Here is a 57,671-nt window from a genome sequence, read left to right as displayed (position 1 = left end):
TGTAGGGGTGAGCGTATTGCGATGTTCGATAATCATTGAATTTCCCCCTTTTAAAGCGTCACTTTAAGCGTCACTTTTAATGTACCTTGATTGTAACATGAATAATCGGGTCTAGCAAAGAAGACCTGCCGAGGAGGACGAGCGATTCTCACCCCTTAATTTTGGTGACTATGCTGTCCATAAATGCCAGTCAGCCGTATCTGGTGCTGAAACTTTTATCTGCTACCAGATTCATCTTTATACATTCCCGAACGCTTTCTCAACCTGACATGCTCGATCAACGCCTGCATGATCTGTTCTTCTTTGATGCCAAAATCCTGATCGAACGGCACCCGCTCTCCTTCGAAAAGAAACGCATCGACCAAGTAGAGGACCCGTGGTTTTTTACGTGGGGCGCTGTCTTTCAGACATCGTTCCCAGACAAACTTCTCGAACTCTTTCGTATGGCCCCTATGCTCGATCGCATGTCGTACCATCGTCCGTGTGATATCAAGATGACCCTCCCATAGCCAGCGTCCGGCCACTTGGTGCCACATCTCGATGCGCCCCTGCTCCTTGATTGCTTCTACATCGACTTCGACGTGATACGGGGTCTCTTCCTCATTCTTGACGACATCCCGAACGTCTCCCGTCACCGACTCTGGATACATCTCCCAACCGTCAGGCATCCGCTCTTTGATGAACTGCTCGAGGGCCGCCTCACTGATTCGATAGCCTTTTTTACGCGACTCGAGCGGTTCTGCCTGGATCAAGCCTTTTCGTACCCAGTTTCGGACCGTCTCCTTATGGCTTGTGAGCTTGTTCTTCGATAGGATTTCAAAAGCCTCGTCAATCGTATACATGGTAAGCCTCCTTTTAACACAATGATGATTTTATTAAATAATACCATAGTCATTGCATTAAAAGTGAGAGGAACATTTCATAGGATGAATACATTTGTCTCATGCTTAGGAAAACATATGGGACATTAAAACCATATTACCTCCGTACAATGAATCAACAAAAACAAAAATCCACCACATCATACCTATATCCGAGTCAAGAACAGTACAACTATTTGCTCAATATTGTTCTCCTCTTTTACAAGAAGGAGGTTGTGCAAAATTCAAAAATCATTATTATTTAGATATAACAGTAAAATCAGGAAAATACGAAAGGATGTAATCATGAAGACCAAGTTCAAGAAAATCCTCAAATACTTTTTGATGGCTGTAGGTGTTTTGGCCATCGCTATCGGCGGTTTGATTTACTATGAGACAAGGAACGGGATGTATGGAACCGTTTATATCGCTGAAGATAATTTGATCAATACATATGAAGGGGGCCAAAGTGTAGAAGCCGGGGGTGTCCAATATAAACCAACTGATATCGAGACGGTTGTCTACAAGGGAAAGAAGGTGCTGCGCCTCGAACTCGTCGTGAAACTCATCGACACCGACTCTGAGTTCATCTTTGACCCGAAAGATTTGACGCTACATAATGGATTGGATTACTATCCGGAACTCCTCAAGGACGAAGAGAACCTGGAGGTGGTATCCCTTCCATATTGGGGCGACGAAAAACGTTACGTCATGTTCGAAGCGCCAGATGAATATGCGGGCAGTGCCTACGTTTTAGAGATTAAAAACGAAAATTATCCTACAGGGAACATTAGCTATGTGCTCAAATTGGATGCGGAAGAGGATGACTGAGGTCCTCTTCTTTTTTGTGTCTGAGAATAGACATTTTCTTTTCAAAGAAAATCAGAAAGGAGCGGTCAGTTCAACAACATCCATTTTATCGGATACGGGTTCTAGATTCAGGCGAGAGCAGCGCGAGTGGCCAAAGAAAACGCACGTTTTTCCGCCTTCAGTCACCATAATACTCATATGCCAACAAACTCAATCCCACATATCTCGCATACGTATCCTCAGACACCTCATATGCTTCTACATCATCCTTCCAATATTCTCTAGACGAGAACCCATACTCTCTAGACGAAAACAACACATACTTCCCATCTTCAGAAATAATCGTATCATATTCTCCGATCAGCTTTGTTCCCTCTTCGAGCAAAAACGTTTCAAGAGAATCTGAACCAGATTCCTCAAACCGCTTCTTATACTCCACCTTATAGCTATCGATTAGTTCATTCAAATTCAACATAACCATCTCCTTCTATACAAGATAAGTTTGACCAACTTCGACCAGTGGATTTCCCCCCTCGACAGTGCCAATTCGTTACGCTCTCGAGCGTGTCGGGGCGTCTCTTGTTCCCGCAACGGACGGTACCGTCAGCCTGTCCCCTTGGAGTACTCGCAGAGAACAAGATATTGAAGCGTCAATCCGTCCTCACACTCAAGACATTTCCTAAACGAGTGTACAAAACAGGCATAACGACATGGCGCAGGGAGATGTACGAGGACGATGTTCTTGTTACGCTACCCCTTATCTCTTCCACCACTTTTCTAACCGAGTTAACGGATTCATCCTATCCCGCGTGCCGTATGACCGATAGGATTGAGGACAATGTCAAGTGAGGCTCATCTATTTTACGGATCAGATAAAACCAGAGGTTTACTTTTTCCCGCGCGGCGCTCGGTGAACGTTTTCGATGACTTGATATCGCCTGCCTCGAAACTACAAGTGCACGATATCGATTCAACTCCTGTCATGCTTTTCTATCGCTCTTGGAAGACACGTTCATGTTTCACTGAAAAGGTGACCTACAATCTCCAATCAGGGTCATCGAATAACCCGACATCAGATCCTCCAATCATCCCTTCCCTCGATGAGTCCATTTGGTGGGGAACAGTACGTTTGGTCAATTTGATTACTTCTTTGGTGGCCGGTCGAAACAGTTCAGGTGATAGTTCGCCTCGGAGATAAAGCGGATGTTTCGGGTATCTCCCGCAATTCGTCACTTCGATCGCATACAGGTCTACAAATGAGAGCAGTTCAAGGACTTCATCGATTCGCCCTTGCGCAAATGTTTTTTTCCCCCATGCGACGATGACCCGTTCAGACCGATGGGCCGCATCCAACACGTACTTGTCATTTTCTGGACCCACTGCATCTACCTGACCCTTCAATTCTTTTGGATCCGTCGAGATGTAGGCGAACAGATTGACGACCTTGATCCCGTCGTACCCCCAATGCTTGGCATATGAGATGCAACGCTGCAAGGTCCGATCATCCTGACCTTGGTTTCCTTGGCTCGGGTTCAGCATGACGAACGTGACCAGCCGCCTCCCGTTTCCCCACTTGCAAGTGAATTGATAACGATATTGATCCGTCTCATCGATGACAGCCTTCACATCATATTGTCTGTCCCATGGTCTGAACATCTGTCCCGCCTCCATTCGTTTGATGTCTCAATTATACAAGGTTTCCTAAGAAGATCTCTGTAGAATTAAATATCAGGTGAATCCCTTTCAAGGCCTCCTATCTGGTTTTCCCAACACCGTCTCGCTGTAGATGACGACATGATGTGAACAAGAGATCTACACCATTTCGATGACACAAAAAAACTACAGGGATGAACCCTGCAGTCTGATTATTCTGAGGTAGATTTTTGCTTTTGCTTATACTCACGCAGACGACGGAAGAAGGTCGCTTGTTTGATGACATCCTTCCCCTTCTCGTCCTTCCCATATGATTTGACCAGCTCTGGAAAAGTCACCTCACCGTTTGATTCGATATACTCTTTGACGGCCTTGTCATAGACCTCTCTATTCGCTTTGGGACGACCGAATTTCACACCGCTCTCTTTAGCACGCTCGATGGCAGGTTTGGTACGCTCTACAATAAAGTTTCGTTCCATCTCTGAAAACATCTTAAACACAGAGAGCATGGCTTTTGACATCACTGAATCTAGCGAAGTGTCAATCTCATCATCAATCGATTTGATGTGGACACCTTTTGAATCAATTCGTTCAATTGTGTTGACTACTTGTGACACAGATCGCCCTAGCCGATCCAATTGCTTCACCATGATCATATCTCCAGCTTTGACTTCTTGAAGAAGTTGATGCAATTGACTCTGTGCTTCATTTGTTACTGGTCGGATATCCGCAAAAATATTGCGTTCTTCGACATCATTTTCTTTAAGCAAACTAATTTGAGCATCCAAATCTTATTTTACGACAGAAACGCGTACATAACCATAAATTTTCCCCATACCTCAAACTCCTTCAACTTTACATATCTATAAAAATTATTTTATCAAAATATATAATAATGTCACTTTCATCATACGGTTTGCCTAACAATCTTTCTTAATACCTCATTTGAACACGGGTCTTATAATTGACTTGTGTTTCCTCTGAAACGCAATTACTTTGACATTAATTCATCGAACGGTTTCAATAAAAAAATTTAATAAATTAAATAAATGTTCATTTTCTATAATATAATTACTTTGTCGGCAATTATTAACAAAGTCGTCACTCAGCAAGTTCAACAAAAATTTAATCACTTTGAATAGGGGGTTCTATGGATCAACGTATTCTAGTTCGTGACATGGAAGTTAACGGCATGGACGCTGCAGCATTTTCATCTTTCGTCTCTTATCTGTCAGCGTTTGTAGTGAGAGACCCAAGCCTTACTCTCGAAGGATTTAATGGTGACATCGCTGATTTCTCTGATCCAATGAATTTTTTTGAGTTGAGAGCAATACTCGAGCTTCATTTTATGAGTAGACTTCATATTTTAAAGCAATATGTATTAACTTCTAAAAAACGAGACTCTCACATCCTGTTAAATTACTCAGACAGTGGTCTTTACATCGAACATTTATGCGGCTCTAAAGACCTGTTTGAGGATATTATCAATTCGAAAAAATCTTGGGGCGTATTTAATGTCTCTATTGTTTAGTTGATATTAAAGGAGGAAATTTTAATGACTTCAAATGATGAATTACTACAAAAAATGTTTGCCCACATGCAGAAGCAGAACTTTAAAACGGAAGTCACAGTCACTTCTACTGAATCAAATACATTTTATCGAAGAGAATTAGTAAATTTCCTTCAGTTCCTTCAAAATGATGTACTTCGTGAAGACAAGCCATACTTAAAACTTCGAAGCTATGATCAAGTCATGGGCCATCTAGATACAATTATTGGATCAGCAAATGGACAAAGCCCTGAATTGATAGATTTTATTAATAGTAACGATCGTTTTCATTTAGTTAAAGACACAGGAGAATATCCGGAAGAACTGTATTATAATATGCCTCAGCTCGAAATGACTTTTGTACGAGAAGGTTTGTATATTACTAAAGGTACATCGAATGATAATTTTGAACTTTTTGATAAATTGGCAAAGTGTTCTTCTAATTCAAAATATAATTTTCTAATTGAATAGTTTATTGAAAATCTACATGTACTGAGACGTGTTTCATTTATTTAGACATCTAGACTACTTATAAGGTTACTTTTTACTGACGTGCTCATCCAAAACTGGGCACGTCATTTCATGATGCTCTTTAAGATGTGCATCCTTTACGTATAATTGAGACTTAACAATTCTTCTACTTTAACTCCTAACTTTTTCGTTGTATTAAAGTAAGGTGGTACCTTAATCAATTTCAAATTGATCAGACATCAGTGAATGGGGCTTCCAAACAAAAACACCATTCGGCTGAATGGTGTTCCTTGCGTGGCGTTAGACACGACCACGCTCTTGATTTTGACGTTGTCCTTACGCCCCGTGCCTCCCGTCAGAAAGGGCCAGGAACATAGAGATGCGTTTTAAAGCAGCTCTTGTTATCGGGCCGTCAGGGGGGCAGCGGTGCGATGAGCGACTTCGCCACAAGGCGTTAGACGCTCACGCATGAGCCCGGATCACCATTCCGTCTCCCATGCCCCGTCGTCAGAGACTCCCCAATCCTCGAACCGATACTTGATGAGCCAATGGACATGCATCACCTCATATTCGAATACACCTTTGGATAGCTCTGAGACGACGAAGCTGACGTCCCCATCCGCCACCATCCATGTCCCATATAGATACATTTTCTTGATCGGACGCTCTTCCGCATCCAGATAGATCACCACGCGAAAGTAAGGCGAGTTCCGTCCTTCATCGAACCGGACGACCTTCTCGACGCAATGTTCCTTGTCGACGACACGCATCCACTCGGGATGTTCCATCAGTTCCGAGAACACGGTCTGGACGAACGGATCCAACCCTTCGAACGCATAGTCATCAAGCAGCTCCTCGTCCATCACGCCTCCCCCCTTCCGCTTCGCTATAGAACGATTCCCCCTCCAGAGCCAGTTCAGTCCTTGTTCATGAGCCTACAGAAATGAAGACTTTTAAAAAAATGTATACACATATACATGTATACACGTATACAAATCTACATGTATACAATGACTCCTTTTTCTTATGTACGACGATTTCGTCGAATCATATTGGTATTGAAAAAGACGCTGAGGTGGGTCAAGCGTTCCCCTTCCTTCACATCACAAAGAAGATCCATGCTCACAAGTTTTAAGTCGTCAAAATCTTCTTGAAGTCGATCAGGAAGGCGTCGAAGCAATACCTCCGTCATCTCGTCCATCGTCTGTTGATCTAGTTGGAAATTATCCATTTGAAGCATCCTCTCCTGTTGATAGACTCATGATACCTCGCATCCAAGCAGGCAACATCTCGCCTAATTGTACGTAAGCCCTGGTGTTGTTTCAAACAAGCCCTAGGGCTTGTTTCGAAAACATGGTCATTTTCTATAAACAAACCCTGTTTTCACTTCTGCCATTTCATCAAACAACCTTCTTACGAGACAGACCAAAACAACGTCCAATCTTCACACACGAATCATCTCGTTTTCGTCATGCGAAAACGACCCTTTTCCCGGATCCCGCTCTATGGATCCAGGCGAGAGCAACGCGAGTCGCCCATCCCATCAAAGAAAAACGTACGTTTTTCTTCCTTGTCCTTACCGGACGGACCGGGACCGGTCCCCCGGCCCCACTCCATTCTTTTCAACCCATGTAACCCCGCTGTTTCATGCTGACGTACGACTCGTCCGCCCCGAGGATGAGATGGTCGAGCACCGGGATGCCGATGAGGTCTCCCGCTTCATGTAACCGTTCGGAGACGAGGATGTCCTCCCGGCTCGGTGTCGGGTCCCCGCTCGGATGTTGGTGACAGACGATGAGGCACGAGGCATTGTTCAGGATGGCGCATTTGAAGACTTCCCGTGGGTGGACGACACTCGAGTTGACGCTCCCGACATGCGCCCGGTGGACGCCTATGACCCGGTTCTTCGTGTTGAGCATGATGACGAGGAACACCTCACGGTCGTCATCCCCGATGAACGATGACCCGATTTGGCGGGCGCTGTCCGGCGAATGGATGATGGCATGCTCGAGGGCGACCATCTCCTCGCGAACCTCTTGTTTGATACGGATGACCTCGATGATGGCGGATAGTTCCATGATGATTTGTCCCCTTTCGGATAAGCTGGCCTCAGAACGAACACCGTTGTGCGTCCTGTTGACGGAAACGAAGCGAGCGTTGGGAGACGGTGCAAGGGCGACCGCAGGGAGAGCCTCAAAAAAATGCGTAGAGCGCACATAGGTCCTGGCTTCCGTAGCCAACGAGCGAAAAGCCTCGCTTTGAGCCTAAAGCGAAGGAAGACGGACCGAAGGGCGCGTCATTTTTTTGACGTCCCTTGCACCGACGACCAGCGAGCTAGAGTACGGAAACAGGACGCACGGATCACCGATCACGAAAAAGGCTGTTCAAAAAAGAGAAAATGGGTATAAAATAAGAACAAACGTTCGTTTTATGGAAAGGAGGAATTTTGATGACGATGTATCGAGACCGGGGTGAGCTGAAATGGATCCCATTCCTCATGCCAGAGCACAAGGCGTTATTGACGAAGTATTATAAAGAAATCCAAAAGATTGAGATGCCCGATGTCGATGATCAGGTCTTATCGGTCTATGAGAATGTGCTGAATGACGCGATCTTCAGCGGAGATTTGGTAGTGGTGAAATATGTGGAGGAGCGGGAGATGAAACGATTCAAGGGGTTCGTGCACCGGACGAACTACATGGAGCGGACCGTCGAACTGGCCAATCAGCGGGACGGGATCATCCATGTACCGTTCGAGGCCATCATTCACGTGGAACAATCGATGGACTAACGCCCTGGCGGTTGTTCGAAGTCTGCGTCACGAAACGAAGTGTCGCTTCTCGACTTTTAATTTAGGAACATTATAAAACTCTATGTGGGCTATGCTTATCTATACAATATTTTAGAAAAGATAGGTCCATCAACCTTGTCTGTCGAATTATGATATTATCAGAAATGAATTCTTAAAAGAAATGGTGATAAAGCGATATGATAGATAAAAACAGTCTGGCCGAATTAATAGAGCATTTAGGTTATTACGATATTAACAATGGGATTTTCGAGAAAAAGTTCAACCAAAATTCAAGTCAAGAATTTTCAATTAAAGTTGATATGCGAAACGAAAGATTTATATATCCTACTGGAATTGAAATACATAGACAGACAACCACAAACTTTTCTAGTCCTGAAAATTTCGTGGTTTTTGAAATACTTAATCGTTTATTCGAACTCGGTTACGCTCCTCATAACATCGAAATCGAAATGTTGGTTAGAGTCGGAAGGGGTAAAGGAAACGTCACCGCCTGGGCAGATGTACTGATAAAGGATAACACTGGACAATATTATGCAATTATTGAAGCAAAAACATATGGCAAAGAATTTAATAACGCTTGGAAAAAAACGTTGAATGACGGTTATCAATTGTTTTCTTATGTTGATCAAATTAGAAGTAACAATAATATCCCTTACGGCATTTTATATGCTTCTGATTTTAAAGATAATGCAATTATAAGAAAATACCATTTACTCACCTTCAAAGATAACGAAGAATTTTTAAAAGAACAGAAGAATAAGGATCGGAAATTATATATTAATTCAAGTAATGAAAGAGAGCTTTATGAAGTATGGAAAGAAACTTACGACTTGGATTATAGTCCGATAGGAATGTTTGAAGATAATTTAAAACCATTTGAAATCAAAGAAAAGCAATTTACTATTGAAGATATTTATAACAATTCTTTAGACACTGATGGCTTAATTCATCAATTCCGTACAATTTTAAGACAACACAACGTTTCAGGACGTGAAAATGCTTTTGATCGTTTGCTAAACTTACTACTTGCTAAATTAGTCGACGAAAAACAAAGTGAAAAGTTTAATAAACCTCTCGATTTTTATTGGCGTGGTATAGCGTTTGATGAAAAAAAAGCATTAGTTGATCGTCTACAACGTTTGTATCGCGATGGAATGAAAGATTATCTAAAAGAAGATGTCACTTACATTGATAAAAATGACGTGGATAACGCTTTTTCTCTTTTTAAAAATGATAAGGATGCAACAAGAGATTTAATTCAAAACTACTTTGAAGAATTGAAATTTTATACAGACAATTTTTTTGCTTTTATTGATGTATATAATGAAGAATTATTCGATAAAAATTTTGAGATTTTAAGTTCTATTGTAAGGCTTTTTCAAAATGTATCCCTTACGAATACAGAACAGCATCAATTTTTAGGAGATTTATTCGAAAAACTATTAGATCAAGGTATTAAACAGTCAGAAGGACAATTTTTCACACCACTTCCTATCGTAAGGTTTTTAGTTAGTTCACTTCCTATTGAAAATATGATTGCATCCGGTAAAATTCCTAAAGTGATTGATTACGCTAGCGGGTCAGGACATTTTTTAACTGAATATGCGAGCCAAATATCAAGATTAGTCCCAGCTGAAAATCACCCTTCTTATTTTGAAAATATATATGGAATTGAAAAAGAAAGTCGTCTTGCTAAAGTTTCAAAAGTTTCTGCATTGATGTATGGTGCAGGAGAAACTCAAATTTTTTTCCATGATGCGCTTTCAAAATTTGAAGAGGTAGAAGATAATTCATTTGACGTTGTTATTGCAAATCCTCCTTACTCAGTTACTGGTTTCTTAGAAACCCTTTCAGAAGAAGACAGAAAAAATTATGATTCAACAAAATACGTAAGTAACATCTCAACTAATAAAGCAATTGAAGTATTTTTTTTAGAACGCGCAAAACAGTTATTGAAACCTAATGGAGTAGCTGCAATTGTATTACCTTCTTCAATTCTTCAAAAAAATGAGAGTGTCTACTACAATATTAGAAAACAACTGTTGGAATGCTTTGATATTATTGCAATTTTTGAAGCAGGAACAGGAACATTTGGTAAAACAGGAACAAAGACCAATACTCTTTTCTTACGTAAAAAGTTAAACAATGTGAATTTGTTAAATCATTACACAAATCGTGTGGATTCTTGGTATAAAGATGATTTTAATAAAGATGAGATTTTTGATGACGCTGACAAATTAGAATCGTTCGCTAATTTAATCGAAAAATCCGTGGAAGATGTTTTAGCTAATGAAAGTCTCAAAGAGCGACTAATATGTTATTTACTTGCAGAAAACCAAGTTAACCATGTCCAAATTATTCAAACACCAAATAATGCAGAAATTAAGAAATTTTTAGGGTATGAATGGAGTGACCGAAAAGGTTCTGAAGGAATCAAATATCTTAGTAGAGATGTTCAAACGATAGACACACCGTTATACAACCCTGACGATTATGACGACAACTTAAAAGTCAACAAAGCCATTAGACAAAATTTCTTGAATGATGCTATTGAAAATGAAAATATAAAAACCGCCAAATTATCGAACATGATAAGTTGGAGTGATGAAACTTTTGACTTAACTATAAATATAAATAAAGCTCAACGATCTATTGCTATTGATTTACAACATGGAGAAAAGTTAGTATCACTTGGTGATAGTAACTTGTTTGAGTTGAATATAGGACAGCGCATTACTAATAACCAACTTGTTGAGGGAGGCGAAATCCCTGTATACTCTGCCAATGTAAGAAAACCATTTGGCTTTATCAATGAAAAGTTGATTGAAGATTTCTCTAAGCCATCTGTTATTTGGGGGATTGACGGGGATTGGCAGGTCGGTTACATAAATGAGAACGTAGAGTTCTACCCTACTGACCATCTTGGATATTTACGTGTTAAAACAGAAGAAATTTTGCCGAGATATATTGTTTCTTTAATCGAACAACAGGGAGTTTATCTTGGATTCTCAAGGTCGAACCGTGCCTCTTTACAACAAATGAAAAAAATACAAATTGTGATTCCTCTTTTAGAAGAACAAAAACGCGTTGTAGCCGAAATTGAGCGTATTGAATACGAACAACAAAAAGCAAAAGAAGAAATAAATAATTTAAAAGCAAATATCACTGAAACTCTTTTAACAATCAGTGGTGAAAAGTACAGTTTAAACAGATTCTTCCAATACTCTAATAATAAAGTACTCTCTTCGACTATTACGTATAAAAATTATGTGGGTGTGGATAATCTTATCAAAAATTTAGGAGGTAAAATTGACTCAACTATACTCCCTACTACTAAAACGGTAAATAAATACGTAGATGGAGATATTTTATTATCCAATATTAGACCTTATCTTATGAAAGCCTGGCTTGCTGATAGTGAGGGCGGTGCCTCAAATGATGTTTTAGTTTTGCATAAAACAAGTGACGAAATCAATACTAAATTTGTATATTATCAACTTGCTAGAAAAGAGTTTTTTGATTATGAAATGTTAGCTACTACAGGCATGAAAATGCCCCGTGGAGACAAAAATCATATTATGAATTATCAAATAATTGTTCCGGATGTATCTGTTCAGAACGATTTTATTAATCAAGTTGAGTTGATTGAACAACAAATAATTGATTTGAAAATCCTTGTACAGAGACTTAATGAGGAAAAAAAACAGTTATTTAATTAAAAGACAACTAAAAATACAGAACCACAAAGACATTAATCGTCCCCTGGAACAAATAATGCTAAATGAACATTTTGATATTTCCCGCCCTCTGCTTCTAACTTGTGAGAAGATTAAAAGACGACTCCGGAATAATTCTAGAGTCGTCTTTTTTAAAATTATACTCTCCTTGTTTCAGTTAAATAGCACGCTTATAAATACATAACGGTACTGAGGCGGCTTCATCAAGATTAACGTGGTCGGTGCAGGCATAACTATCATGGTGAGTAACAAACTAAATTCATTGATCATCGATTGCTTTTAGAAATTCTGAAGTACCTAAACGCATATAATATGTTCATCTTAATTCTTGAATAAGTGGAGTAATATATTCTTCCATTGTCTTACGCCATTCACGTTTCATTTCGGGCCCATACTTCAAAGGAAGTGCACCGGGGTTAACTTCCTTATATTTAATAAAATTCTTACTATTGATAATGCCCGCAATATTCGGAATAAATTCTGAACCTATATGATATTGGACCGCTGAAATATGAAGCTCTCGTTCATCAACAAACCAAGCTTTGGAGAAATCGAGAATTCTTTTTTCGTATTCTCGACTAAAATATTCGCGCTTAAGTGCAAATATTTCATTTTCTTTGACGTCTCCGCTGTCAATTGAATTCAACATGGAACGATATACTTCCTTGACGACCTCTGGTTTGTTCAACTTCTGGAGTGCTTTTTCGATTTCAACGCGTATGCCAACATTATGCGCTGAATAGGTGTCGAGCAATTTATCGATATAGCTCGAGTCGACGTCATAAAGTGTAGTGACATTGTCACCATAGAATTCAATCTCCGAGAAGTCGATTGGTTTGTTCGGGTCAATCGTATTTGGATCATCAATCAACGAACCCTTGACAGTTTGATAGCTACCGATGAAGTCTTCAATCGTCTTAACTTGTTCCTGAAGCACCTTTGATTGTTCCATATCGTCGTTATACTCGTCGTAGGTAATAAGTGCCTCGAAAGCATTGCTGAGTTCTTGAAACGCCTTCACGAATTCAATTTGATCATCTAGTGTTGAGTGCTCATCGATCTCGCCAGGCTCCATTGCCAACAAGCGCAGTGCCTTATAGGCTTTGTTGAATCGCTTCTTCGACTCCTCATACGTCGGATAAACGAGGCTCGAATCATCGTTATCATTCGAATAGAGGCGGGTCGCATCCTGGACGTTCTTCTCCATGAGGGCCGGTTTCCGGAACGTGACGATCAACCCTTTCGTCTTGCCCGGGAAGGTCCGGTTCGTCCGGGAGAACGCCTGGATCAGGTTCGCATAGCTCAGGTTCCGGTCGACGAAGAGCGTCTGGATGGTCGGCGCATCGAAACCGGTGAGCAGTCGGTCGACGACGATGACCAGATCGATTTGGTTCCCGAACTCCTTGAACTCCGCCTTTTTGCGCGCGATACGGTTGTTGATGTCCCCGTTGTAGCGCTCGATGTCCTCGATCGACCACGCCGTCCCGTAATATGCGTTATAGTCGCGGATGACCTGTCGCATCTCGTCCTCGACCTGTTTCGAGTTGTCCTCGTTCTCCTGCATCGAGTACGTGATGGCGATGCGTGGGAAGTCCGGGTCCTCGATGGTACGTCCCTTCCGGATCGGGTGTCCCGCGAACTCGTTCGTCATCCAGTCCGGGTCTTGCTTCATCGTTTGGATGGCCTGATAATACCGTTTCGCCATCGCGATCGAGCTCGTCGTCAGGATGGCCGACTTCTGTGGGCGACCGTTCTTGAAGTCGAACTTCGTGTAGGCATTGTCCGGGCGGAACATTTTATGGATGACCTTCTGGATATGCTCGTCCCGCTCGTACAGGTCGTTCGGGATATGCTTCTCCTTCTCCATCGCGTCCATTCGGTCGATGAGCTCGTTCAACTCGTTGTCGGAAAGGTCGGCATGCCTCTCGTCCTGACGTAGGATGCTGAAGATGCGGTTGTTCAGCGAGGTCGGTTCGATCGTGTCCTCATGCTCGACCTGGAAACCGAGCACGGCCCCGTCTTCGAGCGCATTCTTGATCGTATACGAATGGAGCAGCTCCCCATATTGGTCACGGGTCGTACGGGCGAGCTGCCCTTGCGCCTGCTTCTTGTTCTCATTGAAAATTGGTGTGCCGGTGAACCCGAACCAGGTCGAGTTCGGGAAGAAGCCTTTGATGGCCTCCATCCCTTCGGCACTAAGCGCACGGTGACACTCATCGACGACGAAGACGATATGTTGCCCGATGAGTTTTTGGAAGCGATGTGTGCCCTTCTCCTCTTCCTGCTTCTGTGCGATCCGGAGCGCCGCCTCGAGCTTCTGACGCGTCGTGATAATGACCGTGTTCGAGTTCGTGTCGGACAGGAGCGTCTCGCTCAGCTTCTTGGAGCTCGACGTCCCGACGATCAGACTGTTGGCTAATGCGTTCCCCGATGAGATGCCCGTATTGAACTCTGAGGCGAACTTCGTGAACTCGCTCGTCGTCTGACTGTCGAGGTCCTTACGGTCGATCAACATGATGGTTCGGTCGACCCCAGGCTTCCGGGCGAGAAGTTTCGTCGATACAAAACTCGTCAAGGTCTTCCCGGATCCAGTCGCATGCCAAACGAAGCCAGACTCATGTTTCATCGCAGACGTGAACAGCGCCTCGATGGCATGGATCTGATACGGGTGCAAGACCATGAGCGCTTTGTTGTCCTGGTCCTCGCTGACGATGGTGTAGTTCGCAATCAAGCGGTGCGCGTCCGGGATGTTCAACATCTGTTTCACAAACTCGTACAGGTTGTCGACTTTCCGGTTCTCGGTCGTGCGCCAGCTGAAGACGAACTTCCGGTGCATGTCCTTCGGGAGCGCGTTCGCGAAATAGCGCGTCGTCTGTTCGTTCGAGATGACGAAGAGCTGGAGCGTCGAGAAGATGTTGTTGCGGAACAGGCCTTCCTCGGCGTACTTCTTGATTTGGTTATGAGCCTGATACACCCCGTCCTTCGCCGTCACTTTCTTCAATTCAATCTGAACGATCGGGAGGCCGTTGATGAGGAGTGTCACATCGAAACGACGGTCACGCCCGCCCTCGTCCACCTTCTGTTTGGCAATCTGGTGGACGACCTCATACGTCGAGATCCCGCCTCCGATGTCCTGGTTAGAGTAGAGGATGAGCGACATCGAGCCGAGTGAGGCATCCTCCCGCTCGATGGTGATACGCGCGATACCGTTCTCCCCTTTCAGCCAACGTGCCGCGTCGAACGGTGTCTGCGTCTTCGAGAGGAGCTCAGTCTTGATGGTGTCGAACTCCTTGTCCGTGATCGGATGTTCACCGATTTCAGACAGGTTGTTGCGCGTGATCTTATGACGGAGGTTGTCCCAGAGGTCCGCCTCCGATTTCAAATCCGCTCGATAGTTCCATTGGTTGTGCCCTTCCCCGAGTACCTCGATCAGTCGATGTTCGACTGCGAGCTCATCACTATGTGTCGTCTTCACCACGATTCCTCTTTTCATTTCATTAGATTATACGAACATCTTTTGAAGGAAGCCTTTCTTCGTTTCTTTTAAAGCCTCGATTTCTTTTTCCTTCAGCTCGATGACCTCATCCAGTTGTCGGAAGAACTCACCGATTTTGATTTGTTCTTCCATAGAAGGAATTAAAATTGGCATTTCCCCTAGTTTTTTCCCTGTGATCTCTAAGAACGTTGATCCTGATGCGTTTTTTAACGCATAATTTTTTATTTTTTTGCTCATTGAGTAAAGGAAGTAAACATCGCAATTGTCTTGAACTACTAATGATTGAAAACCTTGATTTGTACATCCATCCTTTTTCAAAATTGCTGTATCTCCAATTCCTGCTCTCGAAGTAAATAAGATAGTTTTATTTGCAGGTAATATTTTTGCTGAACTTTTATCTAAACCTAATTGAGTAATTTTTCGTACACTTCCAAAAACATAAATACTTTTACCGATTTCGGTAGGAGAATACCAATCAATTTCACCTTCCCAGTATGTAGGTTCTTTTGTATCTGGTGTTCCTCCACTGATAATACTAGCCACGTTATTTAATTTTATGTTCTGCCATTCTGATTTAAACTCAGGAAAACGTAGTTCTGGAATAGATTCCCCATTTCGAGGGAACATCTTTTGCAAAAAACCTTGTTTAGTTTTTTTTAGTGCTTCAAATTCATGCTGATGAAGAGAAATCGTATCGTCTATTCTTTTAAAGAATGAACCAATTTTCTTTTGTTCTTCAAATGACGGCACAAAAAAACATGTCATTGAAACTGTATTCCAATCCGACCTTGGCATCTTAGTTCCTGTCGATAAATTTGCCGCCTTTTGGAATTTATTCGTTTGAATTAAGTAATATATGAAATTTGAATCGTTTTCCGTCTTAAAAACCCAGAAGTCCCCTAAAGCAACGCCCGCAAAATTAGGTAGCAGCCAGTTTTTTAAATAAGGGCGCAACTTTCCAAACAAAATGAATCCGGGTTCAAAAAGAACTCCTCTTCTGCTATCAAATTTATTAGATATGTCTTTATTTAACTTTCCTTCTCCCGCAACAATATCCTCAAATTCTATTTTAGGGAGCGTAGGATCACTCGATTGTGTTGATACTCTATTTACTAAGGATAGAAATTTTTTTTCCTCCCATTCCTCGACATGATTATTAAAACCAAAAAATGGTCTATTTGACATATACTCTACCTCACTTTTCACTGCCGAATACCTCTAGTGCCCCTTTAATCCACTCTTCGCTGTTTTCGTTGTAGTGAAGCGAAGAAATCATTTGAAATATACTCATTTCGAGAGCTTTTTTTTCAGTACGAACTTCTTTGAGTTCGTTCCCAATGAACTTCATATCAATTTCTTCTTCCTCTTCAAATGTATCAACATATTTTGAAATATTAAGACTGAAATCATTTTTCTTGATTTCATCGAAATTTGCGACATAAGAGTACTTCTCAATAACTTTACGTTTTTTATAAATCTCTACGATTCGAGCAATGTGCTCTGTCGAAAGTTTGTTTTGGTTCTTCCCTTTTATGAAATCTTTACTCGCATCGATGAAGAACACGTCGCGAGTTTCACGGTTCTTCTTCAAAATGACGACAGTCGTAGGAATCGATGTCCCAAAGAACATGTTGCCTGGTAAACCGATGATTGTATCAATACTTCCATCCTCCAATAATTTCTTTCGGATGACTCCCTCTGCTGCTCCTCGGAATAAGATACCGTGGGGTAAGACGATTGCCATCGTTCCTGAGTCTTTTAAATGATAGAAACCATGAAGAAGAAAGGCAAAGTCTGCTTTTGTCTTTGGTGCCAGTTTGCCATAGCGGTTAAAGCGTGAGTCATCAAGGAACGTGTCATCTGCTGACCATTTAGCAGAGTATGGTGGGTTCATGAGGACCGAGTCAAACGTATACGGTTCATCTGTCGGCCAATCCTTGTTCAACGTGTCCCCATTACGCAAACGCATATCTTCACTGTCGACACCATGCAGAATCAAGTTCATCTTCGCTAAGTTGAACGTCGTCGTGTTCAGCTCTTGTCCATGATACTTCACGCTGCCCGGATAGTTGAGATAGTTCCGAACATTCAACATAAGTGACCCTGAGCCCATCGTTGGATCAAAGACACTGAAAAGTTTTTTGTCTTCTTGTCCAATGGTGACAATACGTGCCATCATGTCCGAGACCTCATGAGGTGTATAGAATTCTCCCGCCTTTTTCCCTGCTTCTGAAGCGAATTTACTGATTAGGAACTCGTATGCGTCTCCAATGACATCTCCCTCATGACCGACGAGATCGACATAAGCCAACTTCTTCAAGACTTCAGTGATAGTGATGTTTCGTTGCTGGTCATCTGAGCCGAGCTTCTTTGACTTCAAGTCAACATCATCAAACAAACCATTGAACTGCTCATATTTCGAAGTCAATTCTACAAATGCCTTGTTAAGATCGTTCAATTGGAAGGTATTTTGTTGTGCGTGATCTACCAAGACGTTAAAGAGGAACTCAGGTGCGATGTCATATCCGAGCGTGTCGACCAATGTCTCAATTAAATCATCCTTAATCTCATCATCCGACAACAGTTGTATGTAGAGTTCTGTCTGTTTCTTCTGCGTGTTAAAGTCTTCTAACGAAGCATCTGCGCTCACGACTACTTTCTCTAAGAGTTTATCTGAAAGATATTTATAGAAGATGAGGCCTAGTAAATAGTTTTTATATTCTGAAGCATCCATTTTGCTACGAAGGTTGTCCGCTGCGCTGAATAGTTTTTGATTCAATGATGACATGTTTATTTCTCCTATCTTATACTTGAAATTCATGAATAAAATAATATTCCACACTAAGATTATAGCGGTTTTGGAAGAAATTCAAAAACCATTATTTATCCACCATTTCATGTACACTGTGATTGCATTTATATTTAAAACGAACGTTAAAAAGACATCTTTGTCTGCCGATACACTTAAAAACGAAAAGGGCTTTAAATGGCTCTTTTCATTTTGGTCCCATTGTCCATTAACTCATCTTTTAATCAATGTATATTCTATCCGATATTTTATGAGAAAATGAACATTCACAAACGCGCCATCTACAATCCTCTTTTCAAGACTCTCCACGTCCTTGAAATTAAAAAAATTCTAACTTCAAGGACGATTTTTAGTGACACCATATTATCAACTCATTTAGTCGTTTTCATTGACACGATCACTCAACTTTAATATATTATAAGTAATCAACTAGCAGGCTGGACTGACCAGCCAACAACGGCCCCTTACCTTTCGGTAAGGGGCCGTTTATTTTATACTGTTCATATCGAAACTATAGTTATGGAGGACCTTGTTCATGTCGAAACCGGAAAAGATATTCAAATCCACGACCGACCAACTTGACATTCTGCAACGACGCGGTCTCGTCATCGATGACCCGATGTTCGCGGAGGAGGCACTGATTCGAACGAGTTATTATGAGATCATCAACGGCTACAAAGACCTTTTCATCGACGTGAACGTTGAAGAGGAACGCTTCCAAAGGGGGACGACGTTCTCAGAGATATACTATTTATATGAGCTGGACAACACCCTCCGTTTTGCCATGTTGTCGGCGACCCTGTCTGCGGAGAACCTTCTACGCTCTGTCATCGCCTACGTGCTCGCTGAAGAGCATGGGCATTCCGTCAAAGATTACCAACACAACCGGAACTTCCGACAGGGCAAGAAAATCATGCACGGCCGGGCAAAAGGAAAATTCGAGCGAGAGCTGCTGCTGCAAATTTTTTCTGAGGTCTATCATTCCACCCACCAACCCATGACCTATTACCGGGAGACCTATCAGGATATGCCACCTTGGATTCTGGTGAAGGGCCTGAGCTTCGGGAACCTACAATATCTGTTTAAACTGATGCTTCCTGAATCGAAGACTAAAGTCATCGCACGTGCGACAGGGATGAGCCCAGAGTTGATCAATGACCGCTTCAAACAATCTTTCTCAGAGACGTTTGACATACTGGTCGCTTTTCGGAACTGGGCGGCACATGGGGGACGTGTGTACAACCATCGCGTCCGCAGGAGGCTAAGCCATTCTCCTGTTCACGCCCGGTTCAATGTGACGCACTCCGCCTATCAGAAACACGGTCGGGGACGTGACGATATCCTAAGCTTTATCATCGCCTTGTCTTATCTTCGAGACCGTGGGATTGCGGAACGATTTATCCAATCAGTCACCTCAGAGATCAATGATTACGTGATCAGTTTCCCGAGGCACGAAGACATGCTTTTGAGTCAGATGAACCTCTCGATAGCACTGTATAAAGAGTGGCTACATAACTTATAGTCGGACAAACAAAACCGGGAAACTTCAATCTGAAGCTTCCCGGTTCATATTTCCAATCCCCGTCTTGATTACAATGAAGCGAACCGTTCCTATTCATCATCTTGACGTTTCTTCAAGGAATTTCGTATTTAAATCATCGATGTGACCGGTGTGAGAATCATTCAGGTGGTCTTCTAACTGGGCGAGCGACAAAATCCTCCCTTCCCGTTCAATATACTCGGCGATTCGGCGAGCAGGATTTTCTGCATCGTATCGTTTGAAATAGCGGTGTGAACCAATGATCAATAATTCTCGTTTCGTCCTCGACAGGGCTACGTTCAATCGGGCGGCATCTGAAAAGAAACTCGTCTTCTTTTTCGAGCGGGTCGTACAATAAAGAATCACCTCTGCCTCTTCACCTTGAAATCCATCTACAGTATCTACCTTGATACGCCCCTCCCGTAATTGAACACCCAATCGTGGGCACGACCTGACCATCTTGATAATCAGTCTCTTCTGGGCTCTGTAAGGGGTGATGACCCCGAACGTGTCTGAACCTTTCATGACCAACTTGTCTAAAATAGCCTTTACGACCGCTGCCTCCCTCTGGTTACTCAAGGGAGTCTCTTGTTCGAAATAATCTGGGTCGTCCCCTAAATCAAGCCATGTCATTTCGTGTGGGAAGTGTATCGGCTTCTTATGCATGGTGGATTCTCCGCTCAACAGATCATCCTCATAGAATAATGAACTAATCAGATGACCCAGTGAGGTAGGCATACGATATTGCGTACCCAAACGATTCTTGGCGTGTAGAGGTGTTTGTAAATATAGACGCTCGAACAAGCTCTTCTCAATCAACTCATCCTTGATATGGGGTTCCTCATTTGCGAGCAGACCATCCTGGTCTGTCAGTGACGGATGCATCGTCGGAGGTAGTTGGAGGTGGTCACCAATCAAGAGGGCTTTTCGTGCTCTGATCAAAGGGAGAAGCATCTCCCCGGGAAGGGCCCGTCCCGCCTCATCGACGATCACCAAATCGAATTGTAGACGATCTATCCCAATCTTTCTTCTCGCCAGGCCGACACAGGTGGCCCCAACAATCTGTTTAGATTGGAGAATGAGGGTGGCGATGGTCGCGGAGTCTTCTTTTTCCAATTCTTCACGCCAATCCATGAGCAGCGGTCTCAGGTTATCTGGAACGACTTTCTCTGCGATGCGTTGGCGGTACAGACGCTCGACCTCTTCGAAACTATAGGCGACGAGCTCACGCTGCATCTTACCTTCGTTCCCACAGCGAACCAGACCAGACGGATAATGATCGATGAAGTCCGTCAATACGTTATCCACGGCGACGTTAGATTGGGAGGTAATCAATATACGGTCATGAGGGTGGCGTTTCAGATGCTGTCGAACAATCTCTTGGATGACAGTGGTCTTCCCACTTCCAGGCGGTCCTTGAATCATGTACAAAGATTCTGCACCAAGTGCCATCTCCACGATTTCCCTTTGTCTCTTATTTGATGCTATGTGTGGGTTGAAATAATCAGCGTCCTCTAGTCGCACCGGTTCAATCTGTGGGATTTGCGAAGGATCCAATAACAACTCATGGATGACCGATGAGGCGACCTCTCCTTGTCTGAAGCTTCTGATGGCATGAAACTGTTGATGCTCCGCATAGCTGCGTCCCATATAGTACAATGCAAAATCGTCTAAATCACTCCTCAACATGACCTCATCCGGTTCGAGCAAAATGAGCATGTATTCCTCACGGACGATGGCCACTCGTTCACCATATCTGGGGTGGTCCATTATCATATATTGACGGTGACGGAATATGGCGTCCGGGCCGCCAAGAAAATTCTCGAGCTCTCGAGAGTGGGTGAAGCGTAGATTCACTTTTACACGTCTAATCGTCGGGTCGAAGGCCTGGTCAATCAGTTCCACCTGTTCTTTGTAAGGGCCTTTGCGGGCTATGGAGACGCTCAACCTCTCCATCAGGTCGGTCCACTTGTTGTAATACAATCGGGTCGCGATGGCCTTTTGGATGACCCTCTGTTTACGGAATTCCGATTCCAGGTAGAGGTGTAGATGGATGGTCGGTTCGGTCATGGAAGGGGTCGATTCGATCAATAACTCCCATTCCGATTCATCTCTGATGTGGAGCGTGAACTCACTTACGACGAAGACCTCTTCTGCACGAATAAGTTCTTCTATGGCCAACTCCTGATGAAATCGAAAATAGAGCGGCATCTGATTTTCATCCTTCACCAACTCTACCAGCAACCCCACATCCGTGGATAACTGCATCCGAAAATAGTTCGCATCTGAACAGGGGGCGACCTTCCATTCCCTGGAGGAGAACGAACCTTCCCTTTTCGACAGTTCATCCATGAATTCGACGGAAGACACCTTGTCAGGAACCGCCAGTGCGACCTCGTCCAGTTGTAGCAGGTTCAAGCTCCGTACGAACTGTTCCGTCACACGAGGACTCTTTTTACCATTGAAAAAATGATAATCCACAACGAGCGGATAGACGATAAGTTCCATCAACGGTTGAGGTCTGCCTCCCAAGGGCTGAATCAACTCTTGGTTCGGGAGAGTGAGTTCAATCCCGTGATAGGAGACGATAGACTCGTATCTCGTGTTCTTCACAACCTGTACGTTTAACCCTGAGGACTGGGCGTTCTCCAGATGCTCCTTGAAATATCCATGCCCGACCGATGCTGTCCATGTACCGCTATCCCTAAGTCCAATCAAACATAAAGGAACGATTTGGCCATCCTCATAATCTAATACACGATGACGATCACCGTCACTCAGGTCGATGGAAAAAGATAGCAATTCCGATTCAAAAATGTCACCTCCGAGCAACTCCTCTTTGGTCGCATAGAAGAGCCTACCTATGTATGGGTAATCGTTAGGTAACGTCAATTCGAACTCGAAAGGGGCGGCATGTCTTTTTTTGGCCCATTCCATCTTCCTTTCATACCGAGCGAGGTAATTCACGTAAGCGTTCATTTTAGCCAGCGCTTCTTCGAACTCATATAACATCTTCGCAATCGCGTGTGAACGCAGTTGATTGGTCTCGCCACGCTCATCTCTGCGGATGGCATATAGTTTATTTTTCTCATCCTTGAATTGTCGGATTTGTCTCTCAAACATCTCCCTACGCTCCTTTGCCGAGGAGATGAAATGATTGAACTTTGCTTGGCGTAGGGCCTCTGCTTTAATATATTCTTCTCTCTGGCGGAGTTCTCCACGCGCCTTCTTGAAGGATTCTTCGCGAGAAATCCCGGACCGCCTGAAAGATTCGACCATGAGATCGACTTCTTTTTGAAAACGTTCCACATCCCTCGCCTGCCGCTCTTGTTCCCTCTCGATGTCATCCCTAAGATTGCGGTGCTTCTCACGCTCGCGTTCCGAGGCCTCCCCGTTCAAGAAATCCGATACGGTGGACAATACGAACGTCCCTACGACAAGGGCCCCGACGAGTGCAGGTATCATTTAAGGAGCGAGACAAGCTTCTCGCGGATGTCCTGCATCTCTATCTTGATTTCAGTCTCCTGCTCTGGGCTCAGTGTATTTGATGCGAGTTGTGCGCGTAGGAAGCGATAGTCTTCTTCAAGCATCTCGATGCTTGATTTTGCCCTGTCTTGATTACGTATCTCTAACATTCTCGCCTCATGCTCCTTCTCGATTTTCAGTTGTTCATTATCTTGTTCCCGCATCTTTTGTTTGTGTTGATATTTGTCCTGCTTCGCATCAAGCTCTGCCTTCACGATGCTTTCATGAATCCTTGCCTCATTCTCTTTTAGTTGATTATCTAATTCACGTCTACTCGTCTTGTTCGACTCTTCGATTTCCATCATACGAGTCTTGGACTCCACCTTCACGACTTCATGTGCCTTCTTGGCTGCATAAACATTCGATATATTTCTGGAAATGTCGGCAGCCGCTTCTAATCCCTTTCCAATCACCTCAGGATTTTGCCAAGGCTTACCGGACGCCGCTCCCCCTACATTGGCGGGTAGGTCTTCTTTTTTTATCGGTAGGTTCGATGAACCTTTCGGCTCGTTACTTTTTGTCATATCTATTCCTCCTTGACGTTGATCACACCATGTTGATGGCGGCATTCTTATGCATCACCTGGAGCTGTCTGATGTCTTCCTCGAGTCTATTGACTTGATGCATCGTTTGCTGCGCGGTATCTCCGAATTGAGTGTCCAAGAGTTCTTTCCACCATTCCACATCATCTTGTAGGAGGCAAATCGCCTTCCCGACCAAGGATACTTGTTGCTGGACCATCTGTAACTGTTGGACAAACTCTTGCGTCCTGGCATTCAACCTGGCCTCTTCGACTCGAATCGACTTCATCCGTTGTTCTTCCAACTGTTGTTGCATCGTCTCGAGTGCACGTAAGCGTGTCGCTTGCTCTGCATCGATTCTCTCTTGGAATATTTTTCGTTTTTCTCGTAACTCCTCTTCGTTCTTACGATTGAGCATTTCACCCTCGAGTTGGGATTTGGCTAACAAGCTCTCCAGCTCCACAGTAATCTTTTTCAATTGACCATATTCATAGAGTGCGGACCCGAAGCGTACGACTTCGATGGCAAACTCGATTGTCTGATAAGGTACCCCCGCCGCCACTCTCCCATTACCTGCAAATCTACCTCCGAATTTAAGACCAGATTTCATGTTCCACCCCCCTGTTCACCTTGCTCTTCTAACCATGAGACAGGGATTCGTTTGACGGCATGAAATGAATCGTACTCTACTTCGAGCATTTCCGTATCATATCCTTCCTCGGCCAGCTTTGTTTCGAACCGCCTCAACAATTCTGAGGAACGGTCCGTCCCATGTACTCTGATCCCGTCCCCTAAACGTGTTGGTGGGGCATGCACAGAGAATGAACCGGTGACCTCATCGATGTACATACTTATTCGCCTATACTTTTCATATGTGTCTCTCTGCTCGAAGAGGCGGAGCGCCTCTTCGCTCAACCAATTCGGACGTTCCTTTCGGAAACGTTCGAGGTGCTCCCAATCATTCTCTTGAATATCATGGAGCACAGAAGGTTCTTTGAGGCGAATGGAATTGATTGGGTAATGAAGTTCGAAAAATGGTCCGTCAGATATGGTCGAGGAGGTCTCAAGAAGGAGAGAAGTGTCCACCACCTCTTCAAAGTACGTAGGTACGGCTCTCAGCAAGAATGGTCTGACTTTAGGTGTCGCATCCCTTTGAAACTCTAGTTTTAGAACAAGTTGTTCAGCTTCAAGTTGATCCATCACCTCTTCGGGTGGCATAGTCGATTGAATCAGGTCAAAGGTGTTGTAGGGATTCTCCCTTTGATACAGGGAAGGGGTGATTTTTCTTCTGCTCTCGGTAGATGACTCGAGCTGGTTTTCAAACATTACTCGTTCATGCTCGATGTCAAAGAAAATATTCCAACCGCCAGAATCCAATCGCTCCGAGACGATCAATCGTTCGTACAATCTCTCCCCTATCAGAGTCAGCGTGAAATCGTCACCTATTTCCTCAAGCATGCCTCTTCTAATCAGCCAATCTGCCTGTTCCCGGATGACCCCTTCGCTCAATTCGGTCACTTCTACAAGTTCCTTGGTCTTCACTCCTTGAGCGGCACCTTTAAGCAAAAGTCTCAAGACCGGTCCGAGCTCCGTTTTCAATGTCGAGGTGATTGAGATCCTCCCGAGAAACCCCTCTATTTCAATTTTTAAAGGTTCAGGTAACTGTCGAATCCACATAGCTTCACCTCATCGATTTACTAAATTACATCCATTTTACTTTTGTTTGAAGTACCAAACCATCGTTTCTATTAATATATGGTAAATAAATTTCTATATTTTAACTTTTTGAATGAATACTACATATTCATCGCTAAGTTATATAAAGTCTTAAAGTCCGAGGCGTGAATCCCTGCAAGATAATTTACCATGATAAATTTGTTACCCACCTTCTATGTCGCTATTGTTTTAAAATCAAAAAGAACGTTGCGCGAGTAAAGTTTATTGAGCTGATCTACACTATTAATCAACTAACTAAGATGTCTGGAGGCACATTTGAGACGAAGGGACGAGATGTAATGAACTGTGGAGAAGATATTATGGTATGGTCTTATTGGAGAGCGGTCATACGATACGGGCATGTGGGGAAAGGCAAAGAAATCAGTGTGGCACGATATCTGGTCATGCCTGACTATTTTATGATGGTCGATGTAATGACCGTCATCAACGAGATGCCAGGGACGAAAAAACGTGCAATGACCTCACTTCGAAAAATCGATTATACAGAGTATTTAGAAGGTCTCCGCGCAGAGAAGGAGAACTTCTTTCTACAAAGACTCTTCGAAGGGAAAGAAGCTCTTTAAAACAAGATAGTATGAGATTTTTTGTATACATTTCGACGTCGAAACGTATACAAATCTAATCAATCCTGAAGGACCGCATCGACAATACAGCTGACAGAGTGGTGAGAACAGAACAATGGATACACAAGAGACGAAGGTGACCTCATTCCGGGTGTCGCCTGATGTGAAACAACGTATACAGGGCTTGATGGAGGAGCGACAGCTCTCGACAAATCAATTGTTCGAGGAGCTTTTGCAATTGGCCGACAAAGATTCCCCTGACCCGGTCATCGCCGAGGAGGACGCCGTATTGGAGGCGACCCTCTCGCAGGTGCGGGCTCTATTCCATGAACGGGCGACCCGTATCGAGGCGCAGATTCGAGAGAACAATCGAATCAAATCCAAACACCTCACGGCGGTGAACGAGCTCGAGCAGGGCATCCTCGAGGAAAAGGACCGTCTCGAAATGGCGCATGAGGAGAACTTGTCTGCACTCGAAATAGAGAGGCGGAATCTCGAAGAGCGACTCGAAATCGCACTACAGGAGAATGGCGAGCTGGCTTCCACCTTGGAGGCGGAACGCACGGCATCCAAGGTGGTCACGAAAGGTCTGAAGCGAGAGGTGTTCGATTTAGAAGGAAAACTCAAGAGACTCGAGGACGAACGCTCCCAGCTTTACCGTCAGAACCAGAGCCTGGTCGACATGGTCGAAGATCTGAAAGGGCGCATACGACGCTCGGATCAATTAGAAGAGGAGAACCAAAGACTCCATCTCGAGGTACAGATTCTGCGTCGCGAGAAGGAAGCCTTTGAGAGTCGACTTGACGAGCAGGTCGAGCTCGCCATCCTGCGAGAACGGAACAAGAGTCACGAAGCATTCGATGAATGAAAAAAGGCACCACCGGGTAAATTGACTCACCCAGTTGGTGCCTTTTGATATATCTCAAAACTTGAACCGATATAATCCTTTAGCCGTTATCAAGACTCGCTTGATTCGTCTCGACAGAGACATCATCAACATCGCTTCATCTAGAAAAATGAGTGTCACACCTTTCTAGCTGACTCCCTGCACATCTTCTCATAGGGACAGTACTTACAATGTGGCCCCGGGGTGGCAGTGATTGATTGTTCAAGACCAGTCCCATCAAACACGTTCCGTCCCCTTGACGGTGTCCCGAACAAGGTGACTTCCGTTCGCGGGATGACATACCTCACCTGACCAAGATGAAAATTTTTCCCCTTCGGACTTGATGGATGTTCATCCCAATAGAGATGATGTTTAGCAGTCCACATCTTTTTTTTCGTTTCAGAGAGGTGAGGGAAGAGTGAACTGACACGACGATCCCAGCGTGCCTCCCTCTCCCTGTCCCCGCATCTGCCCAACAAGAGAAGATTTTGGAATACGAAACCCTCGTGGAACTCGCTCTCGAAAACGGGGCGTTCATCGAACAGATAACTGTAGGCCGCACGTTTCTTACAATATTCATACGTTCTTTTGACCGCTCCCACGAAGACTCGGTCATTGGATGTCAGGGTAATTTTCACAGGGGAAGCGACTTCTTGACCTTCCGTCTCGTCAGATTCATCCTTATCGTCTATGGAATCCGGAGGGGCCTCGGTGAGTCCCATCAGGTCAAGATAGAACGAGGGTGCGAGCGCCTTGTCCTTCTCAAACTCTTGGATGAACGAGAATTTCAGATGGACACCGTTGCACATAAGAAGATATAGAAGATAACATGCGATTTCGAACTCGAGGTCTTTTCGAACCTTCAGTTGTGATAGCGCGACATTCGTCTCAAAGAGATACTGTGTCCGCTCAGGTTTCAGCGGCCAAAGACTCATCGACTGCGTATATGGGAATGATTTCTGATCCATCACACAGAAGTGGATTTGGCGCTTCTGAGAGAACTGCAACCCGTCACTGTTGAGCATCGCTTTGACGAGATCCCCCTTCTGACCTTGTTCACGTCCGTTGACCTCAGATTCATATTCATCTTCTTCTGGTCTTCCAGCCAAGAAGAACTCGAGTCCCCTCACAAGGTCACGTCGGTCCACTGCCTCCAAAGGACTATCCTGTAGCTCTTTTAGAGAATCCCTCACTTCCTCCGCGATTCTTTTATCCGCCGCATTTTGAAGACCGGGCATGATTTCACCAGTGATATGATCATCCAGTACCTCAACGTAGTCTTTGATGTTCGCACGCTCATCTTTGAACAATTTTTGATAGAGTTCCCGGATGACCTGTAAACCTTTCTTGATCGCCTCGATTTCCTCGATGCTCACATTCAGATGGCTTATCATCTCGTGGGGACGTGCGTATAGTCTATGGTCCAAATCACCATCAAACTCACTATGTTTTGCCCGTAATCTTTGTTCTATATCCTCTTTGATTGAAATCAACTCGTCCAACTTTCGAGTCCATCCATCAAACTCTTTTTCTCGTTCGAGTAACCTCGATACCCTGATTAACGGTCTCAAGTAACATGTCGCCTGGACACCATCGATGAGGAGGAATCCTGATTGGAAGATACGCTGGATCCGTTCGATGGAGAGGTTCTCGGAACTTATATACGAATCAGACCTTGTGTCATATCGACCATTGTTCAGCCTGTGGATATCAAGCAAGAAACGTCCGAACGGGTAACGGGACAACTGCTGCCTCCCCATCTCGTCCAGGTCAGACATGTATCCCCGTATCTTATGGGCTTTCGGTGAAACCAGATGATGTGTATCTCTTCTCGCGTACTCCTTGAATTGATAGAGGTTCTTGAAACGATAGACCTCACCCTTGCTCTCCTCTCCCTCCTCGAACCTTCCGTTCAATGCCTCGAGATAGCGCTTGGCGTGCATGTTGACCGGATACGGGATATCCAACGCCTTCTCACTTGGTGTGTTCGAGAAATCAAGGAATCGCTCGATGGGTTCGAAGCCACGCTTGAAGCCGTCGACGTGATTCACTACGTGGATTACCTCGACCTCTCGGCTTAGCATGTCAAAGATTTTTTTCTGTATCGGTAGGAGGAAGTAAAATCCATGGAGAACGATTTTTTTCTGTTGCGCGAATCTTCGTTCCACGAGACCCCTTAAGTCTGAATCACCGCCGAGTCCCACCCCTGACCCACCATGGAGGATATGGGGATGCGTCTTGCCCCTCTCCGTCAAAGCCTCTTCGAGCAGGTCTGTGAAACATCCGATGATGTCCTCATCGAACCTCGTCATCCAATCATCAAACTTTTTGAACGCACCGGATGTCTCCATCGCACCATAGAGCCTTACGAAGGTCTTTTCCTCCATCGAAACCTGGTCTCTGGGAAAGGAAAGATTGTCCGATTGGACACCAGCTTCCCTTAGCGTCCTCATGGTCGACAAGAGCTGGCCTTGATTCTTGTCGACGGCGCTGTGGATATCAAGATGTTCGACATGCCCCTGTTCAACATGCAGACGCAATGCCTCAGAGAGGAGAACGAACTGATGAAGCTCCGTGCCAGGGCGATACCAACCTCCCCCCATCACCCTTGACAGATCCGCAAAAGAAATCACAGGGTTATGAAACCAGCGGAACAATTCATTGCTACTCTCTTCCATGCCATCCCTCAAGGAATTCGTTGCCGTGATGTGGATGGCATCTCGATAAGGACCGAACCGAGATGCCGGATGCATCAGCTGTTCAGGCGTCTCATAGGTCATGACTTTATAGCCCATCTTCGCGTCCTCCCATCCGTAAAAGGTCTCCCCAGGTACGTGGGGGATCATTTTCCTTCGCCTTGTCGTATTCATAGACAAATATTCTGGATATCGCTCTCGTCATGGCCACATAGAGCAGTCTGCATTCTTCTTTGATTTGTTCCTCGTCCTCCTCTTTCTTGAGCAAAAAATAGTTCTCCGTCATAAAGTCTATTTTTGCAGCCTGGTCGACGAATCGCCAACCATACTCGATGTCACCCGTCTCGTCGGCAAAGACGATGATATCACTCCCGTCACCGTAGCTCCCTTTCACCATGTTTTTCGAGGTGTAGGGAATCATGACCGTGTCGAACTGTAGTCCTTTCGAACGGTGTACCGTCAGCACCCTTACGATGTTCCCTTCGAAACTCCAGTCCTCGATGTCGGCCTCGTCGTCCTCCCGATTGGTGGAGACTTGGATATCCAGCCAGTTGTAGAGTTTCAAGATGTCCAAGGGTTCGTCTGCGAACTTCTCGTGGGCCAGCAACAAGATTTTTTGTAGGTTCAGCTCGTACTTCTTCACCTCGGCCTCTGGAACACCCGCACCACGTAAGTTTTCCAAGTGCCGGGAGTTCTCGAGGAAATGGTCGATGACGGGCAGGAGGGGGTGGTGCTTCATTTTCACCTGTGCCTCAGACCATATGTTGTCCAAATAGACAACATGTTCTTCTGCCACGATTCTCTCCTGCCCATCCTCCACCCCTACTCTTCTAACCCTGACCGGATCGGACGGAAACGAGAAGGCGGTCCCATCGAGCGAGAAAATCAACTTCTTGTCCTTAGGAAAAATCCAAGACCCCAACAGAATCAGTAGGTCTTTGGCGGCTTCTGAAAGGAAGAGCGTCCCATCCATCCTCACCTCATAATTCTTTATACTGCCGTCTTGCCTCAACTTCTTCCCGATTTCTTCGGCCTGGGAGTTCTCGCGTACGAGTATCGCCAGCACCGAATTCTCAGGGAGCTCGTCATATCGCGACTTGATTTCATCCATGTCGACACTTCCATCTTTCAATGTGAAGAACGCATCCCCTCGGTCCTCGACCATCTTCCGCGAAAACATCGCCCCATCGTCCCCCGGCAACAGTCCACAAGAGCGCCATGCGACAAAATGATTTTCCATCATCTCTACGAGCCGCTTCGATGAACGGAAGTTCTCGTCGAGTTGATATCTCGTCTGTGGTCGCGCCCCTTTGTTCGCCAGAGTGGATTGCAGGACAGTGAAGGCTGAAGAGTCCGCCCCACGGAATCTATAGATCCCTTGTTTGACATCCCCCACCACAATGAGTCGAATATCCGTCGAAGCGACAAGATTCGCGATGAACGATATTTGAGAGATGTCTGTGTCTTGGAACTCGTCGACAAGAAGATACTTGTATCGTTCTGACATCTCAAAGAGAGGTGCGTCGACTGCAACGAGTCGCTTTAGGTACCGGGTCAAATCAGAAACCCCGAGGATATCTGAAACCTTCTTGAGCTCGTCGAGCCTCTTATCGGAATCGATGACAGTGGCGACGAACGAACTGATGAGCTCATTTTTAGGTGAGTCCATCCTTTCAAGTTCCTCATGAATGAGACCTTTCTGTTCAAATTTGTCCCATAGCTTCTCGACAAACTCACGGACGCGATAATACCACAGTCCCGAGAAGACATCTTGGATATTGGTACCACGGAACTTCTCGTCTATCACCTCATCGATGAGCATCCTCCTCTCCATGGTCATTCCACTGATTCTCACGTTCGAGCCCAGACCGATATGCTGTCCATATTGGTTCAAGATATTTTTCGCGAATGAGGGAATCGTCAAGATGTCCATCTTGCGCAACTCGTTCAAGTGTTTCAAGAACCTTGTGTCACCGGTCTGCCTTGTCAGTCGGACGAGTTCTTTGGCAAGTGCCGCCTCCATATTGTTGACCGCCTCGTTCGTGAAGGTGATCATGGCAACCTCTCCCAGGTGTTTGATTGCACCGGTATTTAGAAGAAACAAGATTCTCGCGATGAGTGTCGTCGTCTTCCCGCTCCCCGCACCCGCATTGATGGTGATGCTCTCGTCGATGTCCGCGTGTTCCACCACATATTGGTCGTAGTTGAACCGGTTCGCCAGATGACCGTGCTCCTTGAGATAGCTCGCATATCTTTGGTGGCCAACACCATCATTGATAGTGAACGGGGTGATGCCCGAGATGTTCACAGGGATGTGATAGACCTTGATTCCTCGTATCCTCATCGAGTCGATGACCGAGGGTGATACGTCTCCTCCGAAGACGATTGAGTGACGCGGTGCATTCGTTCGGTCGGTCTCTTGTATAGCGTGTTCTTCTTCATGAAGGGCGTACCGGTCCACCCCCTTCTCGGGGACGAGGTCCATTTCTATCCCTGCCTCATGCCCTTGCATGATTCCAAAGATTTCATAGGCGTCCTCCTCTTCGTATAGCGACAACGCTTTTCCTTCAGCATCCTTCCAGTTCTTCCTCGACTTCAAACGAAAGAGATGTATCGGGTAGGAGGTGAAAGATTCGATTCGTTTTAATGACAGTCTCTTGGTCCTTTCATATGCGGCGTCACCCGAGAATAGTTGAAGACCCATGGAGAAATCTCCGGACCCCAGCAAGATGTCACTTTTCATGAACACGTCATGGGTAAGGCTCATCTCGACCGAGTCGAAGATTCCCGTCTCCTGCAAAATGAAATAGAAGTGTATGTCTGTCAATAGCGCCTTGTAGGCGAGATTGGCCTGACTCTTTGCCGATTCACGGTTCGATCCGGGAAAGTAATCGCCGACGAACTTTTCCTCGAACTCCGTACAGCGAGGTAGACTCCGCTTCTCCAGAATCATCTCATATAGTACCGTGGTGAAAAGGGGCGCGCTACGATTCTTCGTCCCCTGCTGCACGTAGGGATGTCTGTATCGAACATAATCGGTCGTCAACATATGTTCTATCTCTGTGGAGCCCTCGATGTAATTCAAGACTTCTTTCATATCTATCATACCGAGCACCTCCCTATTATTTGATATCGTCAAATGATATATGGCTCATCGATACCTTTCGACATCGAGACTCGCCATCCTTCCAAAATAACGCACATAATATAGGAGGGTATGGTCACACCCATGCCCTCCTCCAATGTCACCGGTTCAGTCACGTCATTCCCCCGGTCCCCCTCGTCGAGAAGCTTGGTCCTCGACCCGGGACTCCTCAATCAATCTCTCCACATATAGTTCCTCCATGATTTCATGCAACACACCGAGTTGACTAAATCTCTTGTTCGAGACGATCTCAAAAAAAGAGACCAGATACCGCACGAAGACAAACAGAATCAATGTGCTGAAGACAAACAAGAACTTGAGGGTCGCTTGCAGCTCTGCAGTGGAGTTCAAGATAGAAATCGATGATGATATGAACACGGTCAGGTACACCGCGTCCAATGAATACCTATTCTCATGTGGGGCAACACGCTTTGCGACTAAATCTGCCAACTCCCTGATATGGATCGATCGATGGATGTGATAGTCGTGTTCGAGGACACCGCTCACAACACCCTTCATCCGCTTGAATCGCTCGACTCTCGCTTGTTTGAGTTTTCTATCAGACATGTCATTGTAGTATCTCATCATGTAAGATGTCATCACGATTGCGATGCACCACAGACTGAGAGCTATCATGCTCTCTACCATTCGAGGAACGATGGCAGGGAATGCCAGGACCGAGAGGTTCAATAGAATCGAGAGGACGAACATTCGCATCGAGGGTATCCTCTTAAAGATACCCCCTTCCTCTTTTTGCTCAAGCTCCAAACGTTTTAGATAGTAATCAATCAGTTTTTGAACCATCTCTCATCCTCCATCCTACTGTAGGTACCTCGACCCTGAACATCAGTATTCGACCATGGTGGTGATTTTTTTTGAATCAAGATAATGATCCATCTCACCTTCAACGAATGCTTCTACGTCCTGAATGTCGCGAAGCATCGGACCGAACGCCAAGGAGCTTAGGATTTCAGGCCGTCGGATGATCCTGCTGTCCAATATTGCGACCACACCCATGTCTTCCTCTGATCGGATGAGCCGACCGGTTCCTTGCTTCAGTTTAATCATCATCTCATCTTCGACAGTCCCAGGTATCAAAGTGGTCTTATGTTGAATCACAGGGTCAGGTACCGGATATGGCAATCTAACGACAATGAGACAGGAGAGCGCATTCCCTTTGATATTAACGCCCTCCCAGAAGGATCCCGTCGCGAGGAGGACCTTGCCGCCCCCGTCCGTGAACTCTTTTTGGAGCGTTCGGACAGACTTTGTTCCGTCTTGTCTCATCAAAGTCCACGCCGCGTCTTGGCTCTTTTCCTGTAGCAACAGGTCGACCTGGTCGAGTTGGCGTTTCGAGGTGAACAACACCAAAGTCTTGCCTTCGAACACATCGGCCAGCCGTTTGATTTCTGAGGCGATCGACTCGATTGACTCATCCGTTCTCACGTCGATTTCCTCCCTTGGCACATAAAGACGTGTATTGCTCTTATAGTCATATGGGGAGGGTTGTGGATCACTGTATTCGGTGCGCACGGGCAGACCTAGCGTCCTCCTTTGATACCCATAATATTTTTTCAAATCCGTCGTCTTGTCTCCCGTACCAAGCGTGGCAGATGTCAAAATCACCGAGTTCCCTCGTCCGAACAACAATTTCTGTATGAACTTATCGATGTTTTTCGGAGCGCTGCAGAGGAACAAGCCTCTCCGACTGAATTCTCGCTCATAGACCGCCCAGTACACTGATCGTTCCGTCAACAACGAATCCAAATATGTATGGAATGTCTCGGCGAGCGTGACCGTCTCCTCATACAGGTCCTCTCTCGAATCGTCATAATCGTGATAAGTCAGCGCCTCCAGGAGTGCACCTAGATTAATAAGAACCTTATTCATCATTTCCCGTGTACCGTGCACGACATCCGCGATATCGAGCCGGTTATCGAGCACATATTCTGCCTCTCTGCCGTACTTCGAGGAAAGGTAGGTATAGAATGTATCGAACAGGTCGAGCAGGTCTCGTTCGAGTGACACGATGTCAAATCGCTTCAACCGGACATCTTCGACAAGTCGTCTCAGCTTTTTGACGTCATGATGGCTCAATTTCGTATTCAGCGCGTCCCTCACGACGTCCTCGAACTTATGAGCCTCGTCTATGACGGTGGCGTGCCCTTCCTCGATGAGTCCTTTGCGACCGGAGAGCTTCTGCCTCAGGTCTTCGACGAGCAGGTTATGGTTCACGATGAGACAATCTACCGAGGACCCTCCTCGTCCCGCGAGGCGTTGTCTCATGGTGTAGAATTCACATGCATGTCTGAGCTCACATCGGTTGAACAGGCAGGACTCCACCTGTAGGCCCCTCTTCTCAGAAGGAGTCAATTCTTCCCCGCCCCAGGCCTCTTGCAACGCCCCGATACTTGAAAAGTCTTTCTTGAAACGACTCGAACCGGACTCATATCTCTTGAAGCAAGAATAGTTGGTGCGCCCCTTCCCTACCGTGTAGGTAAATGGCTTCGAAAGGATTTGACCTACCTTCTCTACGTCCGAGACGAGTTGCTCAGTCAGTTGTATAGAGGACGAAGAGACGATGAGGGGCTTCCCGGTCTGCCAGCTCCGGATCAGTCCAGGCATGAGATAGGCGAAGGACTTGCCGATCCCGACCCCCGCCTCCGCGATGAGCACCTGGTTCTCTTCCATCGCCTGGGCGATGTCCAACATCAGATTCTCTTGTCCCTCGCGTGGGGTCAATCCGTGCTCCGTCATCGAATCGATGCCATTGAATACTTGATTGATAAATTTGATAATGATCACTCCTTGAAACATATGTTCTCGTTTATTTTATCACCGTCTTGACTCTTGATCAACCATTCTCAGGAAGAAGATGTATATTCATCATGTATCATACACTCTATAAATATTGATAAATAGGGACTCCTAACCACCTGGATAAAAATATGACATCCTTTAGGAAAGGAAACGACCTATAATGAATAAGAGAAACTTCCATCTTCGTACCGAGACCTATCACAAGGTCCTGAGAAGGAGGAGAAAAGTATTTTTGGGAGGAGTCATTATGGATACGGTCAGTTTTAAAGATTTACCTATGTCAAACCTAGTTCCTGAACGAGTGTACCTTTCTGGTGACACAGGAAATTATACGAGAGATGAACCGATTCAAAGGATTTTCAAATTCGATGGATACAGGGGAATCGGTAACATGGGTGGGATTCGCCGTACCATGTTACATCCTAGCAACGGGTCATCTGAAGAAGAGGCGTTCATTGTACTCGTGAACAGTGGCGCACAGCTGAATTGGCCAAACGTCTATGATACAGCTAGCGGTATTCTGACTTATCACGGGGACAATCAAAAACCTGGCAGAGACCATCTCTCCACGAAACAAGCAGGAAACAAGGCGTTCATCAAATATTTCAGAAGATCATACGAGGGATTTGGTGAACATATCGTGCCATTCTTTTACTTTGAGAAACTTCCTGACGGGAGCGTCAAATACATCGGCTTGGCCGTACCTTACGTCGAGGGACTAGACGCTTCAGAGGCCTTGACTTTGGAGAGATTCAATGAGAATCAGACAGGGGAGGATTTTGAGAACCTGGTCGGGCGATTCACCGTTTTGAGGACGACCGTCACCAGGGAGTGGTTGCTCGACTTGAAGCATGGGAAGATTGATTCTGAAAATGCGCCTGTGGAGTGGCTCCGCTTCCTGGCCGAACGAGCATTTGACCCACATGTCGAACCGTTTCAGGTACAAAGTCTCAACCGCAACAAGAAAAAGGTGAAGATGGAGAGTATCGGTTATCGCATGGCATCTTTCCGAAAAACACAGGGAAGATTCAGACGGGAACTCCTGAAAAGAAACGATTGCTGTGAACTGTGTGGTATGGCGGTCGAGCCCCTCTTGGTCGCGAGTCATATCATCCCATGGTCGGTCGCCGACGAACATCAACGGCAAGACCCCGACAATGGGCTCCTTCTCTGCGTCACCCACGACGCATTGTTCGACAAAGGATTCATCACGTTCGAGGACGATGGGAGGATTCTGATTTCAGAGATGTTCCCTCGCCAGGAATGGCAGAGGTTGTCGATAGACGAGATGATGCATCTCTCACATATACCGAGAAACAAGGCATACATGCACCTTCATCGGGCGAACATCTTTAAAACCTCTTCAAGATGAACACATCTGTTCGACTCTAGGAAAATTATTCAGGAGGATTCGTCCATGCCGTTCGCAGATGACATTCTATACATGAAAAATCTTTATACGAAGATGCCGGTCCAAGAGGTCCATGGGAACACATACTCCTTGGAGGAACATGTCCCGGGCCTACAACTGCGATATCCTGGAGCGTTACGCGGTGGCAAGACCGGTGATTATTGCCTCTATCTGAACGATTTCGCCCCCTCGCATACACACGTGGTCCGTGCGGTCCATACGTATTGCGAGATATCGGGACACGACGGGGCCGAGTCGATGCTCTGTTTTCTAGAGGATTTGGCTACAAATGGACTGACCGGGACTGTGGACCTTCCTTCCCCGTTCGAAATCGCAGGACACAGGTTGGAGGGTCGACAGACCAGGGTGCTCCTCTACTGGTTGATCTTGCAGGAGGACATCAATTATCCGAGTCCTCGACACATGGGTGTCCGGATGCCGTTCGTCCGATACACCGAGGCCGTCATCTCTTCGATACTCCCTGATCTTCTCGACATCGAGACCGTCGTCGCGAGGACGGCCGCCAGGGGCGGGAGACCTGCACCCAGGTTCGCACACACTTCCCTGTCTCCCCGTTTCCTACGAACGTTCGATGTCATCGAGAACATGAGGCGCTCTGTCGTCTGATGAAAAGAAGTCGCCGGCACATATGTCGGCGACTTCTTCGGTTTTACAGCCTTGTCATTGCCGAACCATCATGAAAGACGTTCCTCGAAGGAGTCCAGCACTCCCCGCATCCGTCCCATGAGACGGATGAACTCCTCCCTGTTCTTCTGATCGAGCCTTCCGATATGGTCCATATCGATCGTATCGAGCGTCTTCAGGGACGTGTTGAATGCATCAATCGGTCTCATCTTCGCCCTGGAGATGGCCGTCTCGTCGGCCCTACGGTCGATGAGTGAGGCGGCCTCGTCTCTCAGGTCCTTCATTTCCGAGTTGAGCTGCCTCATTGCCTCCAGGTCGACCTTCTCCTTTCCTTGAAAAGCGTCGGCGACATCATAAACGATTTCGTCGAACTCTTCGAGGAACGCCTCTCGATTCGGTGCCTTCAAGATGTCATTTCCGATGCGACGGATGTATCTGGTCAAGTCCTTGTTCTTGGAGATCGTCAGCGCTGTGAAGAGCGCGTCCGTCACTCGAATCCGTTCCTCCTCGTCCTTCTCGTTCTTCAGGATGCCGACCATCTCCTGGAGGGGACCATCCAGCTCCAGCTCCCTCGCGAGATAGAATTTTCCGTCGGCGTTGATGAACTCCAGGTACTCGACCATCAGTTTGGCCTTCTCGACCATCTTCTTGACCTCCGAGAGCTTCTTGTTGGTGTTCAACGCATACTCCTGTTCCGTGAAGTATTCATTGACGACGATGTCATTATAGACGTCGACGAGGTTGTCAATCGGATTGTAGTCCACCGGGCGCTCCTCACCATGCTGCAGGTTGAGCTCGAGCCGTTTGATGTCGATATCGGAGAGCCCTTCTTTCGGGTCGAGGATGATCGCCTCGAATAGGACATCCATCCCGTGGTCTCGTCTCAGATGGCGGAGGCAGGTGAATCGACGGTTCCCGTCCACGATTGTCCCATCGTTGAGCACCACACCGGGGATGCGCTGTCCGAAATTCTTGATGTTGGCCTTCGTCTTCTCAAACGCCACCTTGTTCGACTCGATGATCATCTTCTCCACCTTGTCGTTGTACTCATCCTTGTCGAGGGTCGAGATGTCCTCTTCCTCGGACTCGACACGGTTCATCCAGCTGATGATTCGTCCGTTCCGTCGATTGTAGACCAGGTGCTCGAGGGGAATCCGATACACATCGAATACCCTCGTCTCCCCTTTCAATGTGAGCTTCCTCTTCTGCTCGGTAAGAGAAATATCCTTCCTAATTTGTTTACTGAGATCGATGTTCCCTGTTCCTGTCCTCATGCCCAATCCCTCCCCTGTCATTCATCATTCGAGTAGATGCTGTCCAGAAATGTCTGTTTGTCCTGATAGAGCTTGCCTGTCTCCGGAGAGAAATGACCTCCTCGGTCCCGAACGGCCGAGACGATGGCGTTCTCGTCAAAGAGGAGATGAAGGGAGGACTCGATGTCCTCTCTCAACTCGAGGGGCTCCATGCCCCCATCCTCTGGGAGATGCTCGATGAAGAGACCTCCAAGGCTCCTTGGCCCTTTCCCAAGATAAAAGATATCACCTGAGCCGGTCCTGATTGCCCCTATTTTAGGATGCGAATGTAAGAGTCCCTCGAAAAAGATATCCTCTAGACCGAGCTCCCACAAGGACGACTCTACCTGGTGATGAATCATCGGGACAGTGAAGTATTCCCATTGCTGTCGTTTGACGTGTTCGATCACCTCTTTGATGAATCCCCTCACGACACCCTTGTTGACGCCCGCCTTCCTGAGCCTTGTCAGATGGATGTACTGCCGTTCATCGAACCGAAAGATATCATGTCTATCTTCCAGGTCCTTCACCGCCCTTTTGAAAGTGGCGGTCTTGAATGCAGGTTCGTCCGGGACGATGAAGAAGTCGCTCGCGACGAGTAGTTTTTTAAAATATGAATCTGCGCTATCGTGGTGTGAACGAAGGACGAGGCCTCCCCGTAGGGTGAAGCCACAACGTTCCAGGGAGACGGGATTCATGAACCTCGCCTTGAAATCCTCCACCTCTCTGAACATGCCTTCCAGTTCTTCAAGGGTATAGATGTCCCTCGTGAGACGCCTCGAGAACCAGTCGATTTCTCGCTTCGTCGCTCCCGACATCGTGACCCCGATCATGCCGTCCGGTGAGACGAGTTCTGGCAGCGCATCCTTCAACGTCCGTCTCACGCTGCGAGGGGACAGCCCGAAACTCGCATGCACGATTTCAAGGAAATCACTGATTTCCATCGGCCCATGTCTTCGGACCAGTCTCTTCAGCCAGACCGACTTGTCGTCCACACCGATTGCGATTTCGGGGAGGCGTCCCATGGTCACGTTCTTGACGGTGACGTGGTGTCTGATGATTTGATGGAGCTCTTCATGCGTGATGCAGTCCAGATCCTCCATGAGGGATGGGTCGAGGCCGAAGATGTGTTCGGTGCTATAGAAGCCGGGCTCCAGCCTGAGAACTCCCCTCAGACGTTGGAGGTTTCGTTTGGTGAGCACCGAGTCGTCATGGAATCGATATCGATTGCCCGAGGAGAGTACCCGGCTCGACCTAGAGGCGATGGATGCGAGCTTCCTCTCATCCGCTTTGAGCCTCTCGGTCGTCCACTCATCGAACTGCTCGTCGAGAAAGGCGTCATAGAGAGTCTTCAATCCATCGATGGGCATGTGTGCCTGACCGGCGTTCATCCAGCACACATGCTCGAAGACCCCGGTCATGGTGGCCTCTTCTAGATTTCCCGAACGGTCCACGAAGACAGAGAGGTGACGCCTGAACCGTTCGCGCTGCACCTCGTTCAACCTGGCATACATCCCTCTGACATCCCGCTGGTCGCTTCGTACCTTGAGGGACAGGAAGCGGTACATCCGAGCGTCCTCGGCGAACACCGCCATGAACGATTCTTCGGTGAACGCATAGGACTTGAACCTGTTGAGGTATCGTCGGGCGTCCGAGACATGCGTCACCGGCATCATCGCCAAAGCTCTCTTAAGGTTTTTCTTGAAGGTCCGGAGCGGTAGTCCACGGCGTTCGGCGAGCACGAGGTCGTCCAGACCGGTCTCTAATTTTGCACGAACGAACTCCGACTCCGGGATGTCATCCGAGGACAACAGCGAGGACAAGGTCCGTGTCCTCTTCTTGAAGTTCTCACCGTCCGGTCTGACGAATCCATGCCTCGAAGATTTCTCGAGCAGATCGGCGACATCATCCTTCTCGGTCTTCAGAAGGGTCGCCACCTCTTCTAGGGAGAAGACGTCGCCGAGTTCGTCATATACGTTCTCATAGAAGACATGCTCGACTCCTTTCCTCGCGACCCTCCTCTCGAATGGCTCCCTGTCCGTCCGACCCGCTCGTGCGCCACGCTCCCCAGGCCCGCTTTTCATCTCTCATTCCTCCTCCCTTGACCATCAGACGGCATCTCGTCCGATTTTGAATACATGTATTAGGTCCAGTACCCAGGTATTCATTTTTTTGTCTCCACTTTCCTATCTTTTTCCCTGATTTTTAGGGGACGTATCATCATTTTTACAAAGGAGGGATATCTCTTCGATGACTCATCTGTCCCGATACACCACCTCGTCTGTTTATTTGAAATCGACAAAATGGAGGAGGTCCGCGCCTTCGGCGGACCTCCTCCATCTAAATCGTTCGACTATCGGTTCAATCGAACAGGGCGACGATGTCGTCATAGTTCACGTTCGGGTCAGGTCGGAGCTCGCCGTTCTCGATCGCCTCGAGCATACGCTGCTCCTTCTCCTTGAGTCGGATGTAGATTTTCTCATCGACCATGTTCTGTCTATCGGGCTGGCCCTCCATCATCATGTAATGATAACGGGTGTATTGTCCCTCTTGGAGTCCCAGACGATGGATCCGGTCCCTCGACTGGAGCATATGGGTGAGATTGAACGAATACTCGAGATAGACCGCGTCGTGACAGACATGATGGAGCGACACCGACTCCGCCAACGTGTGCGGGTTCGTGACGATGACATCGAACTCACGGTTCTGGAAGGCACGGATCAGTCGCTCGCGCTCCTCCTGTGGCGTGCTGCCATAGATGACGGCGGACCTGATCCCGTTCGACAAGAGCTCCTCATGGACCCTGTCTATCGTATGCACGAACATGCACCAGACCACCGCGGTCTTGCCCTCCCTGTGGAGGGAGGTGACGGTGTCGATGGCACGACGGAACTTCCGTGTCTCTCGGACGGACCTGAGGAGACGTATCTCCTCCATATCCAAGGAGACATCGGGCTGCCCCTCCCCGTCCAGAAGAGGGATTTCAGCCGCATCCTCCCCGAACATCTCCGCCATGTCGATGTTCCGGAGGACGAGCTCCGGGCTCGATGCCGCCTGGATGAGGCGGATGTACAGGGCGAACGGGTTCCCACGGTACTTCCGATAGAGGAGGTCGATGATGCGCTGTTCCGTGTCGTCTGCGACGATTCTGTAAAGGATGTCGTCATCCGCATCCGGCACGCCGAGCTCCCGCTTGTTCGTTCGCCAGAAGAACGGCGCCAGTTTCATGTTCACCTCTTGGACCTTCGACTCGTTCGGTTCCTTTAGCTCGTAAGGCTTGAAATTGAAGAATGACTTGTATTCCTCACCGTACAGGATGTTGAGGAAGTTATAGATGTCCTCATAGGTGTTGGGTATCGGTGTCCCGGTGAGGACAAACTTGTAAGGCGCCAGGGGCGCCAACGCCTTCGCGGATTTTGCGCGTATGCTGTTCAGTCCCTTGATTTTATGGACCTCGTCAAAGACCAGCATGGTGGAACGGTCGATCACCTCCGAGAGGACTCGCTCATATTTGCCGAGTGACTCGTAGTTGACCAGGATAAGGTCATAGAGGTGTGCGTCTGTCTTCAGGGCGAGCAACGGCTCGACCGATTCATGGATGTCGAGTACCCTGAGGTCTCGCTTGTTCCCGAAGTTCGCCCGGAACTCGTCCTTCCATGAGATGAACGTGTTCTTCGGCCCGATGACGACGAGCCGCTCGACCTTGTTCACCTCTCTCGAGGAGAGGTATGCATACGCGCCATAGATCATCGAGGTCTTCCCCGCACCCGGCACGGAGAAGTTCGCCGCTTTCTGCATCTCGACCATATAGAAGGCCGAGCGCATCTGCCGCTCCCGGAGCTTTCGTTCGAGCTCCCTGTCCACAATGCTCGAGAAGGTCTCGTACTTTTGTTGCACCTTCTCGTGTGACGACTTGAGGAGACGCGCATACTCCGCCCTCTCCTCGATCATGAACTCCTGGTCACCCAGATATTGCTGGAGACGTTCGGTGACGACGACCTCGAAACCCCGCCGTGCGCCGAGGCGCTCCAGATGGCTGATCACCTTCTTGATTTCCACATACGTCAAGTCTGAGCGGAAAGAAGGATATCCTCCTTCGCAGAACGGGACGAGCGTCCTCGTCAATGTGCGCTCGTTCGCACGTAACTTGCCAGGCGCCACCCGGTCATGGACGACGAGCCTGCCCTGATCCAACGTCAGGACCAGGGCGTCGTCCAACAACATCTCTTTGTCCAATATGATCCTCCCCTTGTCTCTTCTCAGGATATGACTCAGCACGAGCTCCTCGAACTCCCTGACACGGACACCGTGTCTGCCCGAACCGTCGGACCAGAGGCTCTCGAACTCCTCGATGGCCCTGTCAATCTTTTGACGGTCGAAGTCTGAGCACAGCCAGGTCCCTGTGACGTCAAACGACTCATAGTTGTGCTCGATGGCGGCGCGTGTCTCGTTGTTGGACCCGGTGAAATAGAGGATGTTCCCCTCCGCGTCCCTGACGAGCCCGAACTTGGAGTGGAACAGTCCGGCACGGATGAAGCCGACCCGGACGTCCACGACCCCTCTCGCGATGAGATGGGCCAGGTTCGAGAAGTCCGCCTCTTCCTGGAGGGAGAGCTTCTCGTCGAGTCGGTCCAACAGGTCCTCCTCAAGCTCACGTCTCAGACGATATCCCTCGGTCATCTGAAGGAAGTCCTCCTCTGCAATCTCCTCGGAGATGATGAGGCGCATCCTTCCCCCGTTCCGGACCAGCCCTTGAATCCCTTTAGCATAATGCGCGAACGCCTTCCCGCTGAAATACCCGCTTACACGGTCATAGGAGACGGCGTTCGATAGAACCGGATCATAGAAGGTGTTCGCGATGCTCGTCTGGTTCGTATAATATGAGGGTTTCAGGTCGAGGAGGCGAAAGTCCGACTCGGCCCTCATAGGGAGTCCAGTCTCTCCCGCAACAGGTTCACCAATCGGTCGAACTCACCCTTCGTATGTGCATCCATCCTCGACACCTGCTCTGTGTCGATGTTCTCGAGCGCCTTGAGCGAGGTGTTCAACGCGTCGACCGGTTTCATCTGGGCACGTGTGATGGCCGTCTCCTCGGCACGACGACTCACGATGTAAGATGCCTCGGAACGAACCTGTTCGAGGTCCTTGTTCACCTCACGGATTGTCGAGATGTCGACGGTCTCCCTCTCCTGGAAGGCATCGTGCACGTCGTCCACGATGTCCTCGAACTCCTCTAGGAATTCCTCACGGTTCTTGCTTCCGAGGATGTCCTTCCCGATTTTACGGATGTAACGGGTGAGGTCCCTGTCCTTCGAGGTGCTCAATGCCGTGAAGAGCGCGTCCTGTACCCGGATGCGGTCCTCCTCATCCTTCTCTTTCCGCAGGATCCCGGTCATCTCCTGTAGCGGACCGTCGAGCTCGAGCTCACGTGCGACATAGAACCTGCCTTCCGCATTGATGAACTTGAGGTACTCGACCATGAGGTCGGCCTTCTCGAGCATCTTCTTGACATCGGATTCTTTCTTGCCGATGTTCGCCGCGTATTCCTTGGTCGTGAAGTAACGGTTGATCCGGATGTCGTTATAGACGTCGACCAGGTTGTCGATGGCGTTATAATCGACCGGACGCTCCTCCCCATGCTGGATGCGCAGCTCGAGTCGCTTGATGTCGGCGTCCGTCAATCCCTCCTCGGGGTCGAGGATGACGGCCTCGAAGAAAAGGTCTCCCCCGTCCTCACGCTTGAGTTGACGAAGGCAGGTGAATCGCCGGTTCCCGTCAATCACGGTCCCGTTGTTCAGTACGACACCAGGATGGATCTGCCCGAGGGCCTTGATGTTCTTCTTCGTCTTCTCGAGGGCGGTCCGGTTCGAGTCGACGATCATCGTCTCGACCTTCTCGTTGTACTCGTCTTTTGACAGCTCGTCCACGACGACCCCTTCGGACTCGAGTTTGTTCATCCAGCTGATGATACGTCCGTTTCGTTTGTTATAAAGGAGAAGGTCGAGCGGGATTTTGTACACGTCGAAGCTCTTGACCTCACCCTTCAGGGCGAGCTTCCGCTTCTGGTCGGTCTTCATGATGTCATGACCGATGCGCCCTCTCAAATTGATGGTCTCGATTGATTGTTCTGTTCTCAAGTTCATTACCTCGTTCCAATAAATTGTGTGATGTTTTCAGTCTCGATAAAGATCATCGAGGAATATCGACTTGTCTCGGTACACTTTCTCGGTCTCTGGTGAGAAGAATCCTCTCCGGTCCCTGATGGATTCGATGATCTTCCCGCTGTTGAACGTAATACCATAACGTTCCTCGAGCCCTCTTTCGAATACGTGGACGTCGATGCCCTCGCTTTCATGGAGGTGTGCCAGATAGAAATGTCCAAGCATCCTCTTTTCTCTAGAGAAATAGAAGACGTCCCCCCCACCTGACGGGATGAAGTTCACATCAGGGTGAAGGCGAATCAGCCTCTCGTAAAAGACATTCTCCATCCCTAGGTCGACCAACTCCGAATCGCAGACCTCTTGGAGCATGGGGAATGTGAAATATTCCGTGTCGAGATGTCTTGCAGCCTCGACAATGTCTTCGATTTCAGCCCGGATCATCGATTTTGAGAAGCCGCCCTTCTCCAATCGCCCGATGTTCATGTAGTGGTCGTCGTCCGCCCTGAAGATCTCTAATTCTGTCTCTAGGTCCTTCAATACCTTGAAGTAACTCTGCGTCTTGGCAGCCGGGATGTCCTGTATTCGATACAGGTCTTTGGATTTGATGACGTCCCGGAAATATGCCTCCCCGCTCCCATACTCAGACTTGACGATGAACCCCCCGCTGATCGTGTAGCCGACGTGTGACAGGACCCATTTGTTCAAGAACCTGTCGTAGAGGTCTGGGACGTCCTTATGGAGGTCGAGCAGTTGGTCGAACGTGTAGATGTCCTCGGCGAGGATTGTCCTCAACCACTCCGTCTCCTCGTCCGTGATGGTCGGGAAGCTTGCTATCAATATGTTATCAGGCGATAAATGTTCTAACATGGTGGTCTGGACCAGGCTACGCATCGAAGGGATATGAAGTCCAAATCTACGGGACAGCATGTCTAGAAATTCCTCGAGCGGTATCGGGGCATGCTCACGGATTAGGTGACGCACCCAAGTGAGTTTATCACTGACACCGATGGCGAGTTCTGGCATCCTTCCCATCGTGACATGAGGATGTGAGATTCTGGTTTTGATGATGTTATGGAGTTCTGAAGGGTCTTGGCAGTTCAATTCTTCCATCAGTTCGGGGTCGAGTTGAAAGATGTAGCGCGTGTTGTATACACCGGGTTCTAGTTGAAGCAAACGTTGCAGACGCTCTACCCTCTCATCTATGAAGACCTTAGGGTCATGGAATCTCAACCTGTGTCCGTAAGAGTTGAGGACAACCTCTGACCTTTCGCCCACCCCTTTTAACGTCATCTCATCGGTCAGAAGAGAAGTGGCTAATTCGGAAGGGATGTACTCTGCTATAAATTGTTCGTAGTGCCTTTTGACCTCCTCGATATGTATAGGGGTCGTTGACGCATGAATACGGAGCACATGTTCAAAGATGTTCTTCTTATTGACCGGTACCAGCTCACCATTATATAAGAACAATGAAAAATGTCGTTCGAACCTCTTCTGTTGCTCTGGTTCCAAATTGTCGTAAATTTCCGAAATATGTCTTTCTCCACGCTTCAGTCTAGCTGATAGCATCCTATAAACTCCACGATGCATGTCGAAGATATCAACGAAAGCATCCTCGGAAAGGTTGAATCGGGTAAACAGTCTAAGATGAGCACTGGTTTCATCGATGTGAGTGAGTGGGACGAGTTCCATGGCCGTATTCAAACGAGTGGATACGCGTTGTCTGGAAATCCCACATCGTATCGATATCTCATTCACACTCTTCAGACCATGAAACCTCATATGCATGAACTCTTTTTCAGGCAATCCATCCCAAGCCAACAATTCTTCGAACGTCCTCTTTATCTTTTTTACAACATGCTCGTCCTGTACAAGCAACCCCTTTTCTTCCGACGACTGAAGGACCAATCGGACATACCGCTCATCTCTTCCGAATTTTTCTTTGAGTTCATCTACTGTGAACGTGTCACCCAATTCGTCATACCAATTCTTCAAGAACCTTCTTTCAAGAAGTGTGAACTGTCTTTTTCCGATATGGACGGACCTTCCTTGGGGCGGAATCGATGGTGTCGGAAGAGGTTTAGAAAAAACTGTTTTAGTTGAATCTGGCCCCACCGCCTCTTCGAACGCTTTGTATGAGTTCGTCAATTTTTCGTATGTATTTAACCGATTTCGGCCCCCTGTCCTCTCTTTGAACGTCTCATAGTCGACGTTTCGAAATGAATGGTAGTCAAACCCTTTGACTTTTAAAAGTCTTGGCAGCGACTCATTCACTCCCATTCCCATAATGATAAGGTGGTAGAAGGTCCTTTCGGCACTCATGCGTGTAAACTCCTCGGGTCCATATATACCCATGAGGGCGGTGAGCGTTTTATAGACCGGTTCCCTGAACCGGTCTATAATAGCAGGTTCACCTGAAATGAAATCTTGAACAGTAAGATTTTGGCGAATCAACTGGATGACCGAATTGAACGACAATGGATACCCCTCTCGCTCTGCGACATCAATCATTCCCAAAAAACTGTGTTGCAGGTCTTCTATGCGAATATCCTGATATCGTCCCCCTCCAAATCCCGGCTTCCTTTCATTCATCTTCTTATCCCCCGATTCTCATAATTTAGTTCACTGACTTCCGATTGAAGACAAGTATTCCTGCAAGGCTCGACGAATGATTTCATCCTCGGATACCGCCTCTTCCCGTGCCTTCTCCAACAGGCTTTGATAGAGCAGGGCGTCATCATCGTTGAAAGTGATGCGGATGTTCCGATTAGGGGTCCTGGTGTTCTCGATGACACGACCCTCTCTTCGTTCCAGAAGCATCCTCTTCACCTCGCGCAACTCCTCACGCGTCATCTCATACACGCCCTTCTCCCCATTCTTCGTAGGGTAGGTCTTCCCTTCCAGAAGTGCAGGTCTCGGGTCCTCCGGCCAGGAGAGGAGTTCGGCGAGTTTCGTCGCGCTGAACTCTTGCTCGATCGTCTTCTCCAATATCTTCGGTCCGAACGTGTTCCAGAAGGAAACGAATCGATTCACCTGAGAGTGCGACATCCCGATCTTCGCCAGGAAATCTTGCCAGTTCCCCTCTTGCTCCTTGAATCCGTCCCTTGTGTCAGGGTCGCGGAACAGGCTGCTCGCATGGGCTAGTATCCGACATTTTTCGACAAAACTCGTGGCTTGAATGGCATCGATGTGGTTATAGTACTGTACGATTCCCGCCATGTCCTCGGGAAGTCTCTTCGTGATGACACGCGAGAGGCCCGTCGCCGGCAGGGACTGGTAAGGGTTCGCCACGGTCGATGTGGCAGAGAACTCCTTCACCGCCTCGACTTGCTCGCTTCGATTGTCCGAATCCCCTGATCCTTGTCTCACCGGCAGGTTTGCATTGAACGTTGAGATTTTTGGTGTGTGCTTTTTACGATTACGGTTCATAACGAGAGTACCTCCTGTGCAAGCTGTAGGTATGCGTCCGTAGCGGGACTCTTGTGGTCGATGACCGGTCGGGACTCACGCTGCAGTGTCTGGACCTTCACCGCATACGGTATCGTCGTCAGGACCGGGATGCCCACCTCTTCCCCGAGCTCCTCGAGTTCCTCCACGGTCGTCGTATCCCCCTTGGAACGGGCGCTCACCATGGTGGGGATGAAGGCCGCGATATGAATGTCTTCTCGGAAGCGTTTCATTTCTTCCAGTTCCTCGGGAGCCGAGTAGACCGCGTCCATCGAGAACTTTTGCATCTGGACAGGCATGATGATCCGGTCCTGGGCGACCAGCGCGCAGCGCGCATAGGGATTCAAGGCGGATGTCGAACCCGGGCAGTCGATCAGGCAGATATCGAACAACTCTTCGAGTTTCGCAAGCTCCTCGCTCAGACGATATTCATAACCGATCTGACTGGTCAGGTCGCTCGGCGAGGCGGATCGTCTCGTCGGGACCAAATAGATCGTTCCTGTCTCGTATTCGCAGGTCACGATGACCTGTTCGATCGGTGTATAGAACGGGTCGTTCTCCTCTAATAGACAATCCAATAACACCTTGCCCTCATAGTCGTTCGTCAGACCGAGGCCGTTCGTCGAGGACGCCTGGTCATCGGCGTCGATAACGAGTACACGCAACCCGTCCCTTGCATAGGCGTGAGCTAGATTGATGGTCGTGGTCGATTTCCCGACCCCTCCCTTACGGTTGTACAACGCGATTTTTTTCATGACTGTTCTCCTTGTTCGTCTATGTCGTCGATGATGTTGTCTGATACGGTTCGTTCAATCATTTCTGCCAGTAACTCGCTGACACTACGGTTATGGGCATGCGCATACTGCTGAAATTGTTTCGACAGGTCGCTCGGGATACGAGCGGACAAGATTGCCGATGACTTCTTCTCCTGTTGGAACGGTCTCACCTTGAGTGGCGTGTGCGTTCCTCCCTTTCGGAGGTCACGGATCTGTTTCACAGTGAGCTCCTCGACTTGCTTCCTCTCACCGTCGATGTACAGGCCCTGCTCGACCACCTCATCTATATTATCCAGATACATGAGTTCAAAGATTTTGGATGCGGGGAGGCTCGACAATGATGATTCTAGTGGATGTAACGTGTCATAGGCTTTGATGTATCGAGATGCGAGCGAGGCGGACATCGAGACGGCCTCTAAAAAAGTGCCCCATTCCTTTTTGTCACGCATCTCAGATCGTGCGATGACGAGTCGTTTCCCGATTTCGAACACTGAGATCGTCTGCACTTTTGCAAGTTCATTGATCTCATAGACGAGATCTTCGACTTCCTTCGAGACAGGGAGCTTTTGCACGAGGGAGCTGATATTCGTCAGCCCGCTCTGGTAAGGGTGTTGTTCACTCGGTTTGACCTTGTGGATGTTTCGGTTCCTTGCCTTCATACCGAATCACCCCTGGATGCTCGTACAATTTTCGCCAACTCCCGAAACGGTTCGGATAACTGTTTTGATTCCTTCGAGCGGTATTGGATGACACTCTTCCCACTGTCCGCCGCCTTTTCAATGAAAGTCGAACGTTTCACGACAGGCAAGATGGACAACGATTCAGCCGACGTGATTTGTTCCATCGCCTCGAAGTATTCTTTATCTGCTTTCAGCGTATGGTCCATCGCGACAGGTAGGACACCGGTAATCTCCAAATCCGGATTATAGAATTTTTTTACCTTTTGTACCGTACGGATGGTGCTTGCAAGCTGATCAAAGACGAGCTTTTTCGGCATGAACGGGATGATGGTCATGTTCGAAGTCGAGAGGACGACTTTTGAGAGCTCATTAATAGAAGGGACCGAGTCCAATATGATCCAATCGAACTCATCCTCGAGCGGCGAAATCATATCCTTTAATAGGAAGAGCTTGTCTTGTTCGGAAATCACATTGATCAACCTGGCATTTCGTTCATTCGAGGGGAGGAGGCTGACATGATACGTTTCATCATCGAACAGAATGTCCTTGATGTCTAGATTTCGTGTATGTACATCGAACATGGTCATATATTTGATCGTGTCGGACTCTTTTAACATCAGTTTACTCAGAGAGCCTTGGGGGTCCAAATCGATGAGGAGGACACGTTCCCCCAACTCACCTAGCGCATAGGCCATATTCAAGGAACATGTTGTCTTACCAGACCCGCCTTTCGAGATATAAAACGTCAAAATATTCATTTTCTCTCCCCTTTCTATTTTTAATGATGCCATACTCTTTTTTTGGATACAACAAAAACAAAGGTCAGTCCAGGTTATAAAGCTAATTAAATTGTATACGAAACAAAAAAAGCTCGTATACGACTTAAAAGAATTGTATACATTACATTTCACCATAGATTACCGTATACATTTCGACGTCGAAATCTCTCATACATCATTCACTGCCAAATAAAATAGACTCCAATCCGATTTAGGAGTCTATTTTTAAAAAAACACGTGTACATTTCCATGTCGAAATGTACACGTGTTTTTTCAAAATCTATATTTTATAGTTTTGATACTTCAAGATCAATAATACGTCCAAGGTTCTCCCTCTTCCTCATAGAATCCAGGAGGATTTAAGTACATTTCTACACCATCTGATTCACGGCGATAATAAATATAAAACACATCATCTGGTCGTTTGCTCAAAAGGTATTCCATTTTTCGTAATGTCACCATTTTACTGTAATAGTTTTTACTGAAAAAAGGCGAAGTAGCATAATCGCGATAGCCTACTATAGTCCAGATTTCATTATAATCCTGCTTGGCCATAAAATAGCTCCTCACTTAATATAGATAGAAAAATAAAAGTGATTATAATTTATTGCAGCAGTGGAATTAATTAGAGTACTTTCAACAACAGATATTCAACTGTCCATCATTTAACTCCTTTTTTGTTGCTGAAAGTTTAAATAATTTATTATGACTATATGATTTCATAAAAGAATAAAAAACCATATTCTTATGAATATAAAAGATTATATAGAATGAATAAGGATTAAAGAAGGATTGAAAGAGTTGGAAAAATGGAGGACGCATAAATCCTTGTGATACCAACGTTCACACGAAATAAAGAGACTTGCATATCTGTCATGATCAGTTCCTTTCCTTCAAAGAGCCTTCTTTTTTTTCGTACCACTTTTGATAAATGGAACGACTTCTCTCTTTTTTTTCATGAGAAATTTGAAATACAGATCAATAGATTTGATTTTTTTCCAAATAGGCTAATCAAAGAAGGTCCGTGGCCCGGACGGTCTCCTTTTGATGGAAGACGGAGAGATATATTGCATATTCATATGGTTTTCATACAATTTTTCAAAAAAAGGCATGACAAAAAGGCCATCATGCGATAGCCGATTTTTCGATTCTGGTCTTTAATTGCTGATGGAGGTAGAGGATCGGCTCACTGAAGAAGAGTCGATGCTCACTCGAATGCACGAGATCCTCACGGTGGTGGAGGAACGCTTGTTTCAAGTCGGACAAGACCTCACGGAACGCGGATGCCCCGAACGTGTCACTCATCGAATAGAGGGATTCGCGGCTCACCTTCAACACATCGAAGTCGAAGAACTCGCCTACCCGTTTCCGCAATTCGAACCAGGCGATCTGAGTCTCTGAACGCTCTTCCTCCCGGATGAGTTTGCTGTCCCGCGCGCTGTCCAACGTCATCTCAACGAGGACAGGTCGAGTGATGTCCCGTACACGTTTCTTGAGCGTCACGTTCTGCTTCACCACGTTCAAGAAGTGGCGGCTGTCCTCTACGAGTGAGACCTGGAGGAACTTCAACCGTGACATCATCTTTTGGATGGCAAGTTTGTGGCCACAGTATTTTGGTAAGAACCCCTTGATTTCGTCATAGGTGAGGATCGCCTGCTCATTCGACTGGACATGCACATCTTTTTCGACTTGGACGAGCGTACGTAACGCAAGCCGTAAAGCGTTCACATTATCAAGCGAGAGGAGTTCAGCGAGAAGGTCATGCCAAATAGACGTGTACCCGGTCTTTGAGACGACAGAGGCCCCGTCCACAAAAAGGTCACGATAGTTTTCAAGGTAATCGTTCAGTTCGATGGAGAGCACCCCAGGAAAATGACGGACAAGTCGCAACAATCCATGGCTCTCGAACATTTTCAGGTTGTTATGTAAAGAACGGACAGATGTATGGGCGGAAGTGGCAAGCTCCGTGTCTTCCATGAATTCGATTTTGCCTTGGTCGTCCGCATAAGAAAGAAGGGTCAGGGCGTGACGGATCCGCGATTTTGTCCATTTGATGGAAGTGAAGCATGCAGGGATGTTATAGTGATGCTGTTCGTATCGATAATGTTCATCTCGTTTCGTCCAACGAGTCAATCCACTCATCGCGACGAGTAGTTTGTTCGCGACTAAAGTGTGACGGTTTCTGTAAGCCACCTACCCTACACCTCCTCTATCCTAAAATATGCTAGTTTCAGTATCTTGTTCTTTCGAGATGGTGTCAAAGTGTGGGTTTGGTACGATGAATTGCGACCAAATTTGATGAAACGTTGATGTTAAGCCATTTTAGAGCTATAAAATTGTGTCGTTTCAGTACGGCTTTTCGCGACCAAATTAAGAGGGATTGCTTAAGAAAGCCGTTTAATAGTCTTTTGAAGTAGAAATTTCAGAAGAATAGTGTTCAGAATGTCGTCTCAGTACGACGGTCTGCGACCATTTTCATAAACATGTCGTCCCGGTACGACGAACCACGACCAAAACCGTCAATAATGCAGTTTCGGTACGACGGTCTGCGACCATTTTCAAGAAATGAGGGCTGAATTTTTTTTGAAGATTCTTTTGAAACGGTACGGTCTGTCGCCCCGGTACGACAAATTGCGATAAAAATCTTGTATATGTCGTTTCGGTACGATGATTCACGACCAAATTGCAGGTGATGTCATTCCGGTACGACGGTCTGCGACCAATTCTTATAAGAATGTCGTTCCAGTACGAGGAATTTGACGTATTTCAGCATGCATATATCAATTTGGTAAATTTGATACCGTTTTTGTTAGTCAAAATGTCATTTCAGTACGGCCAGATTCACCTGTGATTTTTTTCAAGTCAAATCTAGGACGCGGGACCGTGAAGTCCCAATCGTTTCCGCTCATTTGTAACCTCGGATGTCTGGACGTCAAAGACGTGACAGATGTCATTTCACGTGAAACTTCAGATATTGCGAACGAACACAAAAAAAGAAGCCCTCGGACCGAGAGGCTTCCCTTGCACTTTTCGAATCCCTGTCAGAGGAGCAATGTGTCCGTCTGATTCAATAGCTCCCACGACTCGAGCGGATAGAACGTGAAGAAGTAGTAGTCACCCGAGCGGTGCCAGTCCTTCAGGATGAACCCATGCTCTTTGATGCGATCCAGGTTCACCTCGAGCTCCCGTAAGTTCTCCGACTTGCGGGACTTGTTGAATCGAATCGAATAGGTGAACTGACGCCAATGTCGCCGGACGGGGCTCTGCTCCCCTGTCTGGATGGAGGCGATCCGTTCCTTTTGGAGCACGAACGCCAGGTGATAGGCGAAGCTCCCCTTCAGCTGTTCGATCTGCTCGCCGTATATGCTGACGACCTGTTGCTTGAGCAGGTCGTCGTAGACCTCCTCTGCGACGGTGACGACCACCTGGCTGTCGGCGAGGGTCGTCGCATTCTTGATCGTGACGGATGAGAAGAGCCCACGGATGAAGAGATCCCCATCGTCGTTATGGCCCGCGACCCGATAATACCCGAGCTTCATCAGGCGTTTCGTCGTCAGGTCGTAGCTCTTCCCGCTCTTGTTGGAGTAGAGTTTCTCGACCAGGCGGACCAACGGGAAGATGATTTTCCGACTCGTCTGGAACGAGATGTCACGGTAGGACAGTATCTCGGTGAATGCCTCGAAGTCCTTCGGGTCAAGGTCGGGTACTTTCCCGTTCAGTTCCTGGATGAACTCCTTGCTGACAAGGACGGAGAGGTTCTGTGGGACCCCCTCCTTGTACTTCGGTACGACCGACTCATAGTTCAAGAGCTCGAGATTGAGCTGCGATGCGTCATTGAGCTTTTCATCGAGTTGATCGGTCTTGTTCTTGATACGGTCGGACATCCCGAAGAACGGGATGTCCACCGCCAGTGTCGGAGAATGATGGGCCACCCTCTTCGTGGAATCGATTTCCTTCGCCACCTCACCCAGTATCATCAGCACATCCGTCTTCAATGTCGTGGTCTTCTGATTCACGGTCTTTTGAGACCAGTATGGATAGGTGTGGATCAACTGGTTCGGGTCCTCTGCCCAGTCCTCGATCTCGGCGATACAGAGATTCATATAGTCCTCGATTGTTTTCACATGAAACTCTTTCTGGAGTCCCTCGGCCCCCGCCACCTTGACATAGGCGGAGATCATGTCATGTTTTGCGCGGAGCTCCCTGTTGTACCCACGTGACTCCTGGTAATTGCGGACTGCCGTCCTCACCCAGCGACGTTTCAATTTCATGAAGGCATAATAGCGTATCTTCTTGTATGCGCTCTCGATGTTCTCGAGCGCATAGTGCTCCTGGTATAGCGTTGCGACGAAACCGTTGATGTCAAATATGGAGACGCTATGGAGGATTTCCTCCATACCGTGCTGTTTGATAGTATTAACCGCTTGAGAAATGATGAGTTGTTGGGAGCGGCTGTTGGAGTTCGAATGGTTCTCCATGCTGATCACCTCTTCTCATCTAAATATAGCATAGCACCACGGGATAAGACCTTAAAAATCATAATGTTAAATTATTTCAAATACCGTAAATTCAATTATGTGCGCCGGCGCACACTTTTTTATGATGCGGAGAAGACGAAAAGTGAATTATACTAATATTGTAAGATAGAAAACATTGAAACTTATAAAGGTTTCTCCTACATAGAAAAGTTATAAAGAAAGAGGGAACATCATGAAAGAACATCTTGGTGTGTTTGATACATATATCGGCAAGGGTGCGAGACAGTTGTCGTGGGACGTCGGTCTGAATCCTGATCTGAACGAGAGCAAGGCGAAGACGTCAAACATCACGAAGCGACTCATCGACCATCACAAGGAGACGGTCGAGCATCTGGAGAACGGCATTGAGGGACGATTGATGGTAAAGTCCGTCAACCTCAACAAGAAAGGCAAGTCGAAACAGAACACGGTCCTCGAGGTGATCGATTTCCTCTCCTGGGTGGAGACGGGATGGGAGGACAGTGCCATCATGAGATGTCTCGGGAAGACGACATTCCTTTTCATGGTGTACGGGGAGAACAAGGAGGGGGACGCGTTCTTTCTCGGGCCGCTGCTCTGGAAGCCATCCGATGAAGAGGTCCAAGGTCTTAAATCCTATTGGAAGATGGTGACAGACATATTGATAGAAGGGGTCCAGATGTGGGAAGCCCCTAAGGGAAAAGAAATGATCACAAAGAACAACCTTCCTGGGCAGGGGGCGCACAAGATGGTGCATATAAGACCAAAAGCGAACAATAAGAACGACGTCACGCTCCTCCCCGACGGACAGACGATCACCAAACAGGGGCTCTGGTTGAACGCTAAATACGTGAGCGATATCGTCTCACCACTCTTCGAGATTCGTAAGGATGAGATCAATCTGAAGAGGGACATGGTGTCGGAAGGAATCGAGCTGGACGAGACGGAGCTGGACTCCTTGAAAGGGATTGTAACGGAAGATGCTTACACCCCGGAGACCTTCGTGGAGGCTTGCAGGCAGGTCATCCGAGATTTCAATTTGGATTGGATCAGCAAAGACATGGTGGAGAGCCTCGGCTATAGGATCTCATCACCATACATCCTCGGAAAAAAATACTTGGACAGCCGTTCATACATCGAGGAAGTCATCTTGGGGAACGACTATTTCAAGATGGAGGACACCCCAATCCTTTCCCATCCTTATGCATCGAGGATGATTGCGAAGATGAGGGACGGTTGGAGAATCATCGAGATAGAGACGGACCTCTACATCACGGAACGGGCGCTCTCCAAGGCCGGCATAACCGTCCGTTTGCTGGAGTCCTATCGCGAATCGGTATTCGGTGAGATGGAGACCGGTCGCTTCTATACGATAGAGCAGCTCGTCGACCTCATGGAGAACGACCCGCTCGAGGAGTATGGGTTCGATGAGAGGGTCTATGAGGGGATTTTGAGGAGACCGGGGAAAATCTCCAATATGAGGGTCGGGGAAACCTATTTATTCACTAGCGGGATGAGTCGCAACCTTCCTCAATCATTGCTCGATGACCTGATGAAGCGGCGTCCGGTCCTGCGGTTGGCCGATCTACGCGAAGAGATGGAGGACACCTATGAAAAACCTTTCGGAGATGGAGACCTTGTTGCCTTGCTGAAAAGGTCGTCCTATCATTTCGCCACTGACATCGACATGGTGTTCGAATCGAAGGATGCTTATCTGTCTTACCTCTACAACGTATGATGTCATATGGGCCTCGTCAAAAGTGTGCGCCGGCGCACACTTTTGACGAGGCTGTATAATGGATGGTCGTTCGGGAGATATAGAAGACCGGACGACAGCGGGCAGGTCTGACACGATCATGCTGCATGTCGACAGGTCGATTAAGAAGATAACATAAGGTCCGATGATGCAATCGATTGGCAGGGAATTCCGGGGTCGATAGAGAACTGGTTCATCAATGCACCTGAAGGGGGGTTTGACAATAATTTATGTTGAATGGAGGTAATGGGGTGGAGGCGAGCAAGATGTTCATCAACCTCATCCAGCTCTCTCCGGTTGACCGAGGATATGCGCTCGACGCCATGGGCTACATCGTGGAGGAGGGCACCGGGGGACGACACTTGGATGAAGTTCATAAGAAAAATTTTCGAATGACGACTTCTGAATATATAAATGCCTTGAAGAAGAGCCTGGAAGATTCCAGTCAATGGGTATGGGTCTACAAGGCCATCTCGGAATGGTATGGGACCTTCGAAAATGAATATCAAGACCTGAACATCAACCAGTTGAAAAGCAGATGGAAGACGACACCCATACACACCTGGGTACACTTTCTTTTGAACGGGGAGCTTCATCGGTT

Annotated in this window: 43 protein-coding genes (2 of these 43 cut by a window edge); 12 read left to right on the top strand and 31 right to left on the bottom strand. The window is 47.1% G+C overall.

Annotated elements, in window-relative coordinates; translation table 11 throughout:
- Positions 1–36, bottom strand: the start of a protein-coding gene (locus KNP78_RS10120; protein WP_214824022.1) for a hypothetical protein. The gene continues 315 nt to the left of window position 1, outside the view; only the first 36 of its 351 coding nucleotides appear in the window; its start codon is at positions 34–36; its stop codon lies off the left edge, out of view.
- Positions 37–215: 179 nt separating this feature from the next.
- Complete coding sequence (locus KNP78_RS10115; protein WP_214824021.1) at positions 216–842, bottom strand: helix-turn-helix domain-containing protein; 627 nt, start codon at positions 840–842, stop codon at positions 216–218.
- A 324-nt stretch (positions 843–1,166) separates the two neighbouring features.
- Here KNP78_RS10115 and KNP78_RS10110 point away from each other — a divergent pair, with 324 nt between their 5' ends.
- Positions 1,167–1,691 carry a hypothetical protein gene (locus tag KNP78_RS10110; protein ID WP_214824020.1) on the top strand — a complete coding sequence of 175 codons (525 nt, stop codon included), beginning with the start codon at positions 1,167–1,169 and terminating at the stop codon, positions 1,689–1,691.
- A gap of 157 nt (positions 1,692–1,848) precedes the next feature.
- Here KNP78_RS10110 and KNP78_RS10105 read toward each other — a convergent pair whose 3' ends face one another.
- The 3 genes from KNP78_RS10105 to KNP78_RS10095 all read right to left on the bottom strand — a co-directional run bounded on the left by KNP78_RS10105 (position 1,849) and on the right by KNP78_RS10095 (position 4,111).
- Entirely contained in the window at positions 1,849–2,142 is a 294-nt protein-coding gene (locus tag KNP78_RS10105) for a hypothetical protein (RefSeq protein ID WP_214824019.1), read from the bottom strand.
- 563 nt (positions 2,143–2,705) lie between these two features.
- Entirely contained in the window at positions 2,706–3,326 is a 621-nt protein-coding gene (locus tag KNP78_RS10100) for a DUF1643 domain-containing protein (RefSeq protein ID WP_214824016.1), read from the bottom strand.
- A gap of 209 nt (positions 3,327–3,535) precedes the next feature.
- Positions 3,536–4,111 (bottom strand): recombinase family protein, encoded by a 576-nt coding sequence (locus KNP78_RS10095; RefSeq protein ID WP_256440876.1) that lies wholly within the window; start codon positions 4,109–4,111, stop codon positions 3,536–3,538.
- A 362-nt stretch (positions 4,112–4,473) separates the two neighbouring features.
- Between KNP78_RS10095 and KNP78_RS10090 the strand changes: the two genes are divergently transcribed.
- A complete protein-coding gene (locus KNP78_RS10090) occupies positions 4,474–4,854 on the top strand; it encodes a hypothetical protein (RefSeq protein ID WP_214824012.1) in 381 nt (126 codons plus the stop codon).
- A 24-nt stretch (positions 4,855–4,878) separates the two neighbouring features.
- Positions 4,879–5,343, top strand: coding sequence for a hypothetical protein (locus KNP78_RS10085; protein WP_214824010.1), 465 nt, complete (start codon positions 4,879–4,881; stop codon positions 5,341–5,343).
- A gap of 479 nt (positions 5,344–5,822) precedes the next feature.
- Here KNP78_RS10085 and KNP78_RS10080 read toward each other — a convergent pair whose 3' ends face one another.
- The 3 genes from KNP78_RS10080 to KNP78_RS10070 form a co-directional block, all read right to left on the bottom strand.
- Positions 5,823–6,206, bottom strand: coding sequence for a hypothetical protein (locus tag KNP78_RS10080; protein ID WP_214824007.1), 384 nt, complete (start codon positions 6,204–6,206; stop codon positions 5,823–5,825).
- A gap of 161 nt (positions 6,207–6,367) precedes the next feature.
- Positions 6,368–6,574, bottom strand: coding sequence for a hypothetical protein (locus tag KNP78_RS10075; RefSeq protein ID WP_214824006.1), 207 nt, complete (start codon positions 6,572–6,574; stop codon positions 6,368–6,370).
- Between the two features lie 391 nt (positions 6,575–6,965).
- The gene (locus tag KNP78_RS10070; RefSeq protein ID WP_034799670.1) at positions 6,966–7,421 is read right to left on the bottom strand and encodes a JAB domain-containing protein; all 456 of its coding nucleotides are present in this window, start codon (positions 7,419–7,421) and stop codon (positions 6,966–6,968) included.
- Between the two features lie 371 nt (positions 7,422–7,792).
- On the opposite strand from KNP78_RS10070, the gene KNP78_RS10065 reads away from it, so the two are divergent.
- Positions 7,793–8,134, top strand: coding sequence for a YolD-like family protein (locus KNP78_RS10065; protein ID WP_251128526.1), 342 nt, complete (start codon positions 7,793–7,795; stop codon positions 8,132–8,134).
- Positions 8,135–8,331: 197 nt separating this feature from the next.
- The gene (locus KNP78_RS10060; protein ID WP_214824004.1) at positions 8,332–11,874 is read left to right on the top strand and encodes an N-6 DNA methylase; all 3,543 of its coding nucleotides are present in this window, start codon (positions 8,332–8,334) and stop codon (positions 11,872–11,874) included.
- A 334-nt stretch (positions 11,875–12,208) separates the two neighbouring features.
- Here the strand turns inward: KNP78_RS10060 and KNP78_RS10055 are convergent, their stop codons facing one another.
- Genes KNP78_RS10055 through KNP78_RS10045 form a run of 3 tightly spaced genes read right to left on the bottom strand, consistent with a single transcriptional unit; the run spans position 12,209 to position 18,176 of the window.
- Positions 12,209–15,367 carry a type I restriction endonuclease subunit R gene (locus KNP78_RS10055; protein ID WP_371819212.1) on the bottom strand — a complete coding sequence of 1,053 codons (3,159 nt, stop codon included), beginning with the start codon at positions 15,365–15,367 and terminating at the stop codon, positions 12,209–12,211.
- A 27-nt stretch (positions 15,368–15,394) separates the two neighbouring features.
- Positions 15,395–16,573, bottom strand: coding sequence for a restriction endonuclease subunit S (locus KNP78_RS10050; protein WP_214823996.1), 1,179 nt, complete (start codon positions 16,571–16,573; stop codon positions 15,395–15,397).
- 10 nt (positions 16,574–16,583) lie between these two features.
- The gene (locus KNP78_RS10045; RefSeq protein ID WP_214823994.1) at positions 16,584–18,176 is read right to left on the bottom strand and encodes a type I restriction-modification system subunit M; all 1,593 of its coding nucleotides are present in this window, start codon (positions 18,174–18,176) and stop codon (positions 16,584–16,586) included.
- A 556-nt stretch (positions 18,177–18,732) separates the two neighbouring features.
- Between KNP78_RS10045 and KNP78_RS10040 the strand changes: the two genes are divergently transcribed.
- The gene (locus KNP78_RS10040; RefSeq protein WP_214823992.1) at positions 18,733–19,719 is read left to right on the top strand and encodes an Abi family protein; all 987 of its coding nucleotides are present in this window, start codon (positions 18,733–18,735) and stop codon (positions 19,717–19,719) included.
- Between the two features lie 96 nt (positions 19,720–19,815).
- On the opposite strand, the gene KNP78_RS10035 is transcribed toward KNP78_RS10040, so the two are convergent.
- The 4 genes from KNP78_RS10035 to KNP78_RS10020 are packed head-to-tail and all read right to left on the bottom strand — an operon-like array spanning position 19,816 to position 25,460.
- A complete protein-coding gene (locus tag KNP78_RS10035) occupies positions 19,816–23,157 on the bottom strand; it encodes a DEAD/DEAH box helicase (protein ID WP_214823990.1) in 3,342 nt (1,113 codons plus the stop codon).
- Positions 23,158–23,198: 41 nt separating this feature from the next.
- Positions 23,199–23,786 carry a hypothetical protein gene (locus KNP78_RS10030; RefSeq protein ID WP_214823988.1) on the bottom strand — a complete coding sequence of 196 codons (588 nt, stop codon included), beginning with the start codon at positions 23,784–23,786 and terminating at the stop codon, positions 23,199–23,201.
- A 22-nt stretch (positions 23,787–23,808) separates the two neighbouring features.
- On the bottom strand, positions 23,809–24,345 hold the full coding sequence (locus KNP78_RS10025) for a hypothetical protein (RefSeq protein ID WP_214823986.1): 537 nt from the start codon (positions 24,343–24,345) through the stop codon (positions 23,809–23,811).
- 44 nt (positions 24,346–24,389) lie between these two features.
- On the bottom strand, positions 24,390–25,460 hold the full coding sequence (locus KNP78_RS10020; RefSeq protein ID WP_214823984.1) for a hypothetical protein: 1,071 nt from the start codon (positions 25,458–25,460) through the stop codon (positions 24,390–24,392).
- 338 nt (positions 25,461–25,798) lie between these two features.
- On the opposite strand from KNP78_RS10020, the gene KNP78_RS10015 reads away from it, so the two are divergent.
- Positions 25,799–26,083 (top strand): hypothetical protein, encoded by a 285-nt coding sequence (locus KNP78_RS10015; RefSeq protein ID WP_251128524.1) that lies wholly within the window; start codon positions 25,799–25,801, stop codon positions 26,081–26,083.
- A gap of 163 nt (positions 26,084–26,246) precedes the next feature.
- The gene (locus tag KNP78_RS10010) at positions 26,247–26,951 is read left to right on the top strand and encodes a hypothetical protein (RefSeq protein WP_214823981.1); all 705 of its coding nucleotides are present in this window, start codon (positions 26,247–26,249) and stop codon (positions 26,949–26,951) included.
- Between the two features lie 155 nt (positions 26,952–27,106).
- Here the strand turns inward: KNP78_RS10010 and KNP78_RS10005 are convergent, their stop codons facing one another.
- From KNP78_RS10005 to KNP78_RS09990, 4 genes are all read right to left on the bottom strand, one after another.
- Entirely contained in the window at positions 27,107–29,764 is a 2,658-nt protein-coding gene (locus KNP78_RS10005; RefSeq protein ID WP_214823979.1) for a hypothetical protein, read from the bottom strand.
- Positions 29,754–32,771 (bottom strand): UvrD-helicase domain-containing protein, encoded by a 3,018-nt coding sequence (locus tag KNP78_RS10000; RefSeq protein WP_214823971.1) that lies wholly within the window; start codon positions 32,769–32,771, stop codon positions 29,754–29,756. The genes KNP78_RS10005 and KNP78_RS10000 overlap by 11 nt, the downstream gene beginning before the upstream one ends.
- A 156-nt stretch (positions 32,772–32,927) precedes the next feature.
- A complete protein-coding gene (locus KNP78_RS09995; RefSeq protein WP_214823969.1) occupies positions 32,928–33,614 on the bottom strand; it encodes a hypothetical protein in 687 nt (228 codons plus the stop codon).
- 42 nt (positions 33,615–33,656) lie between these two features.
- A complete protein-coding gene (locus KNP78_RS09990; protein WP_214823967.1) occupies positions 33,657–35,519 on the bottom strand; it encodes an ATP-dependent DNA helicase in 1,863 nt (620 codons plus the stop codon).
- 358 nt (positions 35,520–35,877) lie between these two features.
- Between KNP78_RS09990 and KNP78_RS09985 the strand changes: the two genes are divergently transcribed.
- Together KNP78_RS09985 and KNP78_RS09980 are read left to right on the top strand one after the other, a co-directional pair.
- Positions 35,878–37,002 carry an HNH endonuclease gene (locus KNP78_RS09985; RefSeq protein WP_214823965.1) on the top strand — a complete coding sequence of 375 codons (1,125 nt, stop codon included), beginning with the start codon at positions 35,878–35,880 and terminating at the stop codon, positions 37,000–37,002.
- Positions 37,003–37,047: 45 nt separating this feature from the next.
- Positions 37,048–37,668: a hypothetical protein gene (locus KNP78_RS09980; RefSeq protein ID WP_214823963.1), complete on the top strand. Its 621-nt coding sequence runs from the start codon at positions 37,048–37,050 to the stop codon at positions 37,666–37,668.
- Positions 37,669–37,736: 68 nt separating this feature from the next.
- Here KNP78_RS09980 and KNP78_RS09975 read toward each other — a convergent pair whose 3' ends face one another.
- The 12 genes from KNP78_RS09975 to KNP78_RS09920 form a co-directional block, all read right to left on the bottom strand.
- On the bottom strand, positions 37,737–38,960 hold the full coding sequence (locus KNP78_RS09975; protein WP_214823961.1) for a ParB N-terminal domain-containing protein: 1,224 nt from the start codon (positions 38,958–38,960) through the stop codon (positions 37,737–37,739).
- A gap of 17 nt (positions 38,961–38,977) precedes the next feature.
- Entirely contained in the window at positions 38,978–41,062 is a 2,085-nt protein-coding gene (locus tag KNP78_RS09970) for a hypothetical protein (RefSeq protein ID WP_214823959.1), read from the bottom strand.
- A 277-nt stretch (positions 41,063–41,339) separates the two neighbouring features.
- Positions 41,340–43,904: an SNF2-related protein gene (locus tag KNP78_RS09965; protein ID WP_214823957.1), complete on the bottom strand. Its 2,565-nt coding sequence runs from the start codon at positions 43,902–43,904 to the stop codon at positions 41,340–41,342.
- Positions 43,901–45,115 (bottom strand): ParB/RepB/Spo0J family partition protein, encoded by a 1,215-nt coding sequence (locus tag KNP78_RS09960; protein ID WP_214823955.1) that lies wholly within the window; start codon positions 45,113–45,115, stop codon positions 43,901–43,903. The genes KNP78_RS09965 and KNP78_RS09960 overlap by 4 nt, the downstream gene beginning before the upstream one ends.
- Positions 45,116–45,151: 36 nt before the next feature.
- The gene (locus KNP78_RS09955; protein WP_214823953.1) at positions 45,152–47,728 is read right to left on the bottom strand and encodes a hypothetical protein; all 2,577 of its coding nucleotides are present in this window, start codon (positions 47,726–47,728) and stop codon (positions 45,152–45,154) included.
- A gap of 30 nt (positions 47,729–47,758) precedes the next feature.
- Positions 47,759–48,565: a hypothetical protein gene (locus tag KNP78_RS09950; protein ID WP_214823951.1), complete on the bottom strand. Its 807-nt coding sequence runs from the start codon at positions 48,563–48,565 to the stop codon at positions 47,759–47,761.
- Positions 48,562–49,338, bottom strand: a complete 777-nt coding sequence (locus KNP78_RS09945) for a ParA family protein (RefSeq protein WP_074038027.1) — start codon at positions 49,336–49,338, stop codon at positions 48,562–48,564. Before KNP78_RS09945 ends, KNP78_RS09950 begins: the two co-directional genes overlap by 4 nt.
- Positions 49,335–50,018 (bottom strand): DUF3102 domain-containing protein, encoded by a 684-nt coding sequence (locus tag KNP78_RS09940; RefSeq protein ID WP_214823949.1) that lies wholly within the window; start codon positions 50,016–50,018, stop codon positions 49,335–49,337. Before KNP78_RS09940 ends, KNP78_RS09945 begins: the two co-directional genes overlap by 4 nt.
- Complete coding sequence (locus KNP78_RS09935; protein WP_214823947.1) at positions 50,015–50,797, bottom strand: ParA family protein; 783 nt, start codon at positions 50,795–50,797, stop codon at positions 50,015–50,017. Before KNP78_RS09935 ends, KNP78_RS09940 begins: the two co-directional genes overlap by 4 nt.
- A gap of 330 nt (positions 50,798–51,127) precedes the next feature.
- The gene (locus tag KNP78_RS09930) at positions 51,128–51,373 is read right to left on the bottom strand and encodes a hypothetical protein (protein ID WP_214823945.1); all 246 of its coding nucleotides are present in this window, start codon (positions 51,371–51,373) and stop codon (positions 51,128–51,130) included.
- Between the two features lie 570 nt (positions 51,374–51,943).
- Positions 51,944–53,011, bottom strand: coding sequence for a hypothetical protein (locus KNP78_RS09925; RefSeq protein WP_214823943.1), 1,068 nt, complete (start codon positions 53,009–53,011; stop codon positions 51,944–51,946).
- A gap of 848 nt (positions 53,012–53,859) precedes the next feature.
- Positions 53,860–55,296, bottom strand: coding sequence for a hypothetical protein (locus KNP78_RS09920; protein WP_214823941.1), 1,437 nt, complete (start codon positions 55,294–55,296; stop codon positions 53,860–53,862).
- A gap of 232 nt (positions 55,297–55,528) precedes the next feature.
- Here KNP78_RS09920 and KNP78_RS09915 point away from each other — a divergent pair, with 232 nt between their 5' ends.
- Both KNP78_RS09915 and KNP78_RS09910 read left to right on the top strand, forming a co-directional pair.
- The gene (locus tag KNP78_RS09915; protein WP_214823939.1) at positions 55,529–57,052 is read left to right on the top strand and encodes a PDDEXK family nuclease; all 1,524 of its coding nucleotides are present in this window, start codon (positions 55,529–55,531) and stop codon (positions 57,050–57,052) included.
- A 284-nt stretch (positions 57,053–57,336) separates the two neighbouring features.
- Positions 57,337–57,671, top strand: partial view of a hypothetical protein gene (locus KNP78_RS09910; RefSeq protein WP_214823937.1) — the beginning only. 502 nt of this gene lie beyond the right edge of the window; only the first 335 of its 837 coding nucleotides appear in the window; the start codon lies at positions 57,337–57,339; its stop codon lies beyond the right edge, outside the window.

It is taken from the genome of Exiguobacterium sp. s28 (genome assembly GCF_018618135.1).
GTDB lineage: Bacteria > Bacillota > Bacilli > Exiguobacteriales > Exiguobacteriaceae > Exiguobacterium > Exiguobacterium mexicanum_A.
The sequence above is the reverse complement of the archived record's forward strand: the minus strand, read 5'-3'. Positions and strand labels throughout refer to the sequence as shown.

Excerpts from the sequence above, each read along its gene's own strand:
- KNP78_RS10115 (WP_214824021.1), bottom strand. The coding sequence starts at position 842 with ATGTATACGATTGACGAGGCTTTTGAAATCCTATCGAAGAACAAGCTC.
- KNP78_RS10110 (WP_214824020.1), top strand. The coding sequence starts at position 1,167 with ATGAAGACCAAGTTCAAGAAAATCCTCAAATACTTTTTGATGGCTGTA.
- KNP78_RS10100 (WP_214824016.1), bottom strand. The coding sequence starts at position 3,326 with ATGTTCAGACCATGGGACAGACAATATGATGTGAAGGCTGTCATCGAT.
- KNP78_RS10090 (WP_214824012.1), top strand. The coding sequence starts at position 4,474 with ATGGATCAACGTATTCTAGTTCGTGACATGGAAGTTAACGGCATGGAC.
- KNP78_RS10085 (WP_214824010.1), top strand. The coding sequence starts at position 4,879 with ATGACTTCAAATGATGAATTACTACAAAAAATGTTTGCCCACATGCAG.
- KNP78_RS10080 (WP_214824007.1), bottom strand. The coding sequence starts at position 6,206 with ATGGACGAGGAGCTGCTTGATGACTATGCGTTCGAAGGGTTGGATCCG.
- KNP78_RS10075 (WP_214824006.1), bottom strand. The coding sequence starts at position 6,574 with ATGGATAATTTCCAACTAGATCAACAGACGATGGACGAGATGACGGAG.
- KNP78_RS10070 (WP_034799670.1), bottom strand. The coding sequence starts at position 7,421 with ATGGAACTATCCGCCATCATCGAGGTCATCCGTATCAAACAAGAGGTT.
- KNP78_RS10065 (WP_251128526.1), top strand. The coding sequence starts at position 7,793 with ATGACGATGTATCGAGACCGGGGTGAGCTGAAATGGATCCCATTCCTC.
- KNP78_RS10060 (WP_214824004.1), top strand. The coding sequence starts at position 8,332 with ATGATAGATAAAAACAGTCTGGCCGAATTAATAGAGCATTTAGGTTAT.
- KNP78_RS10050 (WP_214823996.1), bottom strand. The coding sequence starts at position 16,573 with ATGTCAAATAGACCATTTTTTGGTTTTAATAATCATGTCGAGGAATGG.
- KNP78_RS10045 (WP_214823994.1), bottom strand. The coding sequence starts at position 18,176 with ATGTCATCATTGAATCAAAAACTATTCAGCGCAGCGGACAACCTTCGT.
- KNP78_RS10040 (WP_214823992.1), top strand. The coding sequence starts at position 18,733 with ATGTCGAAACCGGAAAAGATATTCAAATCCACGACCGACCAACTTGAC.
- KNP78_RS10030 (WP_214823988.1), bottom strand. The coding sequence starts at position 23,786 with ATGACAAAAAGTAACGAGCCGAAAGGTTCATCGAACCTACCGATAAAA.
- KNP78_RS10020 (WP_214823984.1), bottom strand. The coding sequence starts at position 25,460 with ATGTGGATTCGACAGTTACCTGAACCTTTAAAAATTGAAATAGAGGGG.
- KNP78_RS10015 (WP_251128524.1), top strand. The coding sequence starts at position 25,799 with ATGAACTGTGGAGAAGATATTATGGTATGGTCTTATTGGAGAGCGGTC.
- KNP78_RS10005 (WP_214823979.1), bottom strand. The coding sequence starts at position 29,764 with ATGGGCTATAAAGTCATGACCTATGAGACGCCTGAACAGCTGATGCAT.
- KNP78_RS10000 (WP_214823971.1), bottom strand. The coding sequence starts at position 32,771 with ATGATAGATATGAAAGAAGTCTTGAATTACATCGAGGGCTCCACAGAG.
- KNP78_RS09995 (WP_214823969.1), bottom strand. The coding sequence starts at position 33,614 with ATGGTTCAAAAACTGATTGATTACTATCTAAAACGTTTGGAGCTTGAG.
- KNP78_RS09985 (WP_214823965.1), top strand. The coding sequence starts at position 35,878 with ATGGATACGGTCAGTTTTAAAGATTTACCTATGTCAAACCTAGTTCCT.
- KNP78_RS09980 (WP_214823963.1), top strand. The coding sequence starts at position 37,048 with ATGCCGTTCGCAGATGACATTCTATACATGAAAAATCTTTATACGAAG.
- KNP78_RS09975 (WP_214823961.1), bottom strand. The coding sequence starts at position 38,960 with ATGAGGACAGGAACAGGGAACATCGATCTCAGTAAACAAATTAGGAAG.
- KNP78_RS09970 (WP_214823959.1), bottom strand. The coding sequence starts at position 41,062 with ATGAAAAGCGGGCCTGGGGAGCGTGGCGCACGAGCGGGTCGGACGGAC.
- KNP78_RS09965 (WP_214823957.1), bottom strand. The coding sequence starts at position 43,904 with ATGAGGGCCGAGTCGGACTTTCGCCTCCTCGACCTGAAACCCTCATAT.
- KNP78_RS09955 (WP_214823953.1), bottom strand. The coding sequence starts at position 47,728 with ATGAATGAAAGGAAGCCGGGATTTGGAGGGGGACGATATCAGGATATT.
- KNP78_RS09950 (WP_214823951.1), bottom strand. The coding sequence starts at position 48,565 with ATGAACCGTAATCGTAAAAAGCACACACCAAAAATCTCAACGTTCAAT.
- KNP78_RS09945 (WP_074038027.1), bottom strand. The coding sequence starts at position 49,338 with ATGAAAAAAATCGCGTTGTACAACCGTAAGGGAGGGGTCGGGAAATCG.
- KNP78_RS09940 (WP_214823949.1), bottom strand. The coding sequence starts at position 50,018 with ATGAAGGCAAGGAACCGAAACATCCACAAGGTCAAACCGAGTGAACAA.
- KNP78_RS09935 (WP_214823947.1), bottom strand. The coding sequence starts at position 50,797 with ATGAATATTTTGACGTTTTATATCTCGAAAGGCGGGTCTGGTAAGACA.
- KNP78_RS09930 (WP_214823945.1), bottom strand. The coding sequence starts at position 51,373 with ATGGCCAAGCAGGATTATAATGAAATCTGGACTATAGTAGGCTATCGC.
- KNP78_RS09920 (WP_214823941.1), bottom strand. The coding sequence starts at position 55,296 with ATGGAGAACCATTCGAACTCCAACAGCCGCTCCCAACAACTCATCATT.
- KNP78_RS09915 (WP_214823939.1), top strand. The coding sequence starts at position 55,529 with ATGAAAGAACATCTTGGTGTGTTTGATACATATATCGGCAAGGGTGCG.